This window comes from Actinomyces oricola (assembly GCF_004104015.1).
In the GTDB taxonomy this organism is placed as follows: Bacteria; Actinomycetota; Actinomycetes; order Actinomycetales; family Actinomycetaceae; genus Actinomyces; species Actinomyces oricola.
Map to the genome: position 1 here is coordinate 57,672 of NZ_RYFV01000001.1, position 57,671 is coordinate 115,342.

Annotated in this window: 50 protein-coding genes and 1 tRNA gene (2 of these 51 cut by a window edge); 41 read left to right on the forward strand and 10 right to left on the reverse strand. The window is 70.7% G+C overall.

What is annotated here, in order from left to right:
* The 19 genes from thrS to EUC46_RS00325 all read left to right on the forward strand — a co-directional run.
* Positions 1-1,353, forward strand: the 3' portion of a protein-coding gene (gene thrS, locus EUC46_RS00235; RefSeq protein ID WP_128772196.1) for a threonine--tRNA ligase. The gene continues 678 nt to the left of window position 1, outside the view; only the last 1,353 of its 2,031 coding nucleotides appear in the window; its start codon lies off the left edge, out of view; it ends in the stop codon at positions 1,351-1,353.
* Positions 1,346-1,978, forward strand: coding sequence for an HIT family protein (locus EUC46_RS00240; protein ID WP_128772197.1), 633 nt, complete (start codon positions 1,346-1,348; stop codon positions 1,976-1,978). The genes thrS and EUC46_RS00240 overlap by 8 nt, the downstream gene beginning before the upstream one ends.
* Before the next feature lie 61 nt (positions 1,979-2,039).
* Positions 2,040-2,690, forward strand: coding sequence for a phosphatidylinositol phosphate synthase (gene pgsA, locus EUC46_RS00245; protein WP_128772198.1), 651 nt, complete (start codon positions 2,040-2,042; stop codon positions 2,688-2,690).
* Positions 2,687-3,667, forward strand: coding sequence for a phosphatidylinositol mannoside acyltransferase (locus tag EUC46_RS00250; RefSeq protein ID WP_128772199.1), 981 nt, complete (start codon positions 2,687-2,689; stop codon positions 3,665-3,667). The genes pgsA and EUC46_RS00250 overlap by 4 nt, the downstream gene beginning before the upstream one ends.
* Positions 3,664-4,845, forward strand: coding sequence for a glycosyltransferase family 4 protein (locus tag EUC46_RS00255; protein WP_128772200.1), 1,182 nt, complete (start codon positions 3,664-3,666; stop codon positions 4,843-4,845). The genes EUC46_RS00250 and EUC46_RS00255 overlap by 4 nt, the downstream gene beginning before the upstream one ends.
* A gap of 3 nt (positions 4,846-4,848) precedes the next feature.
* Positions 4,849-5,505 carry a hypothetical protein gene (locus tag EUC46_RS00260; RefSeq protein ID WP_128772201.1) on the forward strand — a complete coding sequence of 219 codons (657 nt, stop codon included), beginning with the start codon at positions 4,849-4,851 and terminating at the stop codon, positions 5,503-5,505.
* Positions 5,502-6,791: a PrsW family intramembrane metalloprotease gene (locus EUC46_RS00265; RefSeq protein ID WP_128772202.1), complete on the forward strand. Its 1,290-nt coding sequence runs from the start codon at positions 5,502-5,504 to the stop codon at positions 6,789-6,791. Before EUC46_RS00260 ends, EUC46_RS00265 begins: the two co-directional genes overlap by 4 nt.
* Before the next feature lie 121 nt (positions 6,792-6,912).
* Positions 6,913-7,821 carry a pyridoxal 5'-phosphate synthase lyase subunit PdxS gene (pdxS, locus tag EUC46_RS00270; protein ID WP_128772203.1) on the forward strand — a complete coding sequence of 303 codons (909 nt, stop codon included), beginning with the start codon at positions 6,913-6,915 and terminating at the stop codon, positions 7,819-7,821.
* 56 nt (positions 7,822-7,877) lie between these two features.
* Positions 7,878-8,510 (forward strand): NUDIX hydrolase, encoded by a 633-nt coding sequence (locus EUC46_RS00275; RefSeq protein ID WP_338324446.1) that lies wholly within the window; start codon positions 7,878-7,880, stop codon positions 8,508-8,510.
* A 57-nt stretch (positions 8,511-8,567) separates the two neighbouring features.
* Positions 8,568-9,266, forward strand: coding sequence for a pyridoxal 5'-phosphate synthase glutaminase subunit PdxT (gene pdxT / locus EUC46_RS00280; protein ID WP_128772405.1), 699 nt, complete (start codon positions 8,568-8,570; stop codon positions 9,264-9,266).
* Positions 9,267-9,344: 78 nt separating this feature from the next.
* Positions 9,345-10,109: a YebC/PmpR family DNA-binding transcriptional regulator gene (locus EUC46_RS00285; protein ID WP_128772204.1), complete on the forward strand. Its 765-nt coding sequence runs from the start codon at positions 9,345-9,347 to the stop codon at positions 10,107-10,109.
* 31 nt (positions 10,110-10,140) lie between these two features.
* On the forward strand, positions 10,141-10,767 hold the full coding sequence (locus tag EUC46_RS00290; protein WP_277750461.1) for a crossover junction endodeoxyribonuclease RuvC: 627 nt from the start codon (positions 10,141-10,143) through the stop codon (positions 10,765-10,767).
* A gap of 115 nt (positions 10,768-10,882) precedes the next feature.
* Entirely contained in the window at positions 10,883-11,521 is a 639-nt protein-coding gene (ruvA, locus tag EUC46_RS00295) for a Holliday junction branch migration protein RuvA (RefSeq protein WP_128772205.1), read from the forward strand.
* 13 nt (positions 11,522-11,534) lie between these two features.
* Positions 11,535-12,539: a Holliday junction branch migration DNA helicase RuvB gene (ruvB, locus tag EUC46_RS00300; protein WP_128772407.1), complete on the forward strand. Its 1,005-nt coding sequence runs from the start codon at positions 11,535-11,537 to the stop codon at positions 12,537-12,539.
* Between the two features lie 200 nt (positions 12,540-12,739).
* Positions 12,740-13,159 carry a preprotein translocase subunit YajC gene (locus tag EUC46_RS00305; protein ID WP_241655301.1) on the forward strand — a complete coding sequence of 140 codons (420 nt, stop codon included), beginning with the start codon at positions 12,740-12,742 and terminating at the stop codon, positions 13,157-13,159.
* Between the two features lie 76 nt (positions 13,160-13,235).
* A complete protein-coding gene (gene secD / locus EUC46_RS00310; RefSeq protein WP_128772206.1) occupies positions 13,236-15,323 on the forward strand; it encodes a protein translocase subunit SecD in 2,088 nt (695 codons plus the stop codon).
* The gene (gene secF, locus EUC46_RS00315) at positions 15,320-16,426 is read left to right on the forward strand and encodes a protein translocase subunit SecF (protein WP_128772207.1); all 1,107 of its coding nucleotides are present in this window, start codon (positions 15,320-15,322) and stop codon (positions 16,424-16,426) included. The genes secD and secF overlap by 4 nt, the downstream gene beginning before the upstream one ends.
* Positions 16,423-16,968: an adenine phosphoribosyltransferase gene (locus EUC46_RS00320; protein WP_128772208.1), complete on the forward strand. Its 546-nt coding sequence runs from the start codon at positions 16,423-16,425 to the stop codon at positions 16,966-16,968. Before secF ends, EUC46_RS00320 begins: the two co-directional genes overlap by 4 nt.
* Before the next feature lie 108 nt (positions 16,969-17,076).
* Complete coding sequence (locus tag EUC46_RS00325) at positions 17,077-19,428, forward strand: RelA/SpoT family protein (protein WP_128772209.1); 2,352 nt, start codon at positions 17,077-17,079, stop codon at positions 19,426-19,428.
* On the opposite strand, the gene EUC46_RS00330 is transcribed toward EUC46_RS00325, so the two are convergent.
* Both EUC46_RS00330 and EUC46_RS00335 read right to left on the reverse strand, forming a co-directional pair.
* A complete protein-coding gene (locus EUC46_RS00330) occupies positions 19,419-20,030 on the reverse strand; it encodes a hypothetical protein (RefSeq protein ID WP_128772210.1) in 612 nt (203 codons plus the stop codon). The two genes, EUC46_RS00325 and EUC46_RS00330, sit on opposite strands and share 10 nt — an antisense overlap.
* A 107-nt stretch (positions 20,031-20,137) precedes the next feature.
* Complete coding sequence (locus tag EUC46_RS00335; protein WP_128772211.1) at positions 20,138-22,660, reverse strand: DNA gyrase/topoisomerase IV subunit A; 2,523 nt, start codon at positions 22,658-22,660, stop codon at positions 20,138-20,140.
* 121 nt (positions 22,661-22,781) lie between these two features.
* On the opposite strand from EUC46_RS00335, the gene EUC46_RS00340 reads away from it, so the two are divergent.
* Complete coding sequence (locus EUC46_RS00340; protein ID WP_421700907.1) at positions 22,782-23,369, forward strand: DUF5998 family protein; 588 nt, start codon at positions 22,782-22,784, stop codon at positions 23,367-23,369.
* A complete protein-coding gene (locus EUC46_RS00345) occupies positions 23,366-24,640 on the forward strand; it encodes an alkaline phosphatase family protein (RefSeq protein WP_128772212.1) in 1,275 nt (424 codons plus the stop codon). Before EUC46_RS00340 ends, EUC46_RS00345 begins: the two co-directional genes overlap by 4 nt.
* Positions 24,641-24,677: 37 nt before the next feature.
* Here the strand turns inward: EUC46_RS00345 and sepH are convergent, their stop codons facing one another.
* Positions 24,678-25,832, reverse strand: a complete 1,155-nt coding sequence (gene sepH, locus EUC46_RS00350) for a septation protein SepH (protein WP_421700909.1) — start codon at positions 25,830-25,832, stop codon at positions 24,678-24,680.
* 375 nt (positions 25,833-26,207) lie between these two features.
* Here sepH and EUC46_RS00355 point away from each other — a divergent pair, with 375 nt between their 5' ends.
* From EUC46_RS00355 to EUC46_RS00370, 4 genes are all read left to right on the forward strand, one after another.
* Complete coding sequence (locus tag EUC46_RS00355; RefSeq protein WP_128772213.1) at positions 26,208-26,513, forward strand: DUF4193 domain-containing protein; 306 nt, start codon at positions 26,208-26,210, stop codon at positions 26,511-26,513.
* A 99-nt stretch (positions 26,514-26,612) separates the two neighbouring features.
* Positions 26,613-27,308 carry a DUF3710 domain-containing protein gene (locus EUC46_RS00360; RefSeq protein ID WP_128772214.1) on the forward strand — a complete coding sequence of 232 codons (696 nt, stop codon included), beginning with the start codon at positions 26,613-26,615 and terminating at the stop codon, positions 27,306-27,308.
* Entirely contained in the window at positions 27,305-27,679 is a 375-nt protein-coding gene (locus tag EUC46_RS00365; protein ID WP_128772215.1) for an OB-fold nucleic acid binding domain-containing protein, read from the forward strand. Before EUC46_RS00360 ends, EUC46_RS00365 begins: the two co-directional genes overlap by 4 nt.
* Positions 27,676-28,398: a DUF3159 domain-containing protein gene (locus EUC46_RS00370; protein ID WP_128772216.1), complete on the forward strand. Its 723-nt coding sequence runs from the start codon at positions 27,676-27,678 to the stop codon at positions 28,396-28,398. Before EUC46_RS00365 ends, EUC46_RS00370 begins: the two co-directional genes overlap by 4 nt.
* Here EUC46_RS00370 and EUC46_RS00375 read toward each other — a convergent pair.
* Positions 28,370-29,098 carry a potassium channel family protein gene (locus EUC46_RS00375; protein ID WP_128772217.1) on the reverse strand — a complete coding sequence of 243 codons (729 nt, stop codon included), beginning with the start codon at positions 29,096-29,098 and terminating at the stop codon, positions 28,370-28,372. The two genes, EUC46_RS00370 and EUC46_RS00375, sit on opposite strands and share 29 nt — an antisense overlap.
* Before the next feature lie 3 nt (positions 29,099-29,101).
* On the reverse strand, positions 29,102-29,767 hold the full coding sequence (locus EUC46_RS00380; protein ID WP_128772218.1) for a potassium channel family protein: 666 nt from the start codon (positions 29,765-29,767) through the stop codon (positions 29,102-29,104).
* 58 nt (positions 29,768-29,825) lie between these two features.
* On the opposite strand from EUC46_RS00380, the gene EUC46_RS00385 reads away from it, so the two are divergent.
* The 9 genes from EUC46_RS00385 to EUC46_RS00425 all read left to right on the forward strand — a co-directional run bounded on the left by EUC46_RS00385 (position 29,826) and on the right by EUC46_RS00425 (position 43,180).
* Complete coding sequence (locus EUC46_RS00385; protein ID WP_128772219.1) at positions 29,826-31,898, forward strand: APC family permease; 2,073 nt, start codon at positions 29,826-29,828, stop codon at positions 31,896-31,898.
* 66 nt (positions 31,899-31,964) lie between these two features.
* On the forward strand, positions 31,965-33,380 hold the full coding sequence (locus EUC46_RS00390) for a class I SAM-dependent RNA methyltransferase (protein ID WP_241655302.1): 1,416 nt from the start codon (positions 31,965-31,967) through the stop codon (positions 33,378-33,380).
* A 264-nt stretch (positions 33,381-33,644) separates the two neighbouring features.
* Entirely contained in the window at positions 33,645-36,341 is a 2,697-nt protein-coding gene (gene acnA, locus EUC46_RS00395) for an aconitate hydratase AcnA (RefSeq protein WP_128772220.1), read from the forward strand.
* 174 nt (positions 36,342-36,515) lie between these two features.
* Positions 36,516-37,115 carry a 2-oxoacid:acceptor oxidoreductase family protein gene (locus EUC46_RS00400; protein WP_128772221.1) on the forward strand — a complete coding sequence of 200 codons (600 nt, stop codon included), beginning with the start codon at positions 36,516-36,518 and terminating at the stop codon, positions 37,113-37,115.
* Positions 37,105-38,322 carry a pyruvate ferredoxin oxidoreductase gene (porA, locus tag EUC46_RS00405; RefSeq protein WP_128772222.1) on the forward strand — a complete coding sequence of 406 codons (1,218 nt, stop codon included), beginning with the start codon at positions 37,105-37,107 and terminating at the stop codon, positions 38,320-38,322. The genes EUC46_RS00400 and porA overlap by 11 nt, the downstream gene beginning before the upstream one ends.
* Positions 38,319-39,410 carry a thiamine pyrophosphate-dependent enzyme gene (locus EUC46_RS00410; protein ID WP_128772223.1) on the forward strand — a complete coding sequence of 364 codons (1,092 nt, stop codon included), beginning with the start codon at positions 38,319-38,321 and terminating at the stop codon, positions 39,408-39,410. Before porA ends, EUC46_RS00410 begins: the two co-directional genes overlap by 4 nt.
* A 1-nt stretch (position 39,411) precedes the next feature.
* Complete coding sequence (locus tag EUC46_RS00415; RefSeq protein WP_128772224.1) at positions 39,412-41,079, forward strand: NAD(P)-binding protein; 1,668 nt, start codon at positions 39,412-39,414, stop codon at positions 41,077-41,079.
* Between the two features lie 213 nt (positions 41,080-41,292).
* Entirely contained in the window at positions 41,293-42,660 is a 1,368-nt protein-coding gene (locus EUC46_RS00420) for a dihydrolipoyl dehydrogenase family protein (RefSeq protein WP_241655327.1), read from the forward strand.
* A 61-nt stretch (positions 42,661-42,721) separates the two neighbouring features.
* A complete protein-coding gene (locus EUC46_RS00425) occupies positions 42,722-43,180 on the forward strand; it encodes a tRNA (cytidine(34)-2'-O)-methyltransferase (protein ID WP_128772226.1) in 459 nt (152 codons plus the stop codon).
* Between the two features lie 75 nt (positions 43,181-43,255).
* Here the strand turns inward: EUC46_RS00425 and EUC46_RS00430 are convergent, their stop codons facing one another.
* Both EUC46_RS00430 and EUC46_RS00435 read right to left on the reverse strand, forming a co-directional pair.
* Complete coding sequence (locus EUC46_RS00430) at positions 43,256-44,065, reverse strand: SDR family oxidoreductase (RefSeq protein ID WP_206645842.1); 810 nt, start codon at positions 44,063-44,065, stop codon at positions 43,256-43,258.
* Positions 44,062-44,631 (reverse strand): YbhB/YbcL family Raf kinase inhibitor-like protein, encoded by a 570-nt coding sequence (locus EUC46_RS00435; protein ID WP_128772227.1) that lies wholly within the window; start codon positions 44,629-44,631, stop codon positions 44,062-44,064. Before EUC46_RS00435 ends, EUC46_RS00430 begins: the two co-directional genes overlap by 4 nt.
* Positions 44,632-44,956: 325 nt before the next feature.
* On the opposite strand from EUC46_RS00435, the gene EUC46_RS00440 reads away from it, so the two are divergent.
* Together EUC46_RS00440 and EUC46_RS00445 are read left to right on the forward strand one after the other, a co-directional pair.
* The gene (locus tag EUC46_RS00440) at positions 44,957-45,922 is read left to right on the forward strand and encodes a hypothetical protein (protein WP_206645843.1); all 966 of its coding nucleotides are present in this window, start codon (positions 44,957-44,959) and stop codon (positions 45,920-45,922) included.
* A gap of 23 nt (positions 45,923-45,945) precedes the next feature.
* A complete protein-coding gene (locus EUC46_RS00445; RefSeq protein ID WP_241655303.1) occupies positions 45,946-47,694 on the forward strand; it encodes a DNA polymerase Y family protein in 1,749 nt (582 codons plus the stop codon).
* On the opposite strand, the gene EUC46_RS00450 is transcribed toward EUC46_RS00445, so the two are convergent.
* Positions 47,599-48,399, reverse strand: a complete 801-nt coding sequence (locus tag EUC46_RS00450) for a phosphatase PAP2 family protein (RefSeq protein WP_128772229.1) — start codon at positions 48,397-48,399, stop codon at positions 47,599-47,601. The two genes, EUC46_RS00445 and EUC46_RS00450, sit on opposite strands and share 96 nt — an antisense overlap.
* 200 nt (positions 48,400-48,599) lie before the next feature.
* On the opposite strand from EUC46_RS00450, the gene EUC46_RS00455 reads away from it, so the two are divergent.
* Both EUC46_RS00455 and EUC46_RS00460 read left to right on the forward strand, forming a co-directional pair.
* Entirely contained in the window at positions 48,600-49,238 is a 639-nt protein-coding gene (locus EUC46_RS00455; protein WP_128772230.1) for a thymidine kinase, read from the forward strand.
* A gap of 244 nt (positions 49,239-49,482) precedes the next feature.
* Positions 49,483-52,812, forward strand: coding sequence for an error-prone DNA polymerase (locus EUC46_RS00460; protein ID WP_128772413.1), 3,330 nt, complete (start codon positions 49,483-49,485; stop codon positions 52,810-52,812).
* On the opposite strand, the gene EUC46_RS00465 is transcribed toward EUC46_RS00460, so the two are convergent.
* On the reverse strand, positions 52,813-54,339 hold the full coding sequence (locus EUC46_RS00465) for an AI-2E family transporter (protein ID WP_421700920.1): 1,527 nt from the start codon (positions 54,337-54,339) through the stop codon (positions 52,813-52,815).
* On the reverse strand, positions 54,336-55,199 hold the full coding sequence (locus EUC46_RS00470) for an HAD hydrolase-like protein (RefSeq protein WP_128772231.1): 864 nt from the start codon (positions 55,197-55,199) through the stop codon (positions 54,336-54,338). Before EUC46_RS00470 ends, EUC46_RS00465 begins: the two co-directional genes overlap by 4 nt.
* An 84-nt stretch (positions 55,200-55,283) precedes the next feature.
* Between EUC46_RS00470 and EUC46_RS00475 the strand changes: the two genes are divergently transcribed.
* The 3 genes from EUC46_RS00475 to EUC46_RS00485 all read left to right on the forward strand — a co-directional run.
* Positions 55,284-56,177 (forward strand): D-hexose-6-phosphate mutarotase, encoded by an 894-nt coding sequence (locus tag EUC46_RS00475; RefSeq protein WP_128772232.1) that lies wholly within the window; start codon positions 55,284-55,286, stop codon positions 56,175-56,177.
* Between the two features lie 141 nt (positions 56,178-56,318).
* Positions 56,319-56,406, forward strand: a tRNA-Leu gene (locus tag EUC46_RS00480).
* Between the two features lie 136 nt (positions 56,407-56,542).
* Positions 56,543-57,671 carry the 5' portion of a GNAT family N-acetyltransferase gene (locus tag EUC46_RS00485; RefSeq protein WP_128772233.1) on the forward strand. It continues 38 nt past the right edge of the window, so 1,129 of the gene's 1,167 nt are visible here — the first part of the coding sequence; its start codon is at positions 56,543-56,545; its stop codon lies beyond the right edge, outside the window.

Below are 57,671 nucleotides of genomic sequence, written 5' to 3' on the forward strand. Positions count from 1 at the left end.
CAGTCCGGGGATTCTCTTCAGCGCATCTACGGCACCGCCTGGGCGAGCAAGAACGACCTCAAGGCCTACCAGGCCCGCATGGCCGAGGCGGCCAGGCGCGACCACCGCAGGCTGGGCGCCGAGCTCGACCTGTACTCCTTCCCCGAGGAGCTGGGCGCGGGCCTGCCGGTCTTCCACCCCAAGGGCGGCGTCCTCAAGCGCGTCATGGAGGACTACGTGCGCGCCGCCCACATTGAGTCCGGCTTCCAGTACGTCGGCACCCCCCATATCGCCAAGGAGGAGCTCTTCCACATCTCCGGGCACCTGCCCTACTACGCCGACGACATGTTCCCGCCCATGGACGACGACGGTCAGGCCTACTACCTCAAGGCCATGAACTGCCCCATGCACAACCTCATCTTCGCCAGCCGCGGGCGCTCCTACCGCGAGCTCCCCCTGCGCCTCTTCGAGTTCGGCACCGTCTACCGCAACGAGAAGTCCGGTGTGATCCAGGGGCTGACCCGGGTGCGCTCCATCACCCAGGACGACTCCCACACCTACTGCACGCCCGAGCAGGCGCCCGAGGAGGTGCGCCACCTGCTGCGCTTCGTGCTCACCCTCCTGGCCGACTTCGGCATGGACGACTTCTACCTGGAGGTCTCCACCCGCGACGAGGAGGGGGCCAAGAGCGAGAAGTTCATTGGCTCGGACCAGCAGTGGGCCGAGGCCACCGCCATCCTGGAGCGGATCGCCGCCGAGTGCGCCGCCGAGAGCGGGCTCAAGGTGACTGCCGACCCCGGCGGCGCCGCCTTCTACGGGCCCAAGATCTCCGTGCAGGCCAAGGACGCCATTGGCCGGACCTGGCAGATGTCCACCATCCAGTACGATTTCAACCAGCCCCACCGCTTCGGCCTGGAGTACACCGCCCCCGACGGCTCCCGTCAGGAGCCGGTCATGATTCACTCCGCCAAGTTCGGCGCCCTGGAGCGCTTCATCGGGGTGCTCGTCGAGCACTACGCGGGGGCCTTCCCCGCCTGGCTGGCCCCCGAGCAGGTGCGCATCGTCCCCGTGGCGCAGGCCTTCGCCGACTACGTTGACGGCGTCGCCGCGCAGTTGCGCGCCCGGGGCGTGCGCGTGGAGGTCGACCACTCCGACGACCGTTTCGGCAAGAAGATCCGCAACGCCGCCAAGGACAAGGTCCCCTTCACCCTCATTGCCGGCGGTGAGGACGAGCAGGCCGGCGCCATCTCCTTCCGCTTCCGCGACGGGGCCCAGACCAACGGGGTGCCCGTGGACGAGGCCGTGGCCCACATCACCGACGTCATTGCCAGGCGCGTCAACGACCCGGCCGGGGAGAGGCTGACCCGTGAGTGACGCACCCCCGCCCAGCAGCGCCGCCTTCGGGGCGGAAGACGATGACGCCGGCGGGGTGCGCGTGGAGGCCCCATTCCAGCACCCCGGGGCGCCCGAGCCCTTCCAGCGCCTGTGGACCCCCCACCGCATGGTCTACATTGGCGGGCAGGACAAGCCCACCGACGCCTCAGCCTCCCAGTGCCCCTTCTGCGCCGCCCCCGGGCGCAGCGACGAGGATGCCCTGATCGTCCACCGCGGGCGGCACGCCTATGTGCTCATGAACCTCTACCCCTACAACACCGGGCACCTGCTGGTGTGCCCCTACCGGCACGTTTCGGACTGGACCCGGGCCGGCCCCGCCGAGCGCTCCGAGATCGCCGAGCTCACCGCCCGCGCCATGGAGGTAGTGCGGGCGGTCGCCAGGCCGCACGGCTTCAACCTGGGAATGAACCAGGGGGAGGTCGCCGGGGCGGGGATCGCCGCCCACCTTCACCAGCACATTGTGCCCAGATGGCAGGGGGACGCGAATTTCATGCCCATTATTGGACGCACCAAGCCGGTGCCCCAGCTTCTGGGGGACCAGCGCGCCATGATCGCCCGGGCCTGGGCCCAGGACCAAGAAACGACCGCCGCCGCGGGGCAGTGACGCGATCAAGGCGCCAGCGCCCTCCGGCCAGCCCCGACCATCCCCGATCACTGAGGTACCCATGCTCGGACAGCACGGACGCGGCCTGACCAAGGCCCTGTTCACGCGCCCCGCCCTGGCTATGGCCAGAGCGGGCGTGACCCCCAATATGCTCACCGTTGCCGGGACCGCAGCCTCGGTGGGCGCGGCCGTGGCGCTCCTTCCCCAGGGGCACTTCGTGGCCGGACCCATCGTCCTGTTCTTCGTGCTCATCGCCGACTCGTTCGATGGGATCCTGGCGCGGGCCACCGGCAAGTCCTCCGCCTTCGGGGGCTTCCTGGACTCCACCATGGACCGTCTGGCCGACGGCGCCGTCCTGGGCTCCCTGACCGCCTGGGTCGGCCTGCACATGGCCCCGGGCGCCCTGCGCACCACCACCTTGGCCCTGTCCATTGCCTCGGTGGTCCTGGCCGCCACGGTGCCCTACGCGCGCGCCAGAGCCGAGTCCATTGGCGCCCGGGCCGCGGTGGGAATCGCCGAGCGCACCGATCGCCTGCTGGTGGCCATGGGCGCCACCCTCGCCGTGGGCCTGGGCGCCCCCCAGTGGGTGCTCACCGCGGGCCTGGGCTATGTGACACTCGCTTCTTTCATGACCGTTATCCAGAGGATTCTCACCGTCAAGAAGCAGCTGGACGCGGCCGGCGCCCCGGACGCGGTGGAGGACGGGGCGTGAGGGGGCTCCGCGTCGAGGACGCCTACCGTCTGGCTTGGCGCCACGCCCGGCACCTGCCCGCGCCCGTGGGCTACGCCCTGGCCCACGCCGGAGCCGACCTGGCCTGGGCGCTGCACCGCCTGCGCGGCGGCGGACGGGGCGTGGGCCAGCTCGAGCGCAACCTCGCCCGCGTCCTGCCCGCCGGTACCACGCCCGCAGCACTGCACCGCGCCTCCCGGAGGGCCATGCGCTCCTACATGCGCTACTTCTATGAGGCCTTCGCCCTGCCCGGCCTGAGCCGCGAACAAGTCGAGGCCCGCATGCGCACCGACCTGGCCGACACGCTGCGCCCCGACTTGCAGCGGGGCTCGGTGGTGCTGGCCCTGCCCCATATGGGCAACTGGGACCTGGCCGGGGCCTGGGCCAGCGCGCAGCTGGCCACCGTCCTGACCGTGGCCGAGCGCCTGGAGCCCGCGGACCTCTTCGAACAGTTCGTTGACTTCCGCCAGGGCCTGGGCATGGAGGTGATCGGCCAGGGCCGGGGGGAGAAGGTCTTCGAGCGCCTGGTCCAGCGCACCGGTGAGGGCCACTACCTGGTCGCCCTGCTCGCCGACCGCGACCTGTCCTCCTCCGGTATTCAAGCCGAGTTGGCCGGGCACACCGCCCGCGTCGCCGCCGGCCCCGCCGCCCTCGCCGAGCGCCTGGGCCTGCCCCTGTACACGGCCACCATCCACTATGAGCGCCTCACCGGGACCCGACGCACCCGGGCCGGGGGCCGCTGGGGCATTGTGCTGACCGTCCGCAAGGTGGAGGCGCCCGCCGAGCTCACCGGCCGCCGGGCCGTCACCGAGCTGACCCGGGCCTGGGTCGCCGAACTGTCCGAGCCCCTGGCCGCCCATGCGATTGACTGGCACATGCTCCAGCCCGTGTTCGACGACGACCTCGATCATGAGCGCCTGGCGCGCCGTCACGCCCGCGAGCAGGAGGAGACCCCATGAGGATTGGAATCGTCTGCCCCTACTCCTTCGACGCCCACGGGGGCGTCCAGGCCCATGTCATGGACCTGGCCGGCGAATTGCGCCGCCGGGGCCATGACGTGCGCGTCCTGGCCCCGGCCTCGGCCGACGCCGAGCTGCCCACGTGGGTGACCAGCGCCGGGGAGGCCGTCGCCATCCCCTACAACGGCTCCGTGGCCCGCATAAACTTCGGGGCGGCGGTGGCCCGGCGCGTGCGCCGCTGGCTGGAGGCCAACAACCTGGATCTGCTCCACATCCACGAGCCCATCGCCCCCAACATTGGCATCCTGGCCCTCCAGGCGGCCACGTGCCCGGTGGTGGCCACCTTCCACGCCGCCATGGACCGGTCCGTGGCCCGCGAGCTGCTCTCACCCATGACCGGCTCCTTCATGGAGAAGATCTCCGCCACGATCGCCGTCTCCGAGGAGGCGCGCCGCACCCTGATCCACTACCACGGCGGGGACGCCGTGGTCATCCCCAACGGGGTCAATGTCTCCCCCTTCGCCGCCGCCCCCAAGGATGATCCGCGCTTCGCCGGCACCGAGCAGCACCCCACCGTCTCCTTCCTGGGGCGCCTGGACGAGCCCCGCAAAGGACTGGCCGTCCTGGCCGCCGCCATCCCCGCCGTCCTGGCCGCCGTTCCCGGGGCGCGCTTCCTCATCGCCGGACGCGGGGAAGCCGGAGAGCACCGCACCAGGCTCGCCCAGTTCGGCGACTCCGTGGTCTTCCTGGGCGGGGTCAGTGACGCGGACAAGGCGGCCATGCTGGCCTCATCCACCTGCTACGTGGCCCCACAGACCGGCGGGGAGTCTTTCGGGATTGTCCTGGTGGAGGCCATGGCCGCAGGCACCCGGGTCATCGCCTCGGACCTGACCGCCTTCTCCGACGTCCTGGAGGCCGGCCGCCTAGGGGCCCTGTTCCGCAACGGCGACGAAGCAGATCTGGCGCGTGTCATTATTGAGACGCTTACCGATACCGCCGCCGCCCAGGAGCGCCGGGCGGCGGCGAGCGCCGCCGTGGGCCGCTACGACTGGACCAGGGTCACCGACGCCGTCCTGGACGTCTACGACATGGCCCTGTCCACCGCCCACACCCGCGTCACCACGGCGCCCGAAACCCAGACCATGGTGGGGCGCCTGCGCGAGGTCATGGAGGATTGAGTCATGCCCGCCCACCTGCTCCTGTCCTCGGTCGAGCACAACCTGACGAGCATCCTGCTGTGGATTCTCATTGCCGTCGTCGGCCTGTCCCTGGCCGCCATGGCCCTGTACACCCGGGCGGTCAGAGTGGACCGCCTGCACCGCCAGGTGCTCGGTTCCCGCGCGACCCTGGAGGCCCAGCTCGTCCATCGGGCCCAGGCCGCCGCCGAGCTGTCCGCCTGCACCGGCCTGGACCCGGCCCTGGCGGACCGGCTGGCAACGGCGGCCCACGAAGCACTGGATCATGAGGGCCCATTGGTCGACGACGGATTGGACCCCGATGCCCGCTCCGATGCGCCGGCGCCGGCACGCAGCCGCGCCCTGGTGGAGTCCGGCCTGTCCCGCGCCATCCGCACCGTGGTGCACACCGGCGCCCGTGAAGCCCTCAGCCGGGAACCCGACGGGGCCCAGGCCCTGGCCCGCCTGGACCGGGCCTGCTACCGGCTGACCCTGGCCCGCCGCTTCCACAACACCCACGTGGCCCAAGCACGCCGGTTGCGCTCCAATGCGGTGGTGCGTCTTTTCCACCTGGCCGGGCACGCGCCCATGCCCCGAACCTTCGACATTGACGACGACGCCGCCTCCGCACCGGCCCCCGCCAGCCCAGGGGCCGGCTCATGAGCGCAGGCCTGCACAATGGGGACCCCTGGGCCCCGCGCCCGGACTACCAGCGCACCAGCTGGCAGACTCACAACCCCCAGGGCGTCCCGGCGCCCAGCGACCCGGGGGCCGCCGGTCCGTTGGGTCCGGCGGGCAACCCGGCCGGGCCCCGGCGCGCAGTGGCCGCGAACGGCTCGGTGCCCGACTGGGCCCGCACCCACGCCCAGCGGCGGCGCCGGCGCGGGGACATTGCCCGCTTCGTCTTGGCCACACTGGGGGGCCTTGGCCTCATAGCGGTCATGGCCGCCGTCTATATCACCACCGACGGCTCCACCCCCCAGATACTGGTCGCCGCCGTCCTGGCCTTCCTGCCGCTGGGCCTGGTCCTGGTGGCCGTGCGCTGGATCGACCGCTGGGAGCCCGAGCCAATATCCGTCCAAGTCGCGGCCTTCCTCTGGGGGGCGGGAGTGGCCACCGTGGTGTCCATGATCGTTAACACCACCGCCTCACAGGTGGCGTTCGAGGCCACCGGCTCGGAGAACGACGCCGCCCTTTTCTCCGCGGTGGTCTCCGCCCCCATTATCGAGGAGACGACCAAGGGCCTGGGCGTCCTCATTATCTTCCTCATCTGGCGCCGCTCCTTCAATGGTGCGGTCGACGGCATTGTCTACGCCTCGGTCGTGGCCGCCGGTTTCGCCTTCGCCGAGAACATTCTGTACTTCGTGCAGTACGCCGACTCCCTGGCCGAGACCTTCTTCCTGCGGGGGATCGCCTCACCATTCGCCCACGTCACCTTCACCGCCAGCACGGGCCTGGCCATTGGGAGTTCGGCCCGACGCCGCTCACCCCTGGCCTGGCTGTGGCTCGCGCCACTGGGGCTGACCGGCGCGATCATTCTGCACGCCTTCTGGAATGGGGTCGTCGCCGCCATGCCGGAGTTCTACTTCGTGGTGGAAGTGCCCTTCTTCCTGGCATGCGTGGGCCTGGTGCTCTGGCTGCGGTGGAGCGAGCGCATGACCATGCGCACCCGCTTGAGCGAGTACGCCCGCGCCGGTTGGTTCGACCCCGCCGAGGTCACCATGCTCACCACGAACTCGGGGCGTGCGGCGGCTCGGCGCTGGGCCTGGTTGCGCGGCCCCAGGGCCGCGCAGGCCATGCACGAGTTTCAGCGCGCCGCCGCCGCATTGGCCCAGTTGCGCCAGCAGGCCGTCGACGGTCACGCCGACGCCGACTACGGGACCACCCAGGCGCAACTGCTGCGCACCGTGGCGGACTGCCGCGCCACCTTCCTGGGCACCCGGCGTTGAGCGCCGGTGGCGGTGAGACCGGCGACCGCGCCCAACAGCCCCGGTAGTAGCATGACCTGGGCCCCCGCCCATTACGCACCGCGGCAGGTGCCCGCGCCTGTCGCCCGGACCAAGGACAGCAGTGAGCACCACCGGCACCCACCCCCAGCCCAGCACCGGCACCACCACCGTCAAGCGCGGCATGGCCGACATGCTCAAAGGCGGCGTCATTATGGATGTCGTCACCCCCGAGCAGGCCAGGATCGCCCAGGACGCCGGGGCGGTGGCCGTCATGGCCCTGGAGCGGGTCCCCGCCGACATTCGCGCTCAGGGCGGTGTGGCCCGCATGAGCGACCCCGACCTCATTACCGGCATCATCGAGGCGGTCTCCATCCCGGTCATGGCCAAGGCCCGCATTGGCCACTTCGTCGAGGCCCAGGTCCTCCAGGCCCTGGGCGTGGACTACATTGACGAGTCCGAGGTCCTCACCCCCGCGGACTACGCCCACCACATTGACAAGCGGGCCTTCACCGTCCCCTTCGTCTGCGGCGCCACCAATCTGGGTGAGGCCCTGCGGCGCATTACCGAGGGCGCCGCCATGATCCGCTCCAAGGGCGAGGCCGGCACCGGCGATGTCTCCAATGCGGTGACCCACATGCGCACCATTCGCGACGAGATCCGCCGCCTGACCTCCCTGCCCGCCGACGAGCTGTACGTGGCCGCCAAGGAGCTGGGCGCCCCCTATGAGCTGGTGGCCGAGGTGGCCCGCACCGGAGCCCTGCCGGTGGTCCTGTTCACCGCAGGCGGCATTGCCACCCCCGCCGACGCCGCCATGATGATGCAGATGGGCGCCGAGGGCGTGTTCGTGGGTTCGGGCATCTTCAAGTCCGGCGACCCCGCCGCCCGCGCCGCCGCGATTGTGCGCGCCACCGCCCAGTTCGACGATCCCGCCGTCATTGCCGAGGTCTCCCGCGGCCTGGGCGAGGCCATGGTGGGCATGAACGTTGAGGAGATACCCGCTCCACACCGCCTGGCCGAGCGCGGCTGGTGAGGCTCACACCAGACGGCCGCCACCCGGTGCTGGTTCCGGAGGATTGGGACCGGCACGTGGACCCCCGCGAGTGGACGCTTGGACCCGACGGCCTGCCCTTCCGGCGGGCCGCCCGCGTCCTGGCGCTCACCGTCGACGGGATGGCCCTCCTTCTGACCGGCCACGATGTGGCCGACCCTTCTCACTGCTGGATCTTCACCCCTGGCGGCGGCATCCGGCCGGGGGAGACGGACCGTCAGGCCGCGGCTCGCGAGCTCGCCGAGGAGTCCGGCATTGAGGTGGATCCTGTGGCCCTGGAGGGGCCGGTGGCCCAGCGCGACGCCGTCTTCCGCTTCGCCACCGTGGCCTGCCGCCAAGACGAATCCTTCTTCCTCCTGCGCCTGCCCGGCCCCCTGACCCTGGAGCGGGCCGGCTGGACCGAGCTGGAGCGCGACGCCGTCGACTCCATATCGTGGTGGACGCCGGCGGAGCTCGACGCCGCCTGGAGTGCCGGCCGGGAGATCTATCCCAGCGCCATGCCCAGGCTCGTGCACATTCTGCGCGCGGGCTGGGACGGCACGCCCCTGGACCTCACCGAGCCGGCGGATGCCGCACTGCTCACCCAGATCGGCGGTGCCTCCCCGAGCGCCCCGGGCGCGGTACCGCTGGACGAGCCCGGGGCCGCGCCGTCGGCCCGGAAGACGCACTGACCCGAGAGGACCCCCGTGGACCGCGCCCCCTCCCACACCATCCCGCCCGTCCACATCATGGACGCGCTCAGCCCTCGCGCGCTCTTCCCCGCCCCCGCCCCCGCCGACTCCCGGCCAACCATTGGCGTCCTCGCACTCCAGGGGGATGTACGCGAGCACTCCCTGGCCCTCCGGGCCGCGGGCGCCAGGCCCGTGGCGGTGCGTCGGGCCGCCGACCTCGGCGAGCGGCCGGGGGACAGGCTCGATGGGATTGTCCTGCCCGGCGGGGAGTCCACCACCATGAGCACGCTGCTGACCGGCTTCGGCATGCTGGAGCCCCTGCGCGCCCTCCTGGACGCGGGGCTGCCCGCCTACGGCTCCTGCGCCGGAATGATTCTGCTCGCGGACCGAGCCCTCGACCTAGAAGAGGGCCAGCAAACCATTGGCGGCATGGATGTGACCGTGCGCCGCAACGCCTTCGGCCGCCAGGTGGATTCCTACGAGGAGGACCTGGTGGCGCCCGGTCTGGGCATTGGCCCGCAGCGCCCTTTCCACGCCGTCTTCATCCGCGCCCCCTGGGTGGAGTCCGTGGGCCCGGGCGTGGAGGCCCTTGCCACCACGCGGGCGGGTCGCGCCGGGCAGGGCCCCGGTGGGCCAGGCGGTAGGATCGTCGCGGTTCGTCAAGGATTCCTGCTCGCCACCTCCTTCCATCCCGAGGTGGGCGGCGACCACCGGCTCCATGAGGCCTTCGTCGCCACGGTCAGGCAGCGGGGCTAACCCGGGCGCCCAGGCGCGACACGGCCGTCCTGGTCGCGTCAGCAGGTTCCCAAGAAAGTCAACTCCCAAGGAGCACACATGTCGGGTCACTCCAAGTGGGCCACCACCAAGCACAAGAAGGCCGCCATTGACGCCAAGCGCGGCAAGCTCTTCGCCCGCCTCATTAAGAACATTGAGGTGGCCGCCCGCACCGGCGGCGGCGACCCGGCGGGCAACCCGACCCTCTTCGACGCCATCCAGAAGGCTAAGAAGAACTCCGTGCCGGCCGACAACATCACCCGCGCCGTCAAGCGCGGCAGCGGCGAGGAGGCCGGGGGCGCGGACTGGCAGACCATTATGTACGAGGGCTACGGCCCCGGGGGAGTGGCCTTCCTGGTCGAATGCCTCACCGACAACCGCAACCGCGCCGCCTCCGACGTGCGCGTGGCCTTCTCCCGCAACGGCGGCAATCTGGCCGACCCGGGCTCCGTGGCCTACAACTTCACCCGCAAGGGCGTCGTCGAGGTCGCCAAGGGTGAGGGCGTCGACGAGGACACCATTGTCATGGCCGTGCTCGACGCCGGCGCCGAGGAGGTTGAGGAGGGGGCGGAGTCCTTCGAGATCTACTCCGATCCCAAGGATGTTGTGGCCGTGCGCACGGCCCTGACCGAGGCCGGCATGGACTACGACTCCGCCGAGGTCCAGTTCGTGGCCGGCACCAAGGTGGAGGTTGATGCCGACGGCGCCCGCAAGGTCCTGCGCCTGGTCGATGCCCTGGAGGACTCCGACGACGTCCAGAACGTCTTCACCTCCGTCGAGATCAGTGCCGAGGTTGCAGCGACCCTTGACGCCGACGACGAGTGAGCCGCCCCTGAACCGCCCGCCGCGCGCCCTTATCGCCCAGCAGCGCGTCCTGGGGGTCGACCCGGGGCTGACCCGCTGCGGCCTGGGCTGCGTGGACATTGACCCGCGCCGCCAGGTGCGCCTGGTCGAGGTGGGGGTGGTGCGCACCCCGCCCCACCTCAGCCCCGAGCTGCGCCTGCTGGCCATCGCCGAAGCCCTGGAGGACTGGATCGCCCGCCTGGGTCCCGGGGCGGTCTCCATTGAGAGGGTCTTCGCCCAGGACAACCTGCGTTCGGTCATCTCTGTGGCGCAGGTCATGGGCGTGGCCATGGTCGCCGGCGCCCGCGCCGGCCTGGAGGTCGCCCAGCACACTCCCAGCGAGGCCAAGGCCGCCGTGACCGGTTCAGGCACCGCGGACAAGGCTCAGGTGATGGCAATGGTGGCCCGCATCCTGGGTCTGGAGGGCCCGCCCCGGCCCGCCGACGCCGCCGACGCCCTGGCTCAGGCCATCTGCCACGGCTGGCGCGGGGGCGGCACCGGAGTGGATGGCAGTACGGAGATGGTTTCGGCTGCAGGAGCAGTGCGGGCCAGCGCCCGTACCCCCGCCCAACGCCAGTGGGCCGCCGCCCAGGCCGCGGCCCGCCGCACCGGCGCCGTCGACCCTCGGCGCCGCCGCTGAGGACCGCGCGCCCCGCGCGGGGCGCGCCACCGCAACTGCTAGGGTCTGAACATCTGTTCGAAGGCCTCCGGGGCGCACCGCCCCGGGCGCCGCCTCACTGAAGGAGAATCCCCGCATGATCGCCTCCCTGCGCGGGACCGTCCTGACCCTCAGTCTGACCGACGCCGTTATTGAGTGCGCGGGCGTGGGCCACCGGGTCCTGGCCACTCCCGCCGCCCTGGGCTCCCTGCGCCCGGGGCAGGAGGCGCTGCTGCACACCGAGCTCATTGTGCGCGAGGACTCCCTGACCCTCTACGGCTTCACCGACCCCGACGAACGCGACTGCTTCCGCACGCTGCTGGGGGCCAAAGGAGTGGGCGCCAAGCTCGCCCTGGCCATGCTGTCCGTCCACACCCCTAATGCCCTGCGCCGGGCCATTGAGGCCGGGGACGTGGCGGCCCTGACACGCGTGCCGGGCCTGGGGCCGAAGGGGGCGCAGCGAGTCATTATCGACATTGGCGACAAGCTCGGGCCGGCCGGTGGCGAGGATCGGCCGCCCGCCTCCCCGGCACGGGCGGCCAATGGCGCCGGGGGCGTGGTCGGCGAGGCGGCCCCCAACCCCGACGTGGTCGCCGCCCTGGTCCATCTTGGGTGGAACGAGGCCACCGCTACCCGGGCGGTGGCCGCCGTGGAGGCCGATCAAGACGAGGAGTTGACCGTGCCCGAACTGCTGCGCGCCGCCCTGCGGCACCTGGGAGGGGGCGGACGTGGCTGAGGACCAGCGCCTCATGGGCGGTGGCGCCGACGACGTGGAGCGGGCCGCCGAGGCGGCCCTACGGCCCAAGCGCTTGGAGGACTTCACCGGCCAGGAGGTGGTGCGCAGCCAGCTCTCCGTTGTGCTGCGCGCCGCCCTGGCCCGAGGTGCCACCCCCGATCACGTGCTGCTCTCGGGGCCGCCCGGGCTGGGTAAGACTACCTTGGCAATGATCATTGCCAACGAAGTCGATGGCGCCCTGCGGCTGACCTCGGGGCCGGCCATCCAGCACGCCGGGGACCTGGCGGCCATCCTGTCCTCCCTGGAGGAGGGCGATGTGCTCTTCATTGACGAGATCCACCGCCTGGCCCGGACCGCCGAGGAGATGCTCTACCTGGCCATGGAGGACTACCGGGTCGATATTGTCGTCGGCAAGGGCCCGGGCGCCACCTCCATCCCCCTGTCCCTGCCCCCCTTCACGGTGGTGGGGGCCACCACCCGCGCGGGGCTGTTGCCCGCCCCACTGCGCGACCGCTTCGGGTTCACCGGCCACCTGGACTACTACAGGCCCGGTGAACTGGCCCGGATCCTCAACCGGTCGGCGCGCCTGCTGGGTGTGAGCCTGGAGGCGGCGGCCGCCGCCGAACTGGCAGGCCGCTCACGGGGTACTCCGCGCATTGCCAACCGGCTTCTGCGCCGGGTCCAGGACTGGGCTGAGGTCCACGGCACGCCCGGGCGCCTCGACCTGGCCGCCGCCCGCGGGGCCCTGGAGATCTTCGAGGTTGACGCCCTGGGCCTGGACCGCTTGGATCGGCAGGTGCTCGAGGCCCTGTGCACCCGTTTCGCCGGGGGCCCGGTGGGCCTGACCACGCTGGCCGTCAGCGTGGGGGAGGAGCCCGAGACGGTTGAGACCGTCGCCGAGCCCTACCTGGTGCGCGAGGGCCTGGTGGTGCGCACCCCCCGGGGGCGGGCCGCCACCCCCACCGCCTACACCCACCTGGGGCTGACGCCCCCCAACGACGCCGCCCTTTTCTTCTGATTTCTTTCTGATTTCTTCTGAATCCCTCTGAATTCCTCTGGGCCCGGCGACGGCCCGCCACAGCCCGGCCGGGCCCTGGCCGGGGCGCATCTCACACTCCAGTGACGAGCTTCGCGTCATGCCGACCCCGTGGTGGCCTAGACTCGGCGGGGTTGCCTTCTCGCCGGAGAGGGCGCACGAGAAGAAACGGAATCGCCTCCATGAACATGCTCTGGATGATCCTCTTCATGCTGATCGCCTTCTGGGCCATGTCCGCCCTGGTCAGGCGGCAGCAGCAGAAGATGCTGGCCGAGCAGGCCCGCCGCACCGAGGAGGCCCTGGTACCCGGTACCTGGGTGCGCACGTCCGCCGGCTTCTACGGCACCGTGGTCGAGGTCGACGGTGACGTTGTCACCCTGGCCACCCCCCTGGGGGAGGAGTCCCTGTGGGGCAAGCGCTTCATCGTCGGCGCCGAGGAGCCCCCCTTCGCCTCCACCCATGAGGAGGAGCCGGACCAGGAGGTCGAGGATGTTGAGGCTGTTGAGGATGTTGAGGATGAGGCCGAAGATGTGAAAGATGTGGGGGCCGAGGACGCCGACGAGCCAGTCGAGGCCGCCGACGACGAGCAGTCGGGCGCCTGAGCCCGCCAACACCCCTAGCATCCCTAGGAGCGCCGGCCGCGCTCACCGCACCACCCACCCTTGAGGAAGAGACCGCGTGTCCACCAAGCAGACGAAGCACCCGGGGCGCCGCCTCGTCACAACGCTGCTCATTATCGCCGTGGGGTACGGCGTGCTGGCCTTCGGGGCACTGACGCACCGCACCTCGATGACTCCCGGGCTGGCCCTGGACTTGGAGGGCGGCACGCAGATCATTCTGACGCCCACCACCTCCGACGGCTCAACGATCTCCGACACCGACATTGAGCAGGCCATTGAGGTTATTCGCCAGCGCGTGGACGCCTCGGGCGTAGCCGAGGCCCAGATCGCCCGCCAGGGCGGGCAGAATATTGTCGTCTCCCTGCCGGGAACCCCCAGTCAGGAAACCCTGGAGCTGGTGCGTACCTCCGCGGTCCTCTACTTCCGCCCGGTGCTGCGCATTATTAACGGCAATGCCACGGCCATGGCGGCCGCGCAGAACGAGGCGGTCGCCGCCCAGGAGGGAGCCGCCCCGAGCGGGGCGCCGTCGGCCGCCCCAACGGAGGACCCCGCCGCCGAGCAGCCGGCCGCCGACCCGGCCACCGGGGCTGCTGAGGAGCCGGCCGCTGAAGCCCCCGAAGAGGGGGCGGCTGACGAGCAGGCGGCCGAGGATCCGGCGGCCCCCCAGGAGCAGGCCGCCGGGGAGCCGGGGGAGACAACCGAGACCACCGCCCCCGCTCAGGAGGAGCCGATTCCAGCGCCCACCGCGAGCGTGACCCCTGAGGAGATCGCCACCTACTTCGCCGACGTCAACCAGGACGGCACCATCTCCGAGGATCCCCTGGAGGCCACCAGCCAGGACAACTCCTCAGACTCGTGGATCACCGAGAAGATGATTTACGACGCCTACATGCTCGACTGCACCGCCCCGGAGAACCTCACCGGCGCCAGCCAGGACCCGGCCACCGCCGTGATCTCCTGCGCCAAGGACGGGTCGGGCACCGTCTACATTCTGGGTCCGGCCGACATTGCCGGAACCTCCATCGCCAACGCCTCCTCCGGCCTGGAGTCCACCAGCCAGGGCGGCACCACCAACAACTGGGTGGTCTCCCTGGAGTTCAACGAGGAGGGCGCCACCGCCTTCGCCAAGGTCTCCGAGCGCCTTCTGGCCTACCGCGACGCCGCCGCCATGGCCAGCCTGAGCAGCCCCGACGCGGGAGCGCTGAGCATCGACGCCCAGAAGTCCCGCTTCGCCATTGTCCTGGACGGGCTGACCATTATGGCCTCCGGCTTCGAGCCCACCGTGACGACGCCCATTACCGATGGGCGCGTCCAGATCGGCGGGGGCGGCGCCTCCTTCACCCAGGCCGAGGCCAGCACCCTGGCCAACCAGCTCTCCTTCGGCGCCCTGCCACTGAGCTTCACCGTCCAGTCCGAGCAGCAGATTTCGGCCACCCTGGGCACTGAGCAGCTGCGCAACGGCCTGATCGCCGGGCTGGTCGGCTTCCTGCTCATCATTGTGTTCCTGGCCTGGCAGTACCGCGGGCTGTCCGTGGTCGCAGTGACATCCCTGGTCATCGCCGCCGTGGGCACCTATCTGGTCATCGCCCTGCTGAGCTGGGCCATGGGCTATCGCCTGTCCCTCGCCGGCGTGGCCGGGCTCATTATCGCCATTGGCATCACCATGGACTCCTTCATTATCTACTTCGAGCGCATACGCGACGAAGTTCGTCACGGCCGCACGCTCCTGGTCGCCGTCGACGAGGGCTGGACGCACGCGCGCCAGACCATTGTCGTCTCCGACGCCGTCAACCTCGTGGCCGCGGTCGTCCTCTACTTCCTGGCTGTGGGCGGTGTCCAGGGCTTCGCCTTCACCCTGGGCGTGACCACGGTCGTGGACCTGGCCGTCATTGTCTTGTTCACCCACCCCATGATGGTGTGGATCCTCCGCTTCCGCTTCTTCGGCCAGGGCCACCCGCTGTCGGGCCTGGACCCCGAGCACCTGGGCGCCCGCTCCCGGGCCGCCTACGGCAAGGGCCGTCAGACCCTCATTGAGGGCGCCGCCGGCTCCCTGGCCCGCCGCAAGGCGGCGGCGCGACGCGCCAAGAACAGCGACGACGCCGGGGAGGACCAGTCCACGAGCGGAAAGGACGGTGAGGCCCAGTGAAGTCCCTCGCCACGCTCGGCAACGAGCTCTACTCCGGGAAGACCTCCATCCCCTTCGTCGGCAAACGCAGGCTGTGGTACTCCATCGCCATTGCGGCCATTGCCGTCTCCGCGCTGCTGGTGGGCGCGGTGGGCCTCAACCCGGGCATTGACTTCAAGGGCGGCTCCGAACTGACCGTCACCGGGCTGAGCAGCCCCGCAGAGGGCCCGGCCAGCACCGTCCTGGCCGATCATGCGCTCACGTCGGGGTCATCGGTGACCACCATGGGCTCGTCCTCGGTGCGGGTCCAGACCAGCGAGCTGGACAAGGCCACCCTGGACACCCTGCGCGCCGAACTCGCTCAGGCCTACGGGGTCAGTGCTGACCAGGTTTCAGCCACCACCATCGGCCCAACCTGGTCCGCAGACGTCACCGCCAAGGCCGTTCGCGGCCTGGTGCTCTTCTTCCTCCTGGTCGGGGGCCTGATCTGGGCCTACTTCCGCACCTGGAAGATGGCGGTGGCCGCCCTGCTGGCCCTGTCACACGACATTATTATCACCATCGGCATCTACGCCGCCTCCGGGTTCGAAGTCACCCCGGCCACCATTATTGGCGTGCTCACCATTCTGGGCTATTCCCTCTACGACACCGTCGTGGTTTTCGACAAGATTCGTGAGAATACTGCGCACTACCAGTCCCAGACGCGGTCGACTTACGCCGAGCTGGCCAACCTCGCCGTCAACCAGACCTTCATCCGCTCCATTAACACCTCCGTGGTCGGCGTGCTGCCCGTCGCCTCCCTGCTGGTGGTCGGGGCCTTCATCCTGGGCGCCGGGACCCTGCGCGACATTGCCCTGACGCTGTTCATCGGCATGATCGCCGGAACCATCTCCTCGGTCTTCCTGGCCACCCCCATCCTGGTGGACATGCGCAGCCGGGAGAAGGCCGTCCGCCAGCAGGCCGCCAAAGTCGCCCAGGCCCGCCAGGGGCGTCGTGAAGCCGCCGGGGAGGAGGACGCCGAGGTGTTGGTCGAGGTCGTGACCGGCCCCGTCGCCGCCCCCCTCATCCCGGGCCACCACCTGGGAATCTCCGCTCAGCCCAAGAGGAAGAAGAAGCGCTCATGACAATCTCCCCCTCCCTGCCCCCCGAGCTCACCGAGCTCGTGGTGACCAATCTGCGCGAGGTGCCGGACTTCCCCGAACCCGGCGTGCTCTTCAGGGACATCACCCCGCTACTGGCCAATGGGCAGGCCTTCGCCAACCTTGTCGACGGTTTGGCCGCCCACTACCGGGGGAGCATTGACGCCGTGGCCGGGCTGGAGTCGCGCGGCTTCATTCTGGCCGCCCCCCTGGCCGCCCATCTGGGTATTGGCATGCTCACCGTCCGCAAGAGCGGTAAGCTGCCCGGCCCCCTGATCGGGAAGGACTACAACCTGGAGTACGGCAGCGCCCGCATGGAACTCCAGCCTCACACCGTCACCCCCGGCTCACGGGTCCTCGTCATTGACGATGTTCTGGCCACCGGGGGCACCGCAGCCGCCTCCATCGCCCTCATCGAGCAGGCCGGTGCTCAGGTGGAGGCCGTGTGCATGCTGCTGGAGCTGTCCGAGCTGGGTGGGCGCGCCAGGCTGGGGGAGAGGAGCATCGACTCCGTCGTCGTCTTCTGACACCCGCGCCCCGGGCCCACCGGCCCCGGCGGTCTGGAGTCCTGGAGCAGGCGCCCCGCCTCCCAGGGCCGACATGTCATACCCTGCCGGGGTGGCTATGATTTTAGAATGACCGAAACGAACAGCAGCAACGAGGTCGCCACCGAGAGCGTCGTCCCAGGTTCGCGGGTGCGCAGTCGCCTGGCGTGGTTCGGTTCACGCGGGCATTCCACGCCACCGGCCATTGAACCGTTGCTGCGAGCCCTGCGCGCCAACCACCCCAAGGCCGACACGGGCTTGATCGTGCGCGCCTATGAGGTCGCTTGTATTCAGCACACCGGCCAGCTGCGCCACTCCGGGGAGCCATTCGTCACCCACCCGGTGGCGGTGGCCACGATCCTGGCCGAGTTGGGCATGACCCCCCAGACCCTGGCCGCCGCGCTGCTGCACGACACCGTTGAGGACACCCCCTACACCCTGGAGAAGATGAGGGCGGACTTCGGCGGCGAAATCGCCCTGCTGGTCGACGGCGTCACCAAACTCGACAAGCTCCAGTACGGGGACGCCGCGCAGGCCGAGACGGTGCGCAAAATGATTATCGCCATGTCCAAGGACATTCGCGTCCTGGTCATTAAGCTCGGGGACCGCCTCCACAACGCCCGCACCTGGAAGCACGTCTCAGCGGAATCCGCGGCCCGCAAGGCCAAGGAGACCCTTGAGATCTACGCGCCCCTGGCCCACCGCTTGGGCATGAACACCATTAAGTGGGAGCTGGAGGACCGCTCCTTCAAGGCCCTCTACCCCGGCGTCTACGATGAGATTGAACGCATGGTCGCTGAGCGGGCCCCCGCCCGGGAGGAGTACCTGCGCCAGGTGCGATTGACCATTGAGGAGGACCTGCGCTCCAACAAGATCAAGGGCGTCGTCACTGGACGGCCGAAGCACTACTACTCGATCTACCAGAAAATGATTGTGCGGGGCAAGGACTTCGACGACATTTACGACCTGGTCGCCGTACGCGTCATTGTGGACACCATCCAGGACTGCTACGCGGTCCTGGGGGCGCTGCACTCGCGCTGGACGCCCATGAGCGGCCGCTTCAAGGACTACATAGCCGTCCCCAAGTTCAACCTCTACCAGTCCCTCCACACCACCGTGGTGGGCCCGGACGGCAAGCCGGTCGAGATCCAGATCCGCACCCATGAAATGCACCGAATGGCCGAGTACGGGGTAGCGGCCCACTGGAAGTACAAGGAGGACCCCAACGCCACCGGCCCTTCACCACTGGGCGGCCTGCCGGGGGACTCCGAGAGCGGGGAGATGGGCTGGCTGCGCCAACTCGTGGATTGGCAGAAGGACACGCAGGACCCGGCCGAATTCCTGGAGTCCCTGCGCTTCGAGATGGCCGGCACCCAGGTCTACGTCTTCACCCCCAAGGGCGATGTGCTGGCCCTGCCGGGCTCGTCGACCGCCGTGGACTTCGCCTACGCGGTACACACCGAAGTCGGGCACCGCACCGTGGGGGCGCGCGTCAACGGCCGCCTGGTGCCCTTGGACACCAAGCTCGAGAACGGCGACACCGTTGAGATCTTCACCTCCAAGGCCGTCAACGCCGGCCCCTCACGCGACTGGCTCAGCTTCGTGGGATCGAACCGGGCCCGCTCCAAGATCCGCAGCTGGTTCTCCAAGGAGCGCCGGGAGGAGGCCATTGAGGAGGGCAAGGGCGCCATTGCGAGGGCCATGCGCAAACAGAATCTGCCGATCCAGCGCCTCATGAACCACGAGTCCCTCATGAACGTGGCCACAACCCTCGATAAGGGCGATATTGATGGCCTCTACGCCGCCGTGGGGGAGGGGCACATTTCCGCCCAGCACGTGGTCAATACCCTGGTGAGCGCCATGGGCGGGGAGGCCGGCGCCGAGGAGACTCTCGCAGAGGCCGTCCTGCCCACACGCGCCCAGCGGATCCGTCAACGCTCGCGGGCCACTGACGGCGGGGTGGTGGTCGCCGGCATGACCGGGGGCGACGTCTACGTCAAACTCGCCCGCTGTTGCACCCCCATGCCGGGGGACGAGATCGTTGGCTTTATTACTCGTGGTTCAGGTATTTCGGTGCATCGCAGGGACTGCCAGAACGTTGAACAGCTCGAGCGCGAGCCCGAGCGCATGATCGAGGTCAGCTGGGCGGACAACGCCCACGCCGCCTACATGGTTCAGTTGGAGGTCGAGGCCCTTGACCGCGGCGGGCTCCTGGCCGACATCACCCGCGTCCTGGCGGACAACCACGTCAATATGATCAGCGCCACCGTGGGTACGAGTCGGGACCGGGTCGTCACCGGCCGTTTCGTGGTCGAGCTCGCCGAGGCCGGGCACCTGGACCACACCCTGTCCGCGCTGCGGCGCATTGACGGCGTCTTCGAGGCGCGGCGCACCACCTCCGGTCTGCGCCGCGCCCCAGGTGCTCGGCCGGCTCAATCCTGAGCCGGCTGGTCCTGCTCGTCTTGGAACACCGCGTCAATCAGGTCCCTGGCCCTGGGCCTGCCGGCGGCCGCCCCGCCCAGGCAGTGGTTGAGGACCATGTGCAGCTTCGCCCGGGTGTACCCGGCGCTGCGGGCGGCCAGCAGCGCCTCGACCGCCCGGGCCGGCGGGGCCACCCGGGCCACGTCAACAGCGGCCCGCACCAGCGTGGTGCAGCGCACACCATCGAGGACCACCACGTCCCAAGGGGGCATCCGCCCCCGGTGAAGCTCAATGCTGCGCCACGCCCCGATCCGCTCGGGCACAATCACGGCCAACCGCTCCGGGGGCCGGTGGCCGGTGTGCACCCACAGGGCGGTCTGCCCGTAAAGAACGGCTTCCGGCGGCAGGTCCGCGGCCACCGCCCGGGCCCGCTGGGAGGCGGTGCGCAGCAGGTCGCGGGGCACGGGTGCCCCGACCACGTCCACCAGCAGCCGTCTATCCAGCAGCGGGCAGCGCAGCACAGCGGCGTCCCCCGGGGGCAGGGCGCCGAGCACGGGACGGACCTCACGGGGAACGAGATGCGCCAGGACCGCGCGGGCACTGACGTGGGGGCTGACGGCCATGCCCCATGGTGGACCCGGCGGCCCACCAGGTGCCAGGGCGGGGTTCGGGCCTGTGGATAACTCGGATGGCGCCATGGGCGGCCGGTGCCGCGGCCCACCCGGTGGCCCTAACCGATGGCCGCAATGGGCGTCGTGGAGGGGGTGCCGGAGGCGTCCCTGCGCTCATCGACGTCGGGCAGGTCCACGTGGCGCCCCTCGGGCCCCACGGCGCGCGCCGGGCCCACCCCCACCCAGGCCAGGACCAGCTCGTCCTCCCCGCGCAGGAAGCGCTGGGCGCGCACTCCGCCGGTGGCCCGCCCCTTGGCGGGGTAGCGGTCCAGGGGCGTGACCTTAACTGAGCCGCCGGTGCCGGGCAGGGCCCCCCGGGAACCGGCGACCGTCACAACCACCGCCTCGGCTACCAGCTCGGCGCTCACGGCGGCGGCCGCGACGACCCGGGCCCCGTCACGCAGGGAGATGCCCGCCATGCCGCCGGCGGCCCGACCCTGGGGGCGCACCTTCGCGGCGTCGAAGCGCAGCAACTGGGCGTCCGAGGTCACCACAACCACATTGTCGCCGTCCGCGGCGGTCGCCGCCAGCACCACCTGGTCGCCGTCGCTAAGGGAGATCACATCCCAGGCGTCGGCGCCCTTGGGCTCGTCGCCGACCTTCACGCGCTTAACGACGCCGCGGCGCGTGACCAGGACAATGGGGTCGGCGCCCACCCGGCCGATGGGCACCAGCCCCACGACCTGCTCCCCGGGCTCAACCTCCACCAGCAGCCCGACCGGTGTTCCCGCGGCCAGGGAGGGCGCCTCCTGGGCGCGTTCCACCTCCGGGGCGGCCACCACGTCCAACCGCACCAGGCGCCCGGCGGTGGTGATCGCACCGACCTGGCCGCGGGCCGTCGTCGCCACCTGGGAGCGCAGGGCGTCGTGGGCGCGACGCCCCCCGGTGCGCCCCACCGGCTCGGCCCCGGCGGTGCGGGCCACCAGCCCGGTGGCCGACAGCAGCACCCGGCAGGGGTCATCGGGGATGGTCAGTGGCACATCGGCCGCACCCGCCATAAGACTCAGCGCGGCACCGGCCCCCGGGACCCCCGCCGGCCCCGTCTCGGCGTCGCCGGCGCCCTGGGCCCGGGCGCTGACCGGCTCCCCGGAGGCCTCCAGGAGCACGGTGCGCCGGGGCGTGCCGAACTGCTCGGCCACCTGGGCCAGTTCGCGCGAGACCATGGAGCGCAGCAGGCGCTCGTCGGCCAGGACCGCCTCCAGGGATTCAATCTCCTCGGCGAGCTCGTCGCGCTCCTTATTGAGCTCAATGACCGAGAACTTGGTGAGGCGACGCAACTGGAGTTCCAGGATGTAGGAGGCCTGGGCCTCGGAAAGGTCGAAGACCTGCATGAGGCGGGCGCGGGCGGTGGCCGCGTCCTCGCTGGAGCGGATGACCGCAATGACCTCGTCAATATCGAGGATCGCAATGAGCAGGCCCTCGACCAGGTGGAGGCGCTGTTGGCGGCGGTCCAGGCGGAAACGGCAACGCCGCTCGACCACGGTGAGGCGGTGGCGCACGAAGACGTCAAGGAGTTCGCGCAGGCCCAGGGTGCGGGGCTGGCCGTCGACGAGGCAGACGTTATTGACGCCGAAGGAGTCCTCCAGGGGGGTGTATTTGTAGAGTTGGGCGAGGACCGCCTCAGGGTTGTACCCGTTCTTGACCCCAATGACCAGGCGGGTGCCGTGCTTGCGGTCAGTCAGGTCCGCAACATCGGTGATGCCCTGGAGCTTTTTGGAGGCTACGGCGTCCTTAATGCGGGCAATGACCTTCTCCGGGCCCACCAGGTAGGGCAACTCGGTGACGACAATGCCCTTCTTGCGGGCGGTCAGGTTCTCCACGCGGGCGGTGGCGCGGGTGAGGAACTTGCCGCGGCCAGTGCGGTAGGCCTCGCGCACCCCGTCGAGCCCCACGATCATGCCGCCGGCCGGCAGGTCCGGTCCGGGTACGAGGGCCATGATCTCATCCAGGGTGGCCTCGGGGTGGGAGATGAGGTGGCGGGCGGCGGCCACCACCTCCACCAGGTTGTGCGGCGGCATATTCGTGGCCATGCCCACCGCAATGCCCGAGGCGCCGTTGACCAGAAGGTTGGGCAGGGCCGCGGGCAGGACCTCGGGCTCGGTGAGGGTGTAGTCGTAGTTGGGGGAGAAGTCGACGGTGTCCTCGTCAATATCGGCGGTCAGCGCCAGGGCCGGGGCGGCCAGGCGGGCCTCGGTGTAGCGGGGTGCGGCGGGGCCGTCGTCCAGGGAGCCGAAGTTGCCGTGGCCGTCGATCAGTGGCAGGCGCATGGTGAAGGGCTGGGCCAGGCGCACCAGGGCCTCGTAGATGGCCACGTCCCCGTGCGGGTGAAGACGCCCCATGACGTCGCCCACAACGCGGGAGGACTTCACGTGCGGGCGGTCGGGGCGCAGCCCCATGCGGTCCATCTGGAACAGAATGCGGCGCTGGACCGGCTTGAGCCCGTCGCGGGCGTCGGGCAGCGCCCGGGCGTAGATGACGGAGTAGGCGTACTCCAGGAAGCTCGTGCGCATCTCCGTGGACAAGTCGAGCTCGACGATCTCGCCGTCGGTGGGGGGAGGTGTCTGCGTGAGGGACGTCGACATGGGGGCATTGTCCGCGCCCCGGAGCGGACCGTGGGCAGCGACACCCGGGCGTGAGCCGCACGACGCCATCGCATCCGGGCCCGGGCGCGACCACAGGGCGCCCGGTGGCACAATGACCGCCATGACACCGATGGACACCACCGCGTCGGGCAGCGCCGCCGCGCTCGCCACGGCGGTCACCCGCGCCGGCTACTACCCGGAGCTCGTCTTGAGCTCCCTGGAACTGGCCCTGGGGGGCGAGGAGGTTCGCACCGACCTGGTCCAGGCCGAGACCACCTTTGACGAGGCGGTCCACCGCCACCTCACGGTGCTGGCCCTGACGGACACCCGCTTCATTATTGTCCACGTCGATGATGTTGCCCGCGAGGACGGCCGCCCCGGCGCCGTGGCCACCAGTGAGGCCGTGCCCATGAGCACCATCCGCTCGGTGGCCCTCACGCGCGGCGTCAGCGAGCCGGCCGCCGACGGCGGAGTCCTGTCCGAGATGACCATTGCGGTGTCCTGGGGGGCGGTGCGCCGCATTGAGCTGGAGCCGGCCAGCTGCCCGGACCCCGCCTGTCAAGCCGACCACGGCCTGACGGGCCTGTCCGTGCCCGACGACGTCGTGGTGCGGGTGTCCGCCGGCGTGGAGGGCGATGAGGCCCTGGCGCGCGCCGAGGACTTCGCCCGCGCCCTGTCGGCGGCCACCTCCCAGGCGGCCGCCCGATGACCGCCGCGGGCGCCCCCGCCCCCCTGCCGCACCTGCGTCAGGTCCTGGGGGCGGCGGCCCGTGGTGCCGGCTTGACTCTCGCCCCGGTCCGGGCCCCCGGGGTGCTCTCCGACGCCGAGGCGCACCGGGCGGCCACCTCCTGGGGGCTGCTGGAGGCCGACGGCTCCGGGGCGAGGGGCACCGTCGTCGTCCTCGTCGACGGCCTGGGCCTGGAGCAATTGCAGCAGCGGTGCGGCCACGCCCCCACCTTGCGATCCTGGTACGCGGCGGCCCAATCCGGGCCGGTAGGTCCCCGGGCCACCACCTGCTGCCCCTCAACCACCGCCGCTGCCTTGACGACCCTGGGCACCAGCGCCCTGCCGGGGGCCACCGGCATGGTCGGCTACGCCGTCCTCAACCCGCGCCTGGACCGGAACCTGCCGGCGGGCACCATCCCGCACCACGAGCAGAACCTGTGCCTCATCACCTGGGAGGGGCAGGCCCCCAGCCCCCGGGCCTGGCAGGACGTGCCCACCATCTTCGAGCGCCTTGAACGCCCTGAGGGGCCCGGCGGCCCCTCTCGCGGCTCCGTGCCCCTGGCCGTGAGCATTGGCCCCGCCCGCTTCGCCGGCTCGGGGCTCACCGAGGCCGGGCTCAGGGGGGCGAAGCACCTGGGCGCCAATGCCATGGAGAGCCGCCCCGCCCTGGCGGCGCACGCCCTGAGACAGGGCGTGCCCCTGGTCTACCTCTATGTCGGCGAGCTCGACCACACGGGGCATTCCCACGGCTGGCGCTCCGCGCAGTGGCTGACCCAACTCGAGCGCCTCGACGCGGCCATGGCCGAACTCATGCGCCGGGTGCCGCGGGGCACCCGCATTATCCTGACCGCCGACCACGGCATGGTGGACACTGATCGCTCCCACCGCATTGACGTGAGCTCGGACCCGGTTCTGGCCCGGGACGTCGTGGCCGTGGCCGGGGAGCCGCGTTTGACCCAGCTCTATGTGCCCGGGTCGGACGCGGACCTGGCCGCCGAGGTGGCCCGGCGCTGGCGCGAGCACCTGGGGCCACGAGCGCTGTGGGTCGGCACGCAGCAGGAGGCGGACGCGCACCTGGGCCCACTGGGGGAGCGCGCCCAGAGCGTGCTCGGTGACGTGCTGGTGGCCATGAACGACACCTGGGTGGTGGTCGATCCGCGCGTCCACACCGAGGCGGCCATCGCCATGCCCGGTGTCCACGGGTCCCTGACGCCGGCGGAGATGCGCATCCCCCTGCTCATCACCCGCACCTGAGCCGCAGGGCCCCGGCCCCGGCTGGCCGGGGCCCGGGCTACTCGGGCCTGGCGCCGAAGACGATCTCGTCCCAGGAGGGCACCGAGCGGCGGGGGCGCCGCTTGGGCCGGTGCGCCGCGACCGGCGGCATCTGCGGTAGTGCCTTTTGTATGCCGGTGTCCTCGACTCGCGCCGTCGGCGAGGTAATGGCCTCGTGGGCGCTGGCCTGGCTGGCGGCGTCCGCGCCGCTCGGTGAGGAGGCGCTCGGCGAGGAGGCCCCCAGGCGCGCCCCGGCGGGATGGCTGTTGGCGAGGGCCCGACGGCGCTCGGACATGGAGACGACTTTGGCCTCTCCCAGAACCGGGGTGCTCAGCTCCTCGACTTCGGGGGACTCAACCTCTTGACGCTGCCCGCGGCTGGAGGCCAGGTCCGCCAGCAGCGCCTCGGTGGAGTTCTGGGCCTCCGGCAGGGAGGCCGGGTCGGGGAGCGCCGGCTCGGAGGGGGCGGGCTCGGGGTCCTTGTCCCCGGCGTCCTCGGCGTTGCGGGCGGAGGCGCCCGTGGCCTGGGAGTCCTGATCGAAGATGGCGGGCTTGCGCCCGCCGGCGGCGGCCTCGGTCAGCCAGCGGGCCTCATCGTCCAAGGCGGTGATGGAGCGCGCCTGGACGTCAAGCACCCAGCGGGCCTGCTTCTCCTCGGCGCCTTGGACGAAGGTCAGCGTCACCTGCCAGGGCTCACGGCCCTCACGCAAGGCGTCCCACTCCAAGCTGGCCGGGTCCACGCCGCGGGTGGCCAGCCGATCAATGACGAGCTCGCCGAGCACCGGGGAGTCCTTCTCCCAGCCCACGCGGTGAGCCTGCGCCTGCTCCACCGCCCAGCGGCGCTCAGCCAGGACGGGGCCCTCGAAACGCCGCACGTGGGCGATGTCCAGGCCGGTGGAGGACGCCACCTCGGCGGCCGAGGCGCCGGCGCGCATGAGGGCCTGGAGGTCGCGCGGGCGCAACTGGGGGCTCGGGGCGGGGGAGTCGGCCGGCTGCGGTAGCGCCGCAGGGCGGTCGCGGCGGACAGCGGCGCGCAGGGCGTCATCGACGACGATGCTGTAGCGCTGCCCCCTAGCGTCCGTCATGACGACGACATCGCCATTGGCTCCCAACAGCTCAAGCTCGATCATGGGGTCGGCCTCCTCGTGATCCTCGTACCCCTCCCAGATTGCCATTGCCGCGTCTCCAGGCGGGGAGGCTTGCCGGTGTGCCTTTCAGCATTCGGTGTTTGAGGCCCCACCGCGCCCGGCCAGTGCCCGCCTCCTCTATTCTCCTCCCCTGTATTGCGATTGTATTGCGACACCCGCCTCCCCTTATTGCGCCGGGCGGGCGTCGCAATAAGGGGAGGGGGAGGGGCGAGCGCCGGGGTGCGCCAGGCGGGCGACGGCACGCCCGGACACGGGCTTCAAGCTACTGAGCGGTGGTGCTATTGTGCGCGTGCCCTGCTCGGAGGGGCGAATGATTCGCGACGCCGAGCTCTGGTCTTCTGCGGCTCGCCGGCCGCCACCACGCTCCATGAGAGCTGTCGACGGAAGAGAGTGACGAGGTCTATGGCCACTGACTACGACGCCCCGCGTAAGAACGATGACGAGCCTGAGGCCGATTCCATCGAGGAGCTCACCGCTCGCCAGAAGGACCAGTCCTCCGAGGCCATTGAGGAGGATGAGAACGAGGTCGCCGAGGGCTTCGAGCTCCCCGGGGCGGACTTGTCCCGGGAGGAGCTGAGCGTCCATGTCGTCCCCCAGTTGGAGGATGAGTTCACCTGCTCGGAGTGCTTCCTGGTTCACCACCGCAGTCAGCTCGCCTATGTTGACGACGCCACCGGCCTGCCGGTGTGCACCGACTGCGCCGGCTAATGCGCCCCGGGGCGCGGCGCCTGGGGCGCCCGCCCCATGGCGCCCCACCAAGCCCGGGCCGGACGCATGAGCTTCGCCACTGAAAGTTAGGGACCCCTCATGGGATTGTTCTCCCGCCGCAAGACCAACACCGACGACTCGGATACCGCCAGGACCACCGGGGCGGACCACGACGCACCCGAACGCTCCGGCCCCTGGGATGCGGGCGATCTGCCTGCTGCCGCAGCGTCACGATCCCGCCTCGACTTGGGGTCCTTGCAGGTTCCGGCCGTCAACGGCATGCAGGTGCGCCTGGAGACGGATAAGGCCAATGGTGTGGCCGGATCAGTGGTCCTCGTCCTGGCCGGGTCCTCCCTGGAGCTGCGCGCTTTCGCCGCCCCGCGCACCTTCGGCATCTGGGACGAGTTGCGTTCAGATATTCTCGACGAGCTCAGTCGCGGCCGGGCGCGCACCCAGGAGATCACCGGGGACCACGGCATTGAGATCCTCGCCCAGATCCCGGTGCGTGCGGCCGGCGGCCAGGCGGGCGTGGTCGATGTCCGCTTTATCGGCGTGGACGGGCCCCGCTGGTTCCTGCGCGGCGTACTCCAAGGGCGCGCCGCCACCGATGAGAAGGCCGCCGCCGCACTGCGGGAGGTCTTCAACGACGTTGTGGTCGTGCGAGACTCCCAGGCCCGCCCCCCGCGTGAGATTCTGCCGCTTCACGCCCCGGGCCAGAGTGCCGGCCCCGAGGTCGAGGACCTTCCCGGCCTGGACCCCCTGGCGCCCGGACCCACCATTGCCGAGGTGCGATGAGCCTGGGCCCCCGCCTCCGCGAGCTGTGGAGCAGTCTGAGGCGCAGCCGCGAGGATCTTGACGCTGACGACGAGGCCCGCTCGGCTCTTGAGCGCGGGACCGTGCCCATTAGCGCGCTGGTGCCCCGCCGGCGCGCACAGGTCTCGGGCGTGCTGCGCGCCATCACCTACCGGCCGGCCGCGGACAAGCCCATGCTGGTCGGTCAGCTCTTCGATGGCACTGGCTCGGTGGACCTGGTGTGGGTCGGGCGCCGTTCAATCGCCGGCATCCACCCCGGCACCCACCTCAAGGCTGAAGGGATGGTGGCCGCCGGGCGCTCCCGCCCCACCATCTACAACCCCTCCTACGAGCTTCTAGGACCTGGCGCATGAGACGAACGACATCGACCAATGGGCTGGGAGCCATTGGCGCCGAGCACTACGACGCCGCCGCGGCTGTGGGCGGATGGCGGGGCGTACTGGAGTCGGCCGCCCCGACCGTCGTCTTCGTGGTGATTATGGCGTTGCGCCCCACGGCCCTGGTTCCCGCTCTGGTGGCCTCCCTGGCCATGAGCGCCCTGGCGCTGGTGCTGCGGCTCCTTCAGCGCGAGGGCGCCACACAGGCCCTGGGAGGGGCGGTGCTGGTGGTGGTCTCAGCGGCCTGGGCGTGGCGCAGCGGCGAGGCCGCCAACTTCTACGCCACCGGACTGGCCATTAACGCCCTCTGGCTGACCGCCACCGCCGGGTCGGTACTCGTGGGCTGGCCCCTGGTGGGGGTGCTCATGGGCCTGTGGCGCGCCGCCGGGGCCGCCCCGGCCCGGAGCCCTGAGCGCGCCGACAGCCCTGACCCCGCCCCGGGCACTGCGACGAACTCGCCGTGGTCGTGGCGCCGCGACCCCGACCAGCGCCCGGTGCGCCGCCGTTACCAGCTGGCCACCGTCGTGCTGGCGGGGATGTTCGCCCTGCGACTGGCGGTCGAGGCCCCTCTCTACCTGGCGCAGGCCACTGGCCCCCTGGGATTCGCCCGCCTGGTACTGGGCCTGCCCTTATTCGCCTTGACCCTGTGGTTCGTGTGGCTCCTGGTCAGCCCGCGGTCGGCGGCGCGGCACTGACCGCTCCACCGGCCGCGGGGGCGGCCTCTTGAGCGGCGCCGGAGAAGATCACGGGCAGCTCAGCCAGGGCCGACTCGCCCTCAGGGGCGGTGAGGAAGACCAATTCGTCGCCGCGCTCAAAACGCTCGTCGCGGTCGGGGCTAATAGGCCGGTAGTCGCGCAGGATGGCCGCGAGCACCGTGTGCGGGGGCAGCGCCACATCCGTCACCAGGAGGCCAATGACGGGGGAGTCCTCGGGCAGGGTCAGGGCGTGCATAAAGGCACCGGACTGGTGGAAGGTGAAAACCTGCACCAGGGCGCCGACGGAGACCGCCTCCTCGACCAGGGAGGTCATAATGCGCGGGGTGGACACGGCCACATCCACCCCCCAGGTGTCGTCGAAAAGCCACTCGTTCTTCGGGTTATTGACCCGGGCCACCGTGCGGGGCACCGCGTACTCGGTCCTGGCCAGCAAGGAGACCACGAGATTGACCTTGTCATCCCCCGTGGCGGCCACCACCACATCACAGTCCCCGGCGCCGGCGTTGGCCAGGGCGTCGGCCTCGCAGGCGTCGGCCAGCTGCCAGTCGGCCTCGGGGACCGAAGCGATGCGCATGGCTTCGGGGGAGCGGTCCACCAGGGTGACCTCATGGCCGTGGCTAATGAGCTCGCCCGCGATCGAGCGCCCCACGGTCCCGGCTCCGGCAATGACAATCCTCATCTTTCAGACCTCCTGGGCCGGTGGGCGGGACAGGGCCCGCTGGACCGCGCGGATCCTCTCATTGCGCACCGCCAGGTGCAGGCGGTCGAGCTCCTGAACACTGGTGACGGCGGTGGGCACCACGGCCTCCTGACCCCTGGAGATCCAGGCGACCCGCACCCCCAGGCGCTCCTCCAGGGCCGCCACGCTCATGCCCACCCAGGCGGTGGAGACGTCGGGCTGGACCAGGCTGAGCGTGCCCGAGGGATCCTCCATCTCGCGGGCCACGCCCCCCGGCAGGATGCGGCGCATCATTTGCTCGGCGGTCTGGCGCACCGTGGCCACGGTGGGAATGCCGAGCCGCTCATAGACGTCCGCCCGGCGGGCGTCGTAAATGCGGGCCACGACGTGCTCGACGCCAAAGCTCTCGCGCGCCACCCGGGCCGCCACAATGTTGGAGTTGTCTCCGCTGGAGACCGCCGCGAAGGCGTAGGCCTCGTCAATGCCGGCCTGCTCCAGGGCGTCGCGGTCGAAACCGATTCCCTTGACCTTGCGGCCGTTGAAGTCGGGCGGTAGACGGCGGAAGGCGTCTGAGGACATGTCAATAATGGCCACCGAGTGGCCCGTGTGATCGAGCTGGGTGGCCATGGAGGCGCCCACGCGACCACAGCCCATGATGACGAAATGCACGAGGGAACGGTACTCCTGTCCTTGGACCTGAGGGAACGCAGACGTAGCATTTTACTTTGTGCGTGACTTCGCAGACCGTGTCAAGCGGGTCCTCATCGGCCGCCCAGTGCCCAGCCGGGCGCTAGGTGAGACGCTTCTGCCCAAGCGGATCGCCCTGCCCGTCTTCGCCTCGGACGCCTTGTCCTCCGTAGGCTACGCCCCGGACGAGGTGCTCATGACGCTGGCGGTCGCCGGCGTGGCGGCGACCGCCCTGTCCCCGTGGGTCGCCCTGGCCGTGGTCGGGGTCCTGCTGGTAGTCGTGGCCTCCTACCGCCAGACCGTCCACGCCTACCCCTCCGGCGGCGGGGACTATGAGGTGGTCTCCACCAATCTGGGCCCCCATGCCGGGTTGCTCGTCGCCTCCGCGCTGCTGGTGGACTACGTGCTCACGGTCGCCGTCTCGGTGTCCTCGGGCACCGCCTACCTGGCGGCGGCCGTGCCCGCCGTCGCGGGCCACAAGGTGGAGATCGCCGTCGGCGTCTGCACGCTCCTGGCCCTGCTCAATCTTCGGGGCGCCCGCGAGTCGGGAAGCGCCTTCGCCATTCCCACCTACATCTATATGGCGGCCATTGGCATTATGGCGGTAACGGGCCTCATCCAGGAGGCCACCGGGCACCTGGACCGGGCCCCCAGCGCCGGTTTCGACGTGGTCACCCAGGCCGGCTGGGAGCAGGGGCTGAGCGGGCTGGCCGGCGCCTTCCTGGTTCTGCGCGCCTTCTCCTCGGGCTGCGCGGCCCTGACCGGGGTGGAGGCCATCTCCAACGGCGTTCCCAGCTTCCAGCGCCCCAAGTCCAAGAATGCGGCCACCACCCTGCTGCTGCTGGGAACCATTGCGGCCCTCATGCTGCTCAGCATTATCCACCTGGCGGGGGCCACCGGGGTGCGCATGGTGGAGGATCCCGCTACTGGGCTGCTGAGCAACGGGGCGCCGCTGAGCGAGGGCTACCACCAGGACCCGGTCATCGGCCAGATCGCGGCCGCCGTCTTCAACGGCTTTAAACCCATGTTCTACCTGGTTACCGCGGTGACCGGCCTCATCCTCGTCCTGGCCGCCAACACGGCCTTCAACGGTTTTCCCGTCCTGGCCTCGGTGCTGGGCCGCGACGAGTTCCTGCCGCGTCAGCTCTCTCAGCGGGGGGACCGCCTGGCCTACTCCAACGGCATAATTGTGCTGTGGCTGGGGGCGGTGGCCTTCATCGTCGGTTTTCAGGCCAGCACCAACCGCCTCATCCAGCTCTACATTGTGGGCGTGTTCATCTCCTTCACGCTCTCCCAGGTCGGCATGGTCCGCCACTGGAGCCGGGTCCTGGCCACCGCCACCGACCCCAGGGCCCGTTCCCGCATGATCCGCGCACGCATAATCAACGCCATTGGTGTGGCCGGCACGGGACTGGTCCTGGTCATTGTGCTGCTGACCAAGTTCACCCGGGGCGCCTGGATTACGCTGACCATTATGGCGGTCCTCTTCGTAGTGATGAACCGCATTCGCAGCCACTACCGGCGGGTGAGCGAAGAAGTGGCCATTAAGGACCTCCACGACTCCCGGGTGCTGCCGGCGCACGTCCACGCCATTGTCCTGGCCTCCCGGCTCCACCAGCCCACCCTGCGGGCCCTGACCTACGCCCAGTCCACGCACCCCACCACCATTGAGGCGCTCACAGTGGATACCGGCCACGACAAGGCCGAACGGCTTCTAGCGGACTGGGACGACGCCGAGCTCCCTGTGCCACTGACCATCCTGGATTCGCCCTTCCGCGACATTACGCGACCCATTGTCAACTATGTGCGCTCAGTGCGCCGCGAATCCCCTCGTGACCTGGTCGTCGTCTTCCTGCCCGAATACCTGGTGCGCCACTGGTGGGAGCAGATCCTCCATAACCAAACAGCCCTGCGACTTAAGACTGCGCTGCTGTTCACCCCCGGTGTGGTGGTCGCCTCCGTGCCCTGGCAGCTGGGGCTGCCCGGGGAGTCCCACATTCACCACGGCGTGCGCGCCCGCACCGCCAAGGGCATTGTCGACGCCGACGTGGCCGCCCGCCGCGTGGAGGCCGGCCGACTGACCCCCGCCTCCGAATCCCGGCAGAAGGCATGAGCAGGCAAGCCCGGGGCGGCCCGGGCGCCGCCCACGAGAAGATGGGCGCGGCCCACGAGAAGATGGATGACCGAAAAGATGACCGAGGACATGACTGACATGACGGGCATGACACTGTCCGTGGGCGCCCCCGCTCACGGGGGTCACTGTGTGGCCCGCCCGGTGGGTGAGCCCTCCGGGCGGGTCGTCTTCGTGCGTCACGCCCTGCCCGGAGAGACCGTGCGCGCCCGCGTCACCGAGAAGACCTCCAAGATGTGGCGGGCGGACGCTATCGAGGTGCTCTCCGCCTCACCGGACCGAGTCCCCTCCCTGTGGCCCGAGGCGGGGCCCGGGGGAGTCGGGGGAGGCGAGCTCTCCCATGTGGCGCTGCCCGCCCAGCGCACTTGGAAGCGCTGGGTCCTGGCCGACTGCCTGCGCCGCATTGGCGGGCCGGCCACCGCCGAGGCCGTGTCCGCCCTGCCGCAGGCGCGTCAGGGCGCCGTCCCCATTGAGGCCCTGCCCACCGACGCGGCCACCGAGGCCAGCCCTGATAAATGGCGGCGCAGGCGCGCCGGGGCCGCCACACGCACCCGCCTGTCCCTGACCGTCACCGACGACGGGCGCGCCGGCATGCACGCCTTTCGCTCCCGGACGGTCCTGCCGGTAACCCGCCTCCCCTTGGCGGTCCCCGCCATCGCCGAGCTGGGGCTGACCGAGCGCTCGCGTTGGCGCAAGCTCTACGAGCCGGGCATGCGCATTGAGGCGGTGGCGCCCTCCGGCGGTGATCCGGTGGTCTCGATCGGCGGGCGGGCGTTGACCGGCGCGGGCCGGGTCACGGGGCGGCGCCGCGTCGAAGAGGTCGTTGACGCCTCCGGCCTGGGCCTCGATGAACTGCGCTACTCGGTGCATATCAACGGCTTCTGGCAGGTCCACTGCGACGCGCCCAGGGTGCTGGTGGACCGGGTGGTGCGCGCCGCCCTGGCGGAGGAGCCGACGGCGGCCGGCAGCGCCCCCGGGGTGCCGGCCCCAGACGCACGGGACTGTGCGGGCCTGCGGGTCCTGGAGCTGTACTCGGGCGCGGGTCTGTTCACCCTCCCCTTGGCGCTGTACGCCGGCGAGGTGTGCTCCCTGGAAGGGGACGAGACCTCCGTGGGGGACGCCCGCCGCGTCCTGCACCGCCACCGCAATGCCCGCCTGCTGGCCGGGCGAGTCAGTGCTCGGGCCGTGGAGAGCCTGGGGGCCTCCTTCGGCGCCGGCGGGGGCGAATGCGCTGACGTCGTCGTCCTCGACCCGCCCCGGCAGGGGGCCGGACGTGAGGTCATGGAGGCGCTGGCGGCCCTGGGGCCGCGCCGCGTCGTCCTCGTGGCCTGCGACCCGGCGGCCCTGGCGCGCGACCTGGCGGCCCTGCTGCGCGGCGGCTACCGCCTCGGGGCCATGAGCGCCCTGGACATGTTCCCCCACACCCACCACTTCGAGACCCTGGCCGTCCTGGAACGCCGCTGATCCGGCGGCCGGGCGGCGCTACCGGGGCCCAGCCCGGCAATCCGCCGGGAGCCCAGGCCGCCCCGGTGGTCGGGGTCGGTGGGGATCGGTGGGGGCCATTATTGGCCCCCACCGGGTTCGGCGCAGCGGCCCTCACGATATTGGGGGCAGCGGGATACGTGTTGACGCGGCGTGACAGGGCGTCGGCTAAGTTGACGCTGACCTGGCCTGCCTGCGCTCGACCCGCGCCTAAGCAGGAGCCCGAAGAGAACAGGAGCAACGACGTTGACGAGCCTCGACACCTTCTCCTCGCGCGCCACCCTCGACGTGGGCGGCACCGGCTACGAGATCTTCCGCCTGGACGCCGTCCCCGGCCTGGAGCGCCTGCCCTACTGCCTGAAGGTCCTGGCCGAGAACCTGCTGCGCACCGAGGACGGGGCCAATGTCACCGCCGACCATGTGCGCGCCCTGGCCGCCTGGGATCCTGCCGCCGAACCGGACACCGAGATCCAGTTCACCCCGGCGCGCGTGGTCATGCAGGACTTCACGGGGGTGCCCTGCATTGTGGACCTGGCCACCATGCGCGAGGCCGTCGCCGACTTGGGCGCGGACCCCGGGGTCATTAACCCGCTGGCCCCCGCCGAGATGGTCATTGACCACTCGGTGCAGATCGACTCCTTCGGGCTGACCAGCTCCCTGGAGCGCAATAAGGAGCTGGAGTACGAGCGCAACGCGGAGCGCTACCAGTTCCTGCGCTGGGGGCAGGGGGCGCTGTCGAATTTCCGTGTCGTGCCCCCGGGCACCGGCATTGTCCACCAGGTCAATATCGAATTCCTCGCCCGCACCGTCTTCACCCGGCAGGTGCAGCGGACAACGGCGCAGGGCGAGCAGCAGGTCACCCAGGCCTACCCGGACACCTGTGTGGGCACCGACTCTCACACCACCATGGTCAATGGCCTGGGCGTGCTGGGCTGGGGCGTGGGCGGCATTGAAGCCGAGGCGGCCATGCTGGGCCAGAGCGTGTCCATGCTCATTCCGCGCGTGGTCGGCTTCAAACTCACCGGGTCCATCCCCGCCGGCGCCACCGCCACCGACGTGGTCCTCACCATCACTCAGATGCTTAGAGCCCATGGGGTGGTGGGCAAGTTCGTGGAGTTCTACGGCCAGGGCGTGGCCCAGGTCCCCCTGGCCAACCGGGCCACCATCGGCAACATGAGCCCCGAGTTCGGCTCAACGGCGGCCATCTTCCCCATTGACGAGGAGACCCTGGACTACTTGCGCCTGACCGGCCGCTCCCAGGAGACCATCGCCCTGGTGGAGGCCTACACCAAGGCCCAGGGCCTGTGGCATGACCCGGACCGCGAGCCGGTGTTCTCCGAGTACCTTGAGTTGGATCTGTCCACCGTGGTGCCCTCCATCGCCGGGCCCAAACGCCCCCAGGACCGTATCGAGCTGTCCCGCGCCAAGGAGGCCTTCGAGGCGGCCCTGCCCGCCTACGCGCCCGAGGCCCACAAGCCCACGCCGGTGACCCTGGCTGACGGCACCGCCGTTGAGCTCGACCACGGGCACGTGGCCATCGCCTCGATCACCTCATGCACCAATACGTCCAATCCGAGCGTCATGGTGGCCGCCGGGCTGCTGGCCCGCAATGCCGTGGCCCGGGGCCTGCGCTCCAAGCCCTGGGTCAAGACCTCCACGGCGCCGGGCAGCCAGGTGGTCACCGACTACTACGAGAAGGCGGGCCTGTGGCCGGCCCTCAACGAATTGGGCTTCAACGTTGTGGGCTACGGCTGCGCCACCTGCATCGGCAACTCCGGGCCCCTGCCCGCGCAGGTCAGTGCCGCCGTCAATGACGCCGACCTGGCCGTGGTCTCCGTGCTCTCGGGCAACCGCAACTTCGAGGGGCGCATTAACCCCGACGTCAAGATGAACTACTTGGCCTCCCCGCCCCTGGTCATCGCCTACGCCCTGGCCGGGACCATGGATTTCGACTTCGCCACCCAGCCCCTGGGCCAGGATCCCGACGGCAACGACGTCTTCCTGGCCGACATCTGGCCGAGCCCCGTCGAAGTGCAGGACACCATTGACACCACCATTGACCGGGAGATGTACACCCGCGACTACGCCGACGTTTTCGCCGGCGACGAGCGCTGGCGCGGCCTGGACACCCCGCAGGGCGAGACCTTCGCCTGGGACCAGGACTCCACCTATGTGCGCAAGGCCCCCTTCTTCGCCGGGCTCACCATGGAGCTGACCCCGGTGAGGGACATTGAGGGCGCCCGGGTGCTGGCGCTCCTGGGGGACTCGGTGACCACCGACCACATCTCCCCGGCCGGCGCCATTAAGCCCGATTCCCCGGCGGGCCGCTACCTGGCCGAGCATGGGGTGGCCCGGCGCGACTTCAACTCCTACGGCTCGCGCCGGGGCAACCACGAGGTCATGATCCGCGGCACCTTCGCCAACATTAGGCTCCGCAACCAGCTGCTCGACGGCGTGGAGGGCGGCTACACGCGCAACTTCCTCACCGGCGCCCAGGAGTCGATCTTCGACGCCGCCCAGGCCTATCGGGCCGCCGACGTGCCCCTGGTGGTGCTGGGCGGCAAGGAGTACGGAAGCGGCTCCTCACGCGACTGGGCCGCCAAGGGCACGGCCCTGCTGGGCGTCAAGGCGGTCATCACCGAGTCCTTTGAGCGCATCCACCGCTCCAACCTCATTGGCATGGGCGTGGTGCCCTTGCAGTTCCCCGCCGGTGAGAGTGCCGCATCCCTGGGCCTGGACGGTACCGAAACCTTCACCATTAGGGGTCTGACGGCGCTCAACGACGGCGTCACGCCCGCCACGGTGGAGGTCAGGGCCACCAAGACGGGCGGCTCGGTGGTGGCCTTCGACGCCGTCGTGCGCATTGACACTCCCGGGGAGGCCGATTACTTCCGCAACGGCGGCATTCTTCAGTACGTGCTGCGATCCCTGGCCCGCGGCTAGCCCCCAGGTGGTCTCCCGGGCCCATAACGCCTCTTGCGCTCACCGCTGCCGCCCGGCCGAGCGATGGTTTTTGAGACGTCTTGTCGCAAATCGGTCCGCTGGGCGCCGTCGGCTCCTACAGTGGTTCATAACACAGTGAGGCGCCGGCGGGCGCCGGGACGAGGAGGCCACCAGGTGTTCCAGATCCGCATCCACGGGCGCGGCGGGCAAGGAGTCGTCACTGCCGCAGACCTCTTGGCCTACGCGGCCTTCAAGGAGGACCGTCACGCCCAGGCGTTCCCCTCCTTCGGCTCCGAGCGCACCGGGGCACCGGTTGTCTCCTACTGCCGTATTGACACCAAGCCCATCCGCTCCCACGAGCCGGTCCTCACCCCTGACGCGGTCATTGTCCAGGACCCCACCCTTCTGAGCGCCATTGACGTCTTCGCCGGCTTGAGGCCGGGGGGCTACGCCATTATTAACTCTGCGAAGCCCTTCAGCGCCTTCGACATCGACCCGGCCACCGTCGCCGACCTGCCCGACGCCCACCGCCTGACGGTCCCGGCCACCGACCTGGCCATGGAGCATCTGGGGCGGCCCATGCCCAACGCCGTGCTCCTGGGCGCCTTCACGGCCGTCACCGACATTGTGGGCCTGGAGGCCGTGTGCGGCGCTATCTCGGATCGCTTCCCCGGCGCCGTCGGGCAGCGCAATATCGCCGCCGCCCGCGCCGCCCACCGGATTGTGGCGGACACGCTCGCCCGCAACCTCAAGGAGGCCGCCAGTGCTGTGTGAGATCGAAGGCTCCAAGGCTGTCGCCGCAGCCGTGGCCGCCTGCCGACCGGGCGTGGTGTGCGCCTACCCCATCTCCCCGCAGACGCACATTGTCGAGGAGCTGTCCCGGCTGGTGAAGGTCGGTGAGCTGGAGTGCGAGTACGTCAATGTCGAATCCGAGTTCGCCGCCCAGTCCGTGGCCATTGGCGCCTCGGCCGTGGGGGCGCGGGCCTACACCGCCACCGCCTCCCAAGGGCTGCTGTTCATGGTCGAGGCCGTCTACAACGCCGCCGGCCTGGGCCTGCCCATTGTGATGACCGTGGCCAACCGCGCCATTGGCGCCCCCATTAATATCTGGAACGACCAGTCCGACACCATGAGCCAACGCGACTGCGGTTGGCTCCAGCTATTCGCCGGCGACAACCAGGAAGCCGCCGATCTCCATGTTCAGGCCTTCCGCGTCGCCGAGGAGTTGAGCCTGCCGGTCATGGTCTGCATGGACGGTTTCGTGCTCACCCACGCGGTCGAGCGCGTGGACGTCCCCGAGCGCGAGCAGGTCGACGCCTTCCTGCCCCCCTTCTCCCCGGTCCAGCGCCTCGACCCCGCCGACCCGGTCACTATTGGCGCCATGGTGGGGCCTGAGGCTTTCACCGAGGTCCGCTACCTGGCCCACACCAAGCAGGTCCACGCCCTGGAGGTCATTGAACGGGTCGGCGCAGAATTCGCGGCCGCCTTCGGGCGCGACAGCGGCGGACTGCTCCACACCTACCGCACCCAGGGCGCTGAGACCATTGTGGTGGCCCTGGGGTCGGTGACCGGCACCCTCAAGGACGTCATTGACACCATGCGCGAAGGCGGCATCCCCATTGGCCTGGTCTCGCTGGTGTCCTTCCGCCCTTTCCCGCTCCGGGCCATGGAGAAGGCCCTAGCGGGGGCCAGACGGGTGGTGAGCCTGGAGCGCGCCTTCAGTCCGGGGCGCGGCGGCATTGTCGAGGAGGATCTGCGCCGCGTCCTGTGGCGGCGGGCCGGGTCGGTGACTCTGAGCACTGTGGTCGCCGGTCTGGGCGGGCGCGATATCACCTCGACCGGCCTGCGCGCGGTCCTGGAGCGGGCCTGCCATGGCGAGACCGGCGAGCTGGAGTTCATGGACCTGGACCACGCGGCGCTGGCCGCGCACACCTCCCAGGTGGGCCACCCCGAGCCCGTAACCCAAGGAGAGCCCGCATGAGTGACCAGCGCATTAAGTTCTACCAGGTTGGCTCTTTCGCCGTGGGCAACCGTCTCCTACCGGAGGCCCAGTCCATCCAGTCGCGGCGGGAGCGCGCCAACACCCTGACATCCGGGCACCGCGCCTGCCAGGGCTGCGGCGAGGCCCTGGGCGCCCGCTACGTCCTGGATGCGGCGGCGGCCGCCGCCGAGGACGCCGGCGGCTCAGTGGTCACCGTCAACGCCACCGGCTGCCTGGAAGTCTTCTCCTCCCCCTACCCCGAGTCCGCCTGGCGCCTGCCCTGGCTGCACTCCCTATTCGGCAACGCCCCGGCCGTGGCCACCGGCGCCGCCGCCGGGCTGGCGGCCCTGGGGCGCTCAGAGGTGCGCGTGGTCGCCCAGGGGGGTGACGGCGGCACTGTGGACATTGGCTTCGGCTGCCTGTCCGGCATGTTCGAGCGCAATGACGACGTCCTCTACGTGTGCTACGACAACGAGGCCTACATGAACACCGGCGTGCAGCGCTCCGGTGCGACTCCGCCGGCGGCGCGCACGGCCACCACCCAGGCCGTCGGCCCGAACCCCGGCAATGTTTTCGGGCAGGGCAAGGACGTGCCCCGCATCGCCATGGCTCACGAGATCCCCTACGTGGCCACTGCCACCGTCGCGGACCTGCACGATCTGGAGCGCAAGGTATGCCGCGCAATGACCATGCATGGGGCCCGCTACATCCACGTCTTCGTCCCCTGCCCCCTGGGGTGGGGCACGAAGTCCTCGCACACGGTGCGCCTGGCCCGTTTGGCCACCCAGTCCGGGCTCTTCCCGGTCTTCGAAGCCGTCGACGGCGAAGTCACCGGGGTCACCCCCATCCGCCGCCAGGTCCCCGTAGAGGACTACCTCGTCCTGCAGCGCCGCTACACCCACCTGTTCAGGCCGCGCAAGGACGAGACGACCATTGCCCGTATCCAGGCCATCGCCGACCGCAATATCCGCCGCTACGGCCTACTGGGGGCGGAGGACCTCGCTCCCGTCCTGCCCGACGGCGCCACCGGCGCCGCCTCGAGCCTAGGCGTCCGGGCTGATCTCAATGACGCCCCCGAGGAGAACTGAGATGACCGCCACCGCCCCCACCGAGCCCAGTCACCGAACCCGCCCGTTCGCCATTACCCTGGCCACCGGCTCCTCCCTGGAGAACAAGACCGGGGCCTGGCGCGTGGAGCGCCCGGTCTACCGGGACTTCCTGCCCCCGTGCAATGAGGCCTGCCCGGCCGGCGAGAACATCCAGAAGTGGCTCTATGACGCCGAGGACGGCTCTTATGAGCGGGCTTGGCGCACCCTCATGGTCGACAATCCCCTGCCGGCCGTCATGGGGCGCGTGTGCTACCACCCCTGTCAGGACGCCTGCAACCGTGCGCAGGTCGACGAGGCCGTCGGTATTAACGCCGTCGAGCGCTTCCTGGGTGATGAGGCCCTCAAACAGGGCTGGGTGCCCGACCCTCCCGCCCCGGACACCGGCAAGAGGGTCCTGGTGGTGGGGGCCGGGCCCGCGGGGCTCAGCGCCGCCTACCAGTTGCGCCGGGCCGGCCATGCCGTCACCGTGCGCGATGCCGCCCCCAAACCCGGCGGCATGATGCGCTACGGCATTCCCGCCTACCGTCTGCCCCGCGAGGTTCTGGACGCCGAGATCGCCCGCATTGCGGATATGGGCGTCACCTTCGTCATGGGCTCCAAGGTTGAGCGGGTCCTGCCTGAGCTCGACAGCGGGGAATTCGATGCGGTCTTCCTGGCCATTGGCGCTCAACTCGGACGGCGCGCCTACATCCCCGCCGGTGAGGCGGCCCGCATTCTGGACGCCGTCGCCCTGCTGCGCGACGTCGAGGATGGCGAGGGCGACCAACTCATGCTGGGGCGGCGCGTCGTCGTCTACGGGGGCGGCAATACGGCCCTGGACGCCGCCCGCACCGTCAAGCGCCTGGGCGCCGAGGAGGCGATCATTGTCTACCGGCGCACCCGCGAGCGCATGCCGGCCCACGACTCCGAGGTCACCGAGGCCCTGGAGGAGGGCATCCAGATGCGATGGCTCTCCACCGTCCAGCACGCCGAGGCCGGCAGGCTGCGCATTGAGAAGATGGAGTTGGATGAGACCGGCTTCCCCCAGCCCACCGGTCAGATGGAGGACTTGGAGGCCGACTCCCTGGTCCTGGCCCTGGGGCAGGAGTCCGACCTGGACCTGGTCACGGGCGTGCCCGGACTGGTCATTGACGACGGCGTGGTCCAGGTCGACCCCACGACGCTCATGACCGGTTACCCGGGCCTGTTCGCCGGCGGGGACATGGTGCCCTCCCAGCGCACGGTGACCGTCGGGATCGGCCACGGCAAGAAGGCGGCCCGCGCCATTGACGCCTACCTGCGCGGCGGGGTCTACGAGCCCGCCCCCAAGCACCCCTTGGCCCAGATCAGCGCCATTAACTCCTGGTACTACGCCGACGCCCCCCAGCAGGTGCGCGAGCGGCTGGAGGGGGCCCGCCGCGCCCAGACCTTCGATGAGGTGGTCCAGGGGCTCAGTGCGGACAACGCCCTGTTCGAGGCGCGCCGGTGCATGAGTTGCGGCAACTGCTTCGAGTGCGACAACTGCTTCGGGGTGTGCCCGGACAATGCCGTCATTAAGCTCGCCCCCGGCCAGCGCTACACCTTCAACTACGATTACTGCAAGGGCTGCGGCATCTGCGTGGAGGAGTGCCCCTGCGGGGCCATTGAGATGGTGCCGGAACTCACCTGAGGTCGAATTGACACGGCTCATCTGGGAATAGCCGGGGCGGAGAGGGCGTTGGCCTGCCTGATCGACCCCAGCCGCCTACGCAGGAGACCCGGTATGAACCAGCCCATCGACACCGCCGCCACACCGGCGCCCCCGCCTGCCGTCGGAGGGCCCGGCACCCAGGAAGTGGACCTGCTCGTGGTCGGCGGTGGCAAGGCCGGCAAGTCCTTGGCCATGACCCGCGCCAAGAAGGGCGACTCGGTGGTCATGATCGAGCGCGACAAGGTGGGGGGCACCTGCATTAACGTCGCCTGCATCCCCACCAAGACCCTCATTTCCTCGGCCCGAGTTCTCCACGAGGTCCAGGGCGCCCCCGCCTACGGGGTGAGCCTGCCCGAGATGGGCGCCGACGAGTCCTCCTCCACGGACGATTCCGCCCTGCTGCACCGGGCCCGCATTGACCTGGCGGCCCTGCGCAGGCGCAAAGAGGGCGTGGTCGGGGCGATGGTGGCCGCGCACGAGCACATGTTCCCCGCTTCCGGCATGGACTTCGTGCGCGGCACCGCCCGCTTCGTGGCGCCCCGCACCGTGGAGGTCACCTCGCCCGGCGCCGCCGTCCGCCGCGTGCGCGGGAAGACAGTACTCATTAACACCGGCACGGTTCCAGCTGTGCCCGCTATTGCGGGCCTGGGGCAGGCGGCCTACTGGACCAGTGAGGATCTGCTCACCCTGCCCGAGCTGCCCAGTCACCTGGTGGTGCTCGGCGGGGGCGTCATCGGTGTGGAGATGGCCTCCCTTATGGGGCTGTTGGGCGTGCCCGTCACGCTCCTGCACGCCGGGGAGCACATCCTGGACCGGGAGGACCCCGACGTCGCCGCCGAGGTCGCCCGGGGGCTGGAGGCCCTGGGGGTGCGCGTTCTCACCGGGGCGCGCGCGACCCGCGTCACGACGCCGGGGCCCGGGGTGGCGCCGGTCGTGGTGCGCACCGCCGATGGGCGGGAGGCTACCGGCTCCCACCTCCTGGTGGCCCTGGGCCGCACCCCGGTCACCGAGGACCTGGGCCTGGAGGCGGCCGGCGTCGAGCTCACTGAGCGCGGCTTCGTGCGGGTCGACGACCAACTGCGCACCAGGGCCGAGGGTGTTTATGCGGCCGGGGATGTTGCCGGCACCCCCCAGTTCACCCACGCCTCCTGGAATGATTTCCGGGTGCTGCGCGACATCCTCGACGGCAAGGAGGCCACCACTGCGGGGCGCCTCATTCCTTGGGCGGTGTTCACTACCCCCGAGTTGGGGCACGTGGGCCTGACTGAGACCCAGGCGCGCGCTCAGGGCCGACCGGTGCGCGTGGCCACGACCCCCACCGCCGCCGTGCCGCGCGCCAAGACCCTGGGGCGCACCGAGGGCTTCTACAAGGTGATCGTCGACGCCGACACCGAGGAGATCCTGGGCGCCGCCATCGTTGGCCCCGAGGCCAGCGAGGTCATTACCTCAGTGCAGATGGCGATGCTCGGCGGCTTGACGTGGCGACGTCTGCGCGATGCCGTCATCACCCACCCCACCATGAGCGAGGGCCTCAATATCGTCCTGGACTCCCTGGGTTGAGAGCCGGGTTGAGAGGGCCGCGCCGGCGCAGCGGGACCGGCCCGGTGGCAGGATGGCGCGCGTGCTGCACGTGATCTTCTTCGAGCCCCGCATCCCGGGCAACTCCGGCGCCGCCATCCGCCTGAGCGCCAACACCGGGGCCGCGCTCCACCTGGTGGACCCCCTGTTCGATATGGACGACGCCCGGCTGCGCCGCGCCGGCCTGGACTACCACGACCTGGCCCGCACCCGCGTCCACGCCACCTGGCAGGAGTGCCTGAAACAGGTGCCCGGCCGGATTTTCGCCTTCACCGCCCGCGCCGAGCGCCTTTATACGCAGGTGCACTGGCAGGGGGATGACGCCCTGCTCTTCGGTCCTGAACCCACTGGTCTTCCCGAGCAGGTCCTGGGTCATGAGCGCGTCACCGACCTGGTGCGCATCCCCATGGTGGCGGGCAACCGCTCCTTGAACCTGGCCAACTGCGCAGCCATTGGCCTGTACGAGGCGTGGCGCACCCTGGGGTTCCCCGGCGGGCGCTAGCAGCCGGGGCCACGGGGGCGGACGGGCCCCGCCCGCCGCGGGCAGCCGGGCGGGCGGGGCCTGAGCGCCTCGGGGTCAGAGCACGGTGGTGGGGCGGATAGTCAGGTCCTCCACGCAGGCGTCCCTGGAGGCGCTCACCGCCAGCCGTACCGCGGCAGCCACCGACTGCGGACGCATGTGGTCCTTGGCCCGGTAGGCGCCGCCGGGGCCCGACCCTGCGGTGGCCCCCTGCTTGTGAAGGCGCTTCTGCATGGGGGTGTTGACTCGCCCGGGGTAGATGGTGGTGACTCGCAGCGCCCCGCGCTCCTCCTCGCGCAGTGCGTCGGCCAGGGCCCGCAGGCCGTGCTTGGCCGCGCAGTACAGGCCCTGCCCGGGCCAGGTCCGCTGGCCGGCACCGGAGTTGACCATAATCACCAGGCCGTGGGCCAGCCGCAGGGCGGGCAGGAGCAGGCTGGTCAGGTGGGCCACCGCCACCAAGTCCAGGTCCAGCACCGACCGCCAGCGTTGGGGTGTGAGCTCCTCGATTCTCCCGGCGGCCTCCACCCCTGCGGAGTTGACGAGGACATCGACGTGAGACAGGTCCAGGGAGGCGATCGCGTCGGCCAGGGCCGTGTCATCGGTCAAGTCGACGGCGCAGGTGCGCACCTGCGCCCCGCTCTGCTCCCCCAGGGCGGCGGCGAGCCCGTCAAGGTGGGAGGCGGTTCGGGCCAGCAGGACGAGGTCGTGGTCCTGGGCGAGATCCTGAGCCACGGCCAGACCAATGCCGGAGGTCGCCCCGGTGACCACCGCCAGGGGCCGGCGCTGACTGTCTCCTGAGGCGGGTTGCGGCGGCAGGACGCGGCGTCCCCGAGGGGCGGGTCGTGCAGTGTCCTGGCCCGCGGTCACACCGGCTCCTGAAGGAAGAGGGCGCCCTCACCGGGCACGGAGTAGGTGGCTGTCAGGACGGCGCGCGCAATGCAGTGCATGGAGGCCTGGAAGGCGAGCATGGTGGGGGTGGCCTCCTCATCCAGGCCGAGGGTCTCCACGTCCAGGGCCCACACGGAGAAGACATAGCGGTGGTCCCCGTCCCCGGCGGGCGGGTAGGGGCCGAACCAGGCGTGGGTGCCGGCGTCTCCGCGCAGGTGGAAGGCGGCACCGTTGAGTTGGAGGTCGGACTCCCCGGCGCCTTGGGGAAGGCCGGACACTGAGGCGTCCAGATCCGCAATGGCCCAGTGCCACCAGCCCGCCAGGGTGGGGGCGTCGGGGTCGAAGCAGAACAGGACGAAGGAGCGGGTCTCCTCGGGGAAACCGGACCAGTGCAGTTCGGGGGAGACATTGTCGTGGATCGCAGTGAAGCGGTCCGCGATCCGCTCGCCCTCGGCAATGTCCTCAGAGGCGAGCACGAAGGCGGGAACCCGGGGCATGTGGTCGTAAGGAAAAGGGGAACGCGTTCGGGTCAGGTCAGGTGCCATAGTTCCTCCGGTCGTGAGGTGGTGCGTAACCTCACTGTAGACGCCGACGCCGGCACCGTCCTGGCTGCGGCGGGGTCGTTTGCACTGCGCTCCCGCACCGCCCGCGGCCCGGAGGGGGCGGCTTGTAGCGCACCCCCGCGCAGCGCGACCCGGAGGAGGCAGCATTGCGGCGGCGTTACCGGGGATTGCGGGGAATTACAGGGAATTACAGGGAATTGCAGGGAATCGTGGAGAACTGCGGGCAGACCGCGCACTGTTCCCGCATGTCGGTGCCTGACGCTACGCTTCTCCTACATGATTCGAACACCCGTTCGAAGGAGGAGTGGTGGACCGAGCAAAGAGACTGATGGCCGCCCGCCTCGCCCTGCACCGCGCCGAGGAGCGCACCGGGGTGCGCGGCGCCCCGGACCGTCAAGTCCAGCAGTCCTTGGCCGGCGCCCTGGAGAAGACCGGACCGAGGGGCGCACTGCCGCTCTCCTCACCGTCGGATCCCTGGCTCGGGGTGGATGCGGGGACCAGCGGTGCACTGAGCCTGGACGGCTCCGCCGCGGTCACGGTCCTTGTGGCTCTCGCCGCCCGCCGGCAGGGGGCGCGCAGCTGGTGCGGCGTCGTGGGGCACGATGATCTTGGCTGGTGCGCCGCGTCCGAGGCCGGCCTGGACCTGTCCCGCGTCCTGGCCGTCTCCGTCCAGGACCTTGATGCCGGCACTATTCGGGCCGTCATCGCCACCCTCCTCGACGGCGTTGACGTCCTGCTCATTGGGCGGCCGGCGGCCGCCTGCCTGCGTCCCCGGGATCGACGCGCCCTCCTGGCCCGAGCACGGGGGCGCGGTGCCCTCATTGTCACCACCGCCCCCTGGGAGGGGGCCCGCGTCCTGCACGTCGAGCCCCGAGGACTCGACGACGGACGAGCCCCCGACCCCGTCGCGCCCCTCAGTGCCGCCGGCACCGCTGCAGACTCTAAGGGCCGGGGGGCGCGGGGGCCCGCTGGAGGGGTCGTGATCCCACTGCACCACTCGAATCACTCGGCCCCCCGCCGGCCGCCCGCTCACCCCCCGGAGCAGGCGGCTGTGGAGATGCCCGCCGGCTATCTGCGCGCCCTGAGTTGGTCCCTGGGGGAGGAGGCGCGCCCCGCCTCCGAGCTCCTCCTCGACGCCCGGGGGGTGCGGATCCAGGCGTCAGCGGATGGCGACTGCAGCAACTGCAATAGCGGTCATAGGGAGCGCGAAGGGTCCCGCTTCGGGGCGCCGGCGCGCGCACCCGCCCTTGAGGCCCAGCGGGGCGCCGGGTGAGTGCGCCTGCTCCACCCCGGCTCGTGTCTGTCTGGGTCCCGGACTGGCCCGTCGTCGCCCTGACCCTGGAGTCCCGCTCCCAGCAGCGCGACTGCAGGGCGCCCACCGGCCCGCAGCGCCCTCCCAACCCCGCGCTCACCCCTGTGGCCGTCATTGGCGGGCGCGGCGTGCGGGCCGCCTCCGCCCCCGCCCGCGCTGCCGGAGTAGGGGTGGGCATGCGCTCGCGCGTGGCCCGCTCCCTGTGCCCCGGCCTCGTCGTCCTGTCCCCCCAGCCCGAGCGGGAGGCGCGCGCCTTCGAGACCGTGATGGAGGCCCTGTCCACTCTGCTGGCGGACCCCCTCGTAGCCCGTCCCGGGCTGGCCCTCTCAGCGGCCCGCGGCCCGTCCCGTTGGGCCGGGGGAGAGGAGGAGCTCGCCGCCGCCCTTGTTGAGGTCGTCGCCCAGGGGCCCGGGGTCGAGTGTCAGGTCGGGATCGCCGATTCCCTGCTCGGCGCTGTCCTGGCCGCCCGGTGCGGCGTCATTGTGCCCTCCGGTGCCACCCCCGGCTTCCTGGCGCCCTGGGAACTCGACGCCGCCCTAACCTGCCTGCCCACCCAGCGCCTGCGCACCCAGGGCGCCGAGGTCATCCAGACCCTCAACCGGCTCGGGCTGCGCACCTTGGGGGATCTCGCCGCCCTGCCGGGGCGCGATGTGAGCGCACGCTTCGGGCCGGTGGGGCACTGCCTGCATCGCCTGGCCTCGGGGGAGGGCCATGAGGTGCCCCGCAGTGCCCGGCCCGCAACCGACCTCGCTGTTGAGAGCGCCCTGGACCCACCGGTGGAGCGCGCCGACACCGCTGCCTTTATCGCCCGCTTCCTGGCCGAGTCCCTGGCCGCCAAACTCACCGCCGCGGGTTTGGGCGTTGGCCGTCTCCTAGTGGAGGCCCGCTGCGCTGACGGCGCCGAGATCGCCCGCTCATGGATGCTGGATGCCGCCCCTACCCCGGAGGAGATCACCGACCGCGTGCGTTGGCAGCTCGAGGGATGGCTCTCGGGCTGCTCCGGCCGTCCGTCGGCCGGCCCCCTGACCCACCTGCGCTTGAGCGCCCTGGAGCCCGTCCCCGCCGGGGGCGCCCCGGCCGGGTTGTGGGACGTCCCCGGGCGGCGCGGTCAGGCCCGCTCCACTCGGGCCGCCGAGCGCGTCGAGTCACTTCTGGGTGTCGGCAGAGTCCAGGTCCCCCTGCTCGTGCCCGGGCGCGACCCCCGGTCGCGGGTGCGGTTGCTGCCCTGGGGCACCCACGCCAATGAGGACCGGGGGGAGGGGAGGGCGCCGTGGAGCGGGGGAGTGCCCGCCCCCTCGCCCTCCGTGGTCCTGGCCGATCCAGTGCCCGCCATGCTCTGGGACGCCTCCGGGCACGAGCTCACGGTCAGGGCGGATGGCCACCTTGAGGGGACTCCCGCGCGCCTGAGGATCGGTGGCGCGCAAGAGCGCCCGGCTGCCGCGGCGGAGCGGGCCCGCAGTCGCGGCACTGTCGCAGCGGGCGAGGACCCCCCGCCCCTCACGGCGGAGCAGGTTCCCTCAGCGGCCTCGACCGTGGGGCCGGGGGCGCCGGAAAGGCCGTGGGAAGGGGAGTGCGGCATTGTCTCCTGGGCCGGCCCCTGGCCGGTGGACGAGGGCTGGTGGAGGCCCGGGGGCGCCTCACGACGCGCCTACCTCCAGGTCGTCCCCGACCAGGGGCCGCCCCTGCTGCTGGTGCGCTCTGGACGCTGGTGGCTCGACGCCGTCTACAGCTGAGGTTCCCGTGAGAGCACCACCGCGGCGAGCGCGACCACTGCGGCGCCGCCGGACCATCAGGAACAGCAATGCCACCAGACAGGTCCAGGCGGCCCCCAGCGCCCAGCCGGCCAGCACGTCAGTGAGCCAGTGATAGGCCAGGTAGATCCGTGACAGGCCCACCAGCGCCGTCCCCGCCGCGGCGGCGAGCACCGCCAGGGCCTTGCGGGCGGGCGGGGCCGCGGACAGGAGCGCAAAGCCGGCCAGAGTCCCGGCGAACACCGCGGTATTCAGGGAGTGGCCCGAGGGGAAGGAGTAGGTGGTCTGGGGCGCGCCCAGCAGCAGGGCCTCCGAGGGGCGAGCGCGAGCGAAGACCTCTTTGAGCAGCATTGTGAGCAGCGAGGAGCCGGCCATTGCGGCCACGAGTATTAAGGCATGACGAGGCCGGCACCGCACCACCAGGACAGCGACCATCACGGCTGTGAGCGCGCTCAGGCCCAGAGTCCCACCCGCCCCCGTGGCGAGCCACGCCAGGGGGGTGAGCACGGTGCTGCGAGCCTGCACCGCCCACTGCGTAACAGCGGCGTCATAGACCGCCACCCCTGAGCCGCTCAAGGCGCAAACGGCCAGCCAGGTGAAGCAGGACAGCGCGGCCAGGCCCGCAGCCAGGACGAGGAGGGCGGGGTGCGCGCGCCGCGCGGGCGAGTCCGCAAGATTAAGGGGCATGGTCGAAACGGTAGCGGGCGCGCCCCCGCCCGCACTGGGTGGAGCCTGTGAACACGCCGCTCCCGCCAAGGGAGGTTCTTGTCACGGCCCCGTCCCGGGTACCCGCTCACGGCTGCCGCTACCATCAGATGATTGACAGCCCGTGACACGTCATTGGGGGCCGGGCGGGGCCAGACCCCCAGGAATGCGAGGGATTCCCCTTGGCCAAGCTCTACTTCCGCTACGGCGCCATGAACTCGGGCAAGACCACTAGCCTGCTCCAGACCGCTCACAACTACGAGGAGCGCGGTCAGAAAGTCCTGCTCATGAAGGCCGGCGTGGACACCAAGGGCGACGACACCATTCTGTCGCGCCTGGGGGTTCGCCGACGCGTCGACCTCGTTGTCGGGGCCCAGGACAATGTGCGGCTCCTGGTCCGCCGCCGCCTCCTCATGGGGCAGGGGCGCCCGGGCGCAGCCCCCCAGGCCAGTGCCCGGCTGCGTGAGGTCCTGGACTGCGTACTCGTCGACGAGGCGCAGTTCCTCACCCCCAGTCAGGTCAACCAACTCATGGAGATCGTCCTCCTTGACGATGTCCCCGTCCTGGCCTACGGCATCCGCACCGACTTCCGCACCACCTCCTTCCCCGGCTCGCGCCGCCTGCTGGAGATCGCCCACTCCCTGGAGGAGCTCAAGACCATTTGCCGTTGCGGGTGCAAGGCCATTTTCAACGCCCGCAAGATAGGGCAGGACTTCATCTTCGACGGCGACCAGGTGGCCATTGACGGCATCAATGTCACCTACGAGTCCCTGTGCGGCAAGTGCTACCTCGAAGCGGGAGGCTCCCTGGCCAGCGCCTGACCGGGCCCCTCCCCGCCCAGGGCCACGGCGCGGCGCCAATGCGGCGGCTCCTCCATCCCGGGCGATCCCGGGCGCCCGTTGCCTCCTCGGCGCGGCCTTCTCGGCCGGCGGAGGCCCTCCGGCCCTGGGCGCCTGATCCTGAGAATCAGTGCTGCCGCCAGGGGGCGGGGATTCGCGTCGGTGACCCACGCTATTGTGTATACGTGTTCGAATGCTGCGGGTGCGGCTCTGGCAGGGGCGCACCATGACCGCCCACCGCTACGCCGAGCTGCACGCCCACTCCGCCTACTCCTTCCTCGACGGCGCCAACGAGCCCGAGGCGCTTGCAGCAGCTGCCGTCGAACTCGGCCTGGAGGCCCTGGCCTTGACCGACTTCAATGGCATGCCCGGCATTGTCAAGCACGCCAAGGCCTGCCGGTCGCTCGGCCTGCCCACCGTCCACGGCTCTGAACTCACCTTGGAGGGCGGCGCCCGCCTGCCGGTCCTGGCCCGCAGCCCCCTGGGCTACCGGCGCCTGTGCGCGGCCATCTCCCAACACAATCTCCAGGCGGGCCGGCGCACTGACCCCGCCCACCGCCTGCCGGTCCTGGCCCAGGCGCTGCGGGCCGGGGACGAGGCCGCCACCTGCCTCATCCTGACCGGGACCGCCAATGGGCCCCTGCGCCGCGCTCTGGGAGACCCCCGCCGCCCGGAGTCCTGGGACCCCGCCAAGGCCGACGCCGCCCTCGGGGAGATGGTCGACCACTTCGGGGCCGGCTCCCTGGCCGTTGAGATCACCCTGGAGGGCGGCCCCGTCGATGCCGCCCTCACCGGGGCTCTGGGCGCCCTGGCCACCGCGCACCACCTGCCGCTGGTAGCCACCGGTGCCGTGCGCTGCGCCCGCCCGGCCGACTCCCGCCTAGCCGACGTTCTGACCGCCACCGGTCTGAACCTCGATCTGGAAGCCGCCCAGGGTTACCTGCCGCCCACCGGCCGCTGGCTGCGCGGAGCCGCGGACATGGCCCGCCTGCACCGCCGTCGTCCCGGAGCCGTCGAGGCCGCCGCGGACATGGCCGCCGAACTCGCCTTCGACCTGTCCCTGGTGGTACCCGACCTGCCCGCCCCGCAGGTTCCCGCCGGCCACACCCCCGCCACCTGGCTGCGCGAGCTCACTCACCGCGGGGCCCTGGCCCGCTACGGCACCCCTCAGGAGGACCCGAGGGCCTGGAAGATCCTCGCGCACGAACTTGAGGTCATTGAGAATCTGGGCTTCCCCGGTTATTTCCTCATTGTGCGCTCCATTGTTGACTTCTGTCAGAGCGCGGGCATCTTGTGCCAGGGGCGCGGCAGCGCCGCCAACTCCGCGGTGTGCTACGCCTTGGGGATCACCGCCGTGGACGCCGTGCGCCATCAGATGCTCTTCGAGCGCTTCTTATCCCCAGGGCGCCGCGGCTACCCTGATATTGACCTGGATATTGAGGCTTGCCGCCGCGAGGAGGTCATCCAGCACGTCTACTCCCACTACGGGCGCGAGCAGGCGGCCCAAGTCGCCAATGTCATCTCCTACCGGCCCCGCTCCGCCGTGCGCGACGCCGCCCGGGCCCTCGGGCACCCCGCCGGCCTCCAGGATGCCTGGGCCAAGCAGATGGACCGCTGGTCCACGGTGCGCACCGACGGCCTGGGAAGCGTTTCGGACGCACCGGGGGCCATTGGCCCCGGCCCCCGCCCGGGCGAGCAGGTTCCCGAGCAGGTCCTCGACATTGCCGAGCAACTTCTGCGGCTGCCCCGCCACCTGGGCATCCACTCCGGTGGGATGGTTCTGTGCGACCGCCCCGTCACCGAGGTCTGCCCCGTGCGCTGGGCCGCCATGGAGGGGCGCAGCGTCCTGCAGTGGGATAAGGACGACTGCGCGGATGCGGGTCTGGTCAAGTTCGACCTCCTGGGACTGGGCATGCTCACCGCCCTGCGCCTGGCCTTCACCACCTTGACCCGGCGCGGCCAGACCGTGCCCGTCCAGGAGGGCACTTTGCGCACGGCCCAGACCGATCGCCCCTGGGGCCTGCACACCCTGCCCGAGGACGACCCGGCCGTCTACCGGCTGCTCTCGGCTGCGGACACGGTGGGGGTCTTTCAGGTCGAGTCCCGCGCCCAGATGGCCACCCTGCCCCGCCTGCGCCCCCAGAACTTCTACGACATTGTTGTCGAGGTCGCTCTCATCCGTCCCGGACCGATCCAGGGCGATGCCGTCAACCCCTATATCCGCCGTCGTCTGGGCCGTGAACCAGTCACCTACCTGCACCCGGCCCTCAAGCCCGCCCTGGCAAAGACTCTCGGCGTGCCGCTTTTCCAGGAGCAGCTCATGCAGATCGCCATTGACGCCGCGGGATTCAGCCCCGCCGAGGCCGACGCCCTGCGCCAGGCCATGGGCGCCAAACGCTCGGCCGAGCGCATGGAGGCGCTCCACGCCCGCTTCGTGACCGGCATGAAGGGCCATGGGATCGACACCCCCACCGCTGAGGCCGTCTTCGACAAGCTGCGCGCCTTCGCCGACTTCGGCTTCCCCGAGTCCCACGCCTTCTCCTTCGCCTACCTCGTCTACGCCTCGGCCTGGCTCAAGACCCGCAAACCTGAGGATTTCTACGCGGGGGTCCTGGCCGCCCAGCCCACAGGGTTCTGGTCCTCCCAGTCGCTGGTGGCCGACGCCCGCCGTCACGGCGTACGGGTGTTGGCCGCGGATGTGAATGCCTCCACCCCCCAGGCCACGGTCCAGACCAGGCCCGCCGGCGGGGGAGGGGCGGAGTGGGCCGGGATCACCCCCGCCGCAGAGGCCCTCACCGCCCTGGACACCCACCCCGACCTGGCTGTCCGACTCGGGCTGGCCCGGGTCAAGGGCCTGGGGCAGGAGGTCGCCGAGCAGATTGTTGGGGAACGCGACGCCCAAGGCCCTTACACCAGCGTCGCCGACCTGGCCCGCCGCGTGCGCCTAAGCCGCTCCCGACTGGAAGCCCTGGCCGCCTGCGGAGCCCTGCGCAGCCTGGGGGTCGGGCGGCGCGAGGCTCTGTGGGGGGCCGCAGTCCTGGCGGAGGAGTACGGGCAGCGCCACATCCACTCCAGGCGGACCTGGTATCAGCCGCCCCTGCCGGGCACCGCCATTGGCGCCCGCGCCCCCGCACTGGCCCCCATGAGCGACCAGGAGCGCCAGGAGGCGGACCTGCGCCTGACAGGGGTGTCTACTGAGCACTACCCGACCGTCTTCCTGCGGCCCGGGCTCACCCGGGCCGGGGTCGTCCCCATCGCCCGGGTCGCGCGCCACCACAACGGGCAACGGGTGAGAGTCGCCGGCGTTGTCACCCACCGCCAGCGCCCTCATACCGCCACCGGCATCATTTTCCTCAACCTCGAAGATGAGACCGGCCTGCTCAACGTCATGTGCCCCGCAGGCATGTGGCGGCGCTACCGCAGCACCGGCAGGAGGGCCCCCGCCCTAATAGTGCGCGGCACGGTCGAAAACGCCGACGGCGTCACCTCCATCTTGGCCGAGCACCTGGAGATGCTGACGGGCGTGATCAGCGCGGGCAGCCGGGACTGGTGCTGATCAGCCCCGGCTGCCCGAGTAGGTGGGGAGTTCCCCGACCACCGGGGTGTCCCTGACGTGCAACTCGGAGTACATCGACCATGCCACGCTGATCAGGGGCACTGCCACAATCGCACCCAGTAGCCCCGCGGCGTAAGTGCCGATCGCCACCCCAATAATGACCACCACCGGGTGCAGGGAGACCTGCCGGCCCATAATGAGGGGCTGAAGGATATGGCCCTCGATCTGGCCAATCCCGGCCACGCCCAGGCACACCACGATCATGGTGATCACGCCCTTGGAGGCCAGTGCCACCATCATGGCGATAAGCATGGCCGCCGGAGCCCCAATGATTGGAATGAAGGCCCCGATGAACACCAGCACCGCCAGCGGTGCCGCCAGCGGCACGCCCACGACCTGCAGGAAGATGCCCGCCATGAGGGCGTCGGTGAAGGCCACGATCATGGTGCCGCGCGCATAACCGGCGAAGGTGTACCAGCCCGCGCCAGCGGCCCGGTGCACGGATTCGCGCATGGTGGCGGGAAGCTCGTTAAGGAACCATCTCCACATGCGCCCCCCGGAGGCCAGGAAGAAGATGGTGGAGAAGATCGCCAACGCCAGCACTGCAAACACGTCCACCACCGTGCCCGCATTGGCCACCACCTCACTGGCCAGGGAGGGGGCGTTGGACTGGACATACTCCTGCCCCTCCTGGAGCAACCTGTGGATCTGCTCCTGGAGTTCCTTTTGGGTCAGGTGCAACGGCAGGGGCCCGTGCTCCAGGAAGTCGACAATGGTGTTGACGCCGTCGGAGAACTGGAGCGCCAGGTTGCTCCACTGGCTCGTCACCGAGGTCACCACGTAGGTGATGAGTCCGGCCACCACCGCCAGGGCCGAGAGCATCCCCAGGAAGGTCGCCGGGTAGCGCGGCATGACCCGGGCGAAAAGGTTGACCAGCGGCTGAAGGATAGAGGTGAGCACGAGCGCCATGAACACGCCGATAAAGACCTCCACCACCTGGGAGGTGGCGAAGAACACCAGGCCCACCACAATGATCAGGCCCAGCAGCAGCCAGGAGGCCAAACCGCCGCGCACTAGCCAGGAGGGCAGGGAGTCCAGGGCGGCCGAGCGCGTAGTCATCACCGAGGGCGTGGAGACCCGGACCGTGGGCGCCGCGGCTGCGGGAGGCGTGCGAGCGGCCGCGGCGCGGCGCTTGCCCCGTTCGGCGGGGGAGGACCTGCCGGAGTCTTCGTAGCGCAGGTCGCGGTCGCGGGCCTGGGTACGGGCCCGGTCCGCCTGGTCGACGGCCCGCCTGAAGGCGGCGCGCACGCGCCTCACCCGGGACAGTGCCGGCGCCGGGCGCCTGGGCTCGGAGTGCTCGGAGTCAGACTCAGGGGCGGGCGCCGGCCCCTGATCCGGTTCGCCCTCCGCCTCCCGCGCCCCGGCCCTCTCCCCGGCCGGGGCGGTACCGGCCGGCTCAGTGCGCGCGCCCTCATTCTCCGGGGTGTTCGGCTCGGGGGCGGGCGACTGGCCGCTGGTCTCGCTCACGCGTCCTCCTGATCGTCCTGGTGATTGTCATAGTGATTGTCCTGGCCGCAGTCCCTATTCTCGGTGTTCTCGGTGTTCTCAGGATCCTCAGTGTTCCCGGCGCTCTCAGCGCTCTCAGCGCTCTCGACGCCGTTCTCGGCGCCCTCACTCCTGTACGCCCCCCGGGCCGGAGAGGGCCCCAGCGAGGTGCCCAGCAGGACGGCCAGCTCAGCGGGGGTGGCCGCCAGGTGCTGGGCGCCCGCCAGCTCCTCGGCGCCGCCGTACCCCCACAGCACACCAATGCACGCCACTGCGGCCTCACGAGCGCCTTCGACGTCATGGCGCCGGTCACCGACATGGACCACCCGAGTCGTGTCCACTCCCGCCCCCTCCAGCCGGGAGAGGGCGGCGCGGATGACGTCGGCCTTGGCGCTGCGCCGGTCCAGGTCATCGGCGCCCGAGCAGGTCACCAAGTAGTGGGCCAGGCCCAGGTGCTCCAAAATGAGGGCCGCCAGACTCTCACGCTTGGAGGTGGCCACCGCCAGGGGGGTGCCGGCGTCGTAAAGGGCGCCAATGAGCTCAGGTACGCCGTCGTAGACGGGGGCCTCCAGCATGTGGTCGCGGTAGTGGCGCCGGTAACAGGCCACTGCCTCGGCGTTGGCCTCGCCCTCGAATCCCCCCAGGGCGCGCAACCCCTCGGGCAGCGGGGGACCGACAAAAGTCATGAGGGCCTCCAGTGGAGGCGGCTCAATCCCGAAGTCGTTAAGCGTGGCACGAAGCGCCCTGAGGATGACAGGGGCCGAGTCGGTGATCGTCCCGTCCAGGTCGAGTAGGACAGCGCTGTAGGCGCAGGTGCTGGGCGTCGCTAATGGGGCGGGCATGCCGGTGGGCCTCGGATTCGCATTCGCGGAATGGGACAGCCACAGACTACTAGGCGCCGGCCCCGGCTCCGTTACCCTGGTCCCATGAGCAATGACGCCCCCGCCCCTGACTCCCAGGCCCCCGCCCGGACCCCACGACTACCACGGTACGCGGCCCTGACACCTGGGCGCGGCGGCCAGCCCCGCCTGCTTGTCGACGCCCCCGCCGCCAGCGCCGAGATCTACCTCCACGGCGCTCACCTGACCTCGTGGGTGCCCCGGGGCGGCACCGAGGTCATCTTCACCTCCGCCCAGGCGGTCTTCGACGGCGCCAAGGCCATCCGCGGCGGCATCCCGTTGTGCCTGCCCTGGTTCGGCGCCGGCCCTGATGGGGACCAGAAGCCCGCCCACGGTTGGGGGCGCACCTCCACCTGGGAGTTGCGCAGCGCCTCGACCACGCCCGAGGGCGGCGTCAGGGTTCTGCTGGGGATTGAGCGCCACGACCTGTCAGCGCTCTACGAGGTGAATGTGGGCGAGGAGTTGGACCTGCTCCTATCCCTGCGCTCCACTGCCGCGTCCGGGCAGCGCGTCGAGGCCGCCTTGCACACCTACCTGGCGGTCGGGGACGTCACCGCCGTGGAGGTCACCGGCCTGGAGGGCGGCCAGTACTTGGACAAGCTCACGGCCACTCATGAGGTCCAGACCGGCGCCCTGCGCGTATCTGGACCAGTGGATCGCGTCTATGAGCACCAGGGTCCGGTGATGGTCACCGATCCGGCGCTGGGGCGCCGCCTGACCATCGCGGGGGCCGACGCGCCCAATGTCGTGGTGTGGAACCCCTGGAGCGAGGGGGCCAAGGCCTTCGCAGACATGGGCGACGCCGAGTTCGCCTCCATGCTCTGCGTGGAGTCCGCCTCGGTGGGGGCGCACGCCGTGACATTGGGCCCCGGGGAGTCCTGGTCGCTGGGGACCCGCATCTCGGTGGAGCCCCTGGACTGAGACGCCGGGCACGGCGGACCAGGACAGCAGCCGGCTGTGACACGAAGCACGTCACGCAGATTTGGGTGTTTTCGGCAGCCGCATGCTAGGTTTCTCTGCGTCGCCGTGGCCGGCGCGGCCGGTGTGGCGACTGCAAGGCGAGTCCGAGTGGCGGAATAGGTAGACGCGCTAGCTTGAGGTGCTAGTGCCTTATTAAACGGGCGTGGGGGTTCAAGTCCCCCCTCGGACACCGCGGGAAGGGCCCCGGGATCACGCGATCCCGGGGCTCATGGCCGCCCGGCCGGCGGCGCCGGCGAGCCGCCCGGCCCGCCTCGGCTATGAGCGCCAGTGCGGTGCACGTGGCCGCACCCGACTAGAATCGTCCTATGCGGCCCTTTGAGATGACGGTTCCAGCCCAAGACTCCTTGCCCGAGCTCCGTCTGTCCATGCCCACCGAAGCGGACATTGAGCGCATCCACGCCATCTGCCAGGACCCCGACATCCAGGAGTGGACGACCGTCCCTGCCGGCTACACCTGGAACGACGCCCACCACTTCGTCACCGGCATTGTGGCCCCCGGCTGGGAGAAGGGCAACGACCTGAACTGGGCGGTGCGCGAACCCGACTCCTCACATCCCGACGGCTGGCGCCTCGTGGGCATGATCGGCATGATCGGCGCCCCGGGCGGAGCCTGGGAGATCGGCTACTGGCTGGCCCCGGAATCCCGCGGCCACGGCATTATGGTGCGCGCCGCCAAAGCACTGATCACCGTCGCCTTCAACCCGGAGGGGCCCGTGAAGGCTCAGGCCCTGCAGTGGCGCTGCGACATTCACGATGGCGTCCCCAATTGGGCGTCCTGGCGGGTGGCCTGGTCGCTGGGCTTCCGCCGTGAGGGGCATGTGCGCGCATTCCTGGCCAACGGCGGGGTCCTGCGCGACGGTTGGATCGGCACTCTGCTGCCGGGGGACCCCTTGCGCCCGGCCGCCCCCTGGGACGGACCGCTGCCCGCACGGCTGCGCGGCACTCAGGGCATGGCCTCCTCCCACGCCGCCGGGGCGGCCCAGCCGCTGGTGGCGCATGACGGCGTCGGTGAGCGCGAGGGCGATGACCCTGAGGCGCTGGTGCGCCGCTTTCACCGCGTCTACGGGTTGCCCGTCCAGACTGATGAGCCCAGCCTGGATCGGCCCAGCCTGCACATGCGCATGGGCTTAATCGCTGAGGAGTTCGCCGAACTCACGGCAGCCGTCTACGGGCCGGCGGCCCGCACCGAAATCGAGGAGGCCTACAAGCGGGCGGTGGCCGCTGACGATGGTCGGCGCGACACTGTGGAGGCGGCCGACGCCCTGGCCGACCTGGTCTACGTCATCTACGGCATGGCCCTGGAGACCGGTATTGACCTGCCGGCGGTCTTAGCCGAGGTCCAGCGCTCCAACCTCTCCAAGCTCGGTCCCGACGGCCGCCCGATTTACCGGGAGGACGGCAAGGTTCTCAAGGGGCCGGGCTACTTCAGCCCCG

What these genes read in the sequence shown, in the direction of transcription:
- EUC46_RS00375 (WP_128772217.1), bottom strand. Translation starts at nt 29,098, where the DNA reads ATGAGGATTGTCATTGCCGGAGCCGGGACCGTGGGGCGCTCGATCGCG.
- EUC46_RS00305 (WP_241655301.1), top strand. Translation starts at nt 12,740, where the DNA reads ATGAACATGCTCTGGATGATCCTCTTCATGCTGATCGCCTTCTGGGCC.
- EUC46_RS00370 (WP_128772216.1), top strand. Translation starts at nt 27,676, where the DNA reads ATGAGACGAACGACATCGACCAATGGGCTGGGAGCCATTGGCGCCGAG.
- EUC46_RS00475 (WP_128772232.1), top strand. Translation starts at nt 55,284, where the DNA reads ATGAGCAATGACGCCCCCGCCCCTGACTCCCAGGCCCCCGCCCGGACC.
- EUC46_RS00410 (WP_128772223.1), top strand. Translation starts at nt 38,319, where the DNA reads ATGAGTGACCAGCGCATTAAGTTCTACCAGGTTGGCTCTTTCGCCGTG.
- EUC46_RS00360 (WP_128772214.1), top strand. Translation starts at nt 26,613, where the DNA reads ATGGGATTGTTCTCCCGCCGCAAGACCAACACCGACGACTCGGATACC.
- pgsA (WP_128772198.1), top strand. Translation starts at nt 2,040, where the DNA reads ATGCTCGGACAGCACGGACGCGGCCTGACCAAGGCCCTGTTCACGCGC.
- EUC46_RS00265 (WP_128772202.1), top strand. Translation starts at nt 5,502, where the DNA reads ATGAGCGCAGGCCTGCACAATGGGGACCCCTGGGCCCCGCGCCCGGAC.
- ruvB (WP_128772407.1), top strand. Translation starts at nt 11,535, where the DNA reads ATGGGCGGTGGCGCCGACGACGTGGAGCGGGCCGCCGAGGCGGCCCTA.
- EUC46_RS00365 (WP_128772215.1), top strand. Translation starts at nt 27,305, where the DNA reads ATGAGCCTGGGCCCCCGCCTCCGCGAGCTGTGGAGCAGTCTGAGGCGC.
- EUC46_RS00320 (WP_128772208.1), top strand. Translation starts at nt 16,423, where the DNA reads ATGACAATCTCCCCCTCCCTGCCCCCCGAGCTCACCGAGCTCGTGGTG.
- EUC46_RS00340 (WP_421700907.1), top strand. Translation starts at nt 22,782, where the DNA reads ATGACACCGATGGACACCACCGCGTCGGGCAGCGCCGCCGCGCTCGCC.
- EUC46_RS00355 (WP_128772213.1), top strand. Translation starts at nt 26,208, where the DNA reads ATGGCCACTGACTACGACGCCCCGCGTAAGAACGATGACGAGCCTGAG.
- EUC46_RS00470 (WP_128772231.1), bottom strand. Translation starts at nt 55,199, where the DNA reads ATGCCCGCCCCATTAGCGACGCCCAGCACCTGCGCCTACAGCGCTGTC.
- EUC46_RS00330 (WP_128772210.1), bottom strand. Translation starts at nt 20,030, where the DNA reads ATGGCCGTCAGCCCCCACGTCAGTGCCCGCGCGGTCCTGGCGCATCTC.
- EUC46_RS00390 (WP_241655302.1), top strand. Translation starts at nt 31,965, where the DNA reads ATGACCGAAAAGATGACCGAGGACATGACTGACATGACGGGCATGACA.
- sepH (WP_421700909.1), bottom strand. Translation starts at nt 25,832, where the DNA reads ATGGCAATCTGGGAGGGGTACGAGGATCACGAGGAGGCCGACCCCATG.
- EUC46_RS00345 (WP_128772212.1), top strand. Translation starts at nt 23,366, where the DNA reads ATGACCGCCGCGGGCGCCCCCGCCCCCCTGCCGCACCTGCGTCAGGTC.
- EUC46_RS00415 (WP_128772224.1), top strand. Translation starts at nt 39,412, where the DNA reads ATGACCGCCACCGCCCCCACCGAGCCCAGTCACCGAACCCGCCCGTTC.
- EUC46_RS00460 (WP_128772413.1), top strand. Translation starts at nt 49,483, where the DNA reads ATGACCGCCCACCGCTACGCCGAGCTGCACGCCCACTCCGCCTACTCC.
- pdxT (WP_128772405.1), top strand. Translation starts at nt 8,568, where the DNA reads ATGGACGCGCTCAGCCCTCGCGCGCTCTTCCCCGCCCCCGCCCCCGCC.
- EUC46_RS00325 (WP_128772209.1), top strand. Translation starts at nt 17,077, where the DNA reads ATGACCGAAACGAACAGCAGCAACGAGGTCGCCACCGAGAGCGTCGTC.
- EUC46_RS00420 (WP_241655327.1), top strand. Translation starts at nt 41,293, where the DNA reads ATGACCCGCGCCAAGAAGGGCGACTCGGTGGTCATGATCGAGCGCGAC.
- EUC46_RS00255 (WP_128772200.1), top strand. Translation starts at nt 3,664, where the DNA reads ATGAGGATTGGAATCGTCTGCCCCTACTCCTTCGACGCCCACGGGGGC.
- EUC46_RS00260 (WP_128772201.1), top strand. Translation starts at nt 4,849, where the DNA reads ATGCCCGCCCACCTGCTCCTGTCCTCGGTCGAGCACAACCTGACGAGC.
- EUC46_RS00285 (WP_128772204.1), top strand. Translation starts at nt 9,345, where the DNA reads ATGTCGGGTCACTCCAAGTGGGCCACCACCAAGCACAAGAAGGCCGCC.
- ruvA (WP_128772205.1), top strand. Translation starts at nt 10,883, where the DNA reads ATGATCGCCTCCCTGCGCGGGACCGTCCTGACCCTCAGTCTGACCGAC.
- EUC46_RS00450 (WP_128772229.1), bottom strand. Translation starts at nt 48,399, where the DNA reads ATGCCCCTTAATCTTGCGGACTCGCCCGCGCGGCGCGCGCACCCCGCC.
- EUC46_RS00435 (WP_128772227.1), bottom strand. Translation starts at nt 44,631, where the DNA reads ATGGCACCTGACCTGACCCGAACGCGTTCCCCTTTTCCTTACGACCAC.
- EUC46_RS00335 (WP_128772211.1), bottom strand. Translation starts at nt 22,660, where the DNA reads ATGTCGACGTCCCTCACGCAGACACCTCCCCCCACCGACGGCGAGATC.